General features: G+C 35.1%; 47 protein-coding genes, 9 tRNA genes, 4 rRNA genes and 1 other annotated feature (2 of these 61 cut by a window edge). Of the genes, 9 read left to right on the top strand and 51 right to left on the bottom strand.

The window, feature by feature from the left end:
* From ML436_02735 to ML436_02710, 6 genes are all read left to right on the top strand, one after another.
* Positions 1-79: the 3' portion of a hypothetical protein gene (locus ML436_02735; protein UMT78662.1), read on the top strand. The gene continues 1,835 nt to the left of window position 1, outside the view; 79 of the gene's 1,914 nt are visible here — the last part of the coding sequence; its start codon lies off the left edge, out of view; the stop codon is at positions 77-79.
* Positions 69-1,106 (top strand): CHAP domain-containing protein, encoded by a 1,038-nt coding sequence (locus ML436_02730; GenBank protein UMT78661.1) that lies wholly within the window; start codon positions 69-71, stop codon positions 1,104-1,106. Before ML436_02735 ends, ML436_02730 begins: the two co-directional genes overlap by 11 nt.
* Before the next feature lie 6 nt (positions 1,107-1,112).
* Positions 1,113-1,706 carry a hypothetical protein gene (locus ML436_02725; protein UMT78660.1) on the top strand — a complete coding sequence of 198 codons (594 nt, stop codon included), beginning with the start codon at positions 1,113-1,115 and terminating at the stop codon, positions 1,704-1,706.
* A gap of 46 nt (positions 1,707-1,752) precedes the next feature.
* Positions 1,753-2,115, top strand: a complete 363-nt coding sequence (locus ML436_02720) for a DUF4467 domain-containing protein (GenBank protein UMT78659.1) — start codon at positions 1,753-1,755, stop codon at positions 2,113-2,115.
* A gap of 111 nt (positions 2,116-2,226) precedes the next feature.
* Positions 2,227-2,733, top strand: a complete 507-nt coding sequence (locus tag ML436_02715) for a helix-turn-helix domain-containing protein (protein UMT78658.1) — start codon at positions 2,227-2,229, stop codon at positions 2,731-2,733.
* A complete protein-coding gene (locus ML436_02710; GenBank protein ID UMT78657.1) occupies positions 2,699-3,190 on the top strand; it encodes an IS30 family transposase in 492 nt (163 codons plus the stop codon). Before ML436_02715 ends, ML436_02710 begins: the two co-directional genes overlap by 35 nt.
* A gap of 237 nt (positions 3,191-3,427) precedes the next feature.
* Here the strand turns inward: ML436_02710 and ML436_02705 are convergent, their stop codons facing one another.
* The 6 genes from ML436_02705 to ML436_02680 all read right to left on the bottom strand — a co-directional run bounded on the left by ML436_02705 (position 3,428) and on the right by ML436_02680 (position 11,117).
* Entirely contained in the window at positions 3,428-4,144 is a 717-nt protein-coding gene (locus ML436_02705) for an HAD family hydrolase (protein UMT78656.1), read from the bottom strand.
* Positions 4,145-4,394: 250 nt separating this feature from the next.
* Entirely contained in the window at positions 4,395-5,471 is a 1,077-nt protein-coding gene (locus ML436_02700; protein UMT78655.1) for a branched-chain amino acid aminotransferase, read from the bottom strand.
* A gap of 334 nt (positions 5,472-5,805) precedes the next feature.
* The gene (locus tag ML436_02695) at positions 5,806-6,771 is read right to left on the bottom strand and encodes an NAD-dependent epimerase/dehydratase family protein (protein UMT78654.1); all 966 of its coding nucleotides are present in this window, start codon (positions 6,769-6,771) and stop codon (positions 5,806-5,808) included.
* A 230-nt stretch (positions 6,772-7,001) separates the two neighbouring features.
* Entirely contained in the window at positions 7,002-8,636 is a 1,635-nt protein-coding gene (locus ML436_02690; protein UMT78653.1) for a ribulokinase, read from the bottom strand.
* A 154-nt stretch (positions 8,637-8,790) separates the two neighbouring features.
* The gene (hchA, locus tag ML436_02685) at positions 8,791-9,669 is read right to left on the bottom strand and encodes a protein deglycase HchA (GenBank protein ID UMT78652.1); all 879 of its coding nucleotides are present in this window, start codon (positions 9,667-9,669) and stop codon (positions 8,791-8,793) included.
* A gap of 260 nt (positions 9,670-9,929) precedes the next feature.
* Positions 9,930-11,117: a glycine C-acetyltransferase gene (locus ML436_02680; GenBank protein UMT78651.1), complete on the bottom strand. Its 1,188-nt coding sequence runs from the start codon at positions 11,115-11,117 to the stop codon at positions 9,930-9,932.
* A 170-nt stretch (positions 11,118-11,287) separates the two neighbouring features.
* Between ML436_02680 and ML436_02675 the strand changes: the two genes are divergently transcribed.
* Positions 11,288-12,460, top strand: a complete 1,173-nt coding sequence (locus ML436_02675; GenBank protein UMT78650.1) for a M20 family metallopeptidase — start codon at positions 11,288-11,290, stop codon at positions 12,458-12,460.
* Between the two features lie 260 nt (positions 12,461-12,720).
* Here the strand turns inward: ML436_02675 and tuf are convergent, their stop codons facing one another.
* The 28 genes from tuf to ML436_02535 all read right to left on the bottom strand — a co-directional run bounded on the left by tuf (position 12,721) and on the right by ML436_02535 (position 44,005).
* On the bottom strand, positions 12,721-13,905 hold the full coding sequence (gene tuf / locus ML436_02670; GenBank protein UMT78649.1) for an elongation factor Tu: 1,185 nt from the start codon (positions 13,903-13,905) through the stop codon (positions 12,721-12,723).
* 218 nt (positions 13,906-14,123) lie between these two features.
* Complete coding sequence (gene fusA, locus ML436_02665; GenBank protein UMT78648.1) at positions 14,124-16,205, bottom strand: elongation factor G; 2,082 nt, start codon at positions 16,203-16,205, stop codon at positions 14,124-14,126.
* Positions 16,206-16,327: 122 nt separating this feature from the next.
* Entirely contained in the window at positions 16,328-16,798 is a 471-nt protein-coding gene (rpsG, locus tag ML436_02660) for a 30S ribosomal protein S7 (protein ID UMT78647.1), read from the bottom strand.
* 65 nt (positions 16,799-16,863) lie between these two features.
* The gene (gene rpsL / locus ML436_02655; GenBank protein ID UMT78646.1) at positions 16,864-17,277 is read right to left on the bottom strand and encodes a 30S ribosomal protein S12; all 414 of its coding nucleotides are present in this window, start codon (positions 17,275-17,277) and stop codon (positions 16,864-16,866) included.
* A gap of 98 nt (positions 17,278-17,375) precedes the next feature.
* Positions 17,376-17,630 (bottom strand): ribosomal L7Ae/L30e/S12e/Gadd45 family protein, encoded by a 255-nt coding sequence (locus ML436_02650; GenBank protein UMT78645.1) that lies wholly within the window; start codon positions 17,628-17,630, stop codon positions 17,376-17,378.
* A gap of 136 nt (positions 17,631-17,766) precedes the next feature.
* A complete protein-coding gene (rpoC, locus tag ML436_02645) occupies positions 17,767-21,363 on the bottom strand; it encodes a DNA-directed RNA polymerase subunit beta' (protein ID UMT79478.1) in 3,597 nt (1,198 codons plus the stop codon).
* Positions 21,364-21,528: 165 nt separating this feature from the next.
* The gene (gene rpoB, locus ML436_02640; GenBank protein UMT78644.1) at positions 21,529-25,080 is read right to left on the bottom strand and encodes a DNA-directed RNA polymerase subunit beta; all 3,552 of its coding nucleotides are present in this window, start codon (positions 25,078-25,080) and stop codon (positions 21,529-21,531) included.
* A gap of 214 nt (positions 25,081-25,294) precedes the next feature.
* Entirely contained in the window at positions 25,295-25,903 is a 609-nt protein-coding gene (locus ML436_02635) for a class I SAM-dependent methyltransferase (GenBank protein ID UMT78643.1), read from the bottom strand.
* 188 nt (positions 25,904-26,091) lie between these two features.
* Positions 26,092-26,460 carry a 50S ribosomal protein L7/L12 gene (gene rplL / locus ML436_02630; protein UMT78642.1) on the bottom strand — a complete coding sequence of 123 codons (369 nt, stop codon included), beginning with the start codon at positions 26,458-26,460 and terminating at the stop codon, positions 26,092-26,094.
* A 42-nt stretch (positions 26,461-26,502) separates the two neighbouring features.
* Entirely contained in the window at positions 26,503-27,003 is a 501-nt protein-coding gene (rplJ, locus tag ML436_02625; protein UMT78641.1) for a 50S ribosomal protein L10, read from the bottom strand.
* A gap of 37 nt (positions 27,004-27,040) precedes the next feature.
* Positions 27,041-27,188: a sequence feature (ribosomal protein L10 leader region), on the bottom strand.
* 87 nt (positions 27,189-27,275) lie between these two features.
* On the bottom strand, positions 27,276-27,968 hold the full coding sequence (rplA, locus tag ML436_02620; GenBank protein UMT78640.1) for a 50S ribosomal protein L1: 693 nt from the start codon (positions 27,966-27,968) through the stop codon (positions 27,276-27,278).
* 207 nt (positions 27,969-28,175) lie between these two features.
* A complete protein-coding gene (rplK, locus tag ML436_02615; protein UMT78639.1) occupies positions 28,176-28,598 on the bottom strand; it encodes a 50S ribosomal protein L11 in 423 nt (140 codons plus the stop codon).
* Positions 28,599-28,778: 180 nt separating this feature from the next.
* Entirely contained in the window at positions 28,779-29,327 is a 549-nt protein-coding gene (gene nusG / locus ML436_02610; GenBank protein UMT78638.1) for a transcription termination/antitermination protein NusG, read from the bottom strand.
* Between the two features lie 12 nt (positions 29,328-29,339).
* Entirely contained in the window at positions 29,340-29,522 is a 183-nt protein-coding gene (secE, locus tag ML436_02605; protein ID UMT78637.1) for a preprotein translocase subunit SecE, read from the bottom strand.
* A gap of 55 nt (positions 29,523-29,577) precedes the next feature.
* Positions 29,578-29,721 carry a 50S ribosomal protein L33 gene (gene rpmG / locus ML436_02600; GenBank protein ID UMT78636.1) on the bottom strand — a complete coding sequence of 48 codons (144 nt, stop codon included), beginning with the start codon at positions 29,719-29,721 and terminating at the stop codon, positions 29,578-29,580.
* A 115-nt stretch (positions 29,722-29,836) separates the two neighbouring features.
* A complete protein-coding gene (locus tag ML436_02595) occupies positions 29,837-30,406 on the bottom strand; it encodes an RNA polymerase sigma factor (protein UMT78635.1) in 570 nt (189 codons plus the stop codon).
* 80 nt (positions 30,407-30,486) lie between these two features.
* Complete coding sequence (locus ML436_02590) at positions 30,487-31,011, bottom strand: NYN domain-containing protein (protein ID UMT78634.1); 525 nt, start codon at positions 31,009-31,011, stop codon at positions 30,487-30,489.
* On the bottom strand, positions 31,011-31,757 hold the full coding sequence (gene rlmB / locus ML436_02585) for a 23S rRNA (guanosine(2251)-2'-O)-methyltransferase RlmB (protein ID UMT78633.1): 747 nt from the start codon (positions 31,755-31,757) through the stop codon (positions 31,011-31,013). The genes ML436_02590 and rlmB overlap by 1 nt, the downstream gene beginning before the upstream one ends.
* A 7-nt stretch (positions 31,758-31,764) precedes the next feature.
* Positions 31,765-32,169: a Mini-ribonuclease 3 gene (locus ML436_02580; GenBank protein UMT78632.1), complete on the bottom strand. Its 405-nt coding sequence runs from the start codon at positions 32,167-32,169 to the stop codon at positions 31,765-31,767.
* Complete coding sequence (gene cysS, locus ML436_02575) at positions 32,162-33,562, bottom strand: cysteine--tRNA ligase (protein ID UMT78631.1); 1,401 nt, start codon at positions 33,560-33,562, stop codon at positions 32,162-32,164. The genes ML436_02580 and cysS overlap by 8 nt, the downstream gene beginning before the upstream one ends.
* A complete protein-coding gene (cysE, locus tag ML436_02570; GenBank protein UMT78630.1) occupies positions 33,546-34,193 on the bottom strand; it encodes a serine O-acetyltransferase in 648 nt (215 codons plus the stop codon). The genes cysS and cysE overlap by 17 nt, the downstream gene beginning before the upstream one ends.
* Positions 34,194-34,605: 412 nt before the next feature.
* Positions 34,606-36,060: a glutamate--tRNA ligase gene (gltX, locus tag ML436_02565; protein ID UMT78629.1), complete on the bottom strand. Its 1,455-nt coding sequence runs from the start codon at positions 36,058-36,060 to the stop codon at positions 34,606-34,608.
* Positions 36,061-36,551: 491 nt separating this feature from the next.
* On the bottom strand, positions 36,552-37,625 hold the full coding sequence (locus ML436_02560; protein UMT78628.1) for a PIN/TRAM domain-containing protein: 1,074 nt from the start codon (positions 37,623-37,625) through the stop codon (positions 36,552-36,554).
* A gap of 24 nt (positions 37,626-37,649) precedes the next feature.
* Positions 37,650-39,014, bottom strand: a complete 1,365-nt coding sequence (radA, locus tag ML436_02555; GenBank protein UMT78627.1) for a DNA repair protein RadA — start codon at positions 39,012-39,014, stop codon at positions 37,650-37,652.
* Positions 39,015-39,491: 477 nt separating this feature from the next.
* Positions 39,492-41,948, bottom strand: coding sequence for an ATP-dependent Clp protease ATP-binding subunit (locus tag ML436_02550; protein ID UMT78626.1), 2,457 nt, complete (start codon positions 41,946-41,948; stop codon positions 39,492-39,494).
* A gap of 13 nt (positions 41,949-41,961) precedes the next feature.
* On the bottom strand, positions 41,962-42,969 hold the full coding sequence (locus ML436_02545; protein ID UMT79477.1) for a protein arginine kinase: 1,008 nt from the start codon (positions 42,967-42,969) through the stop codon (positions 41,962-41,964).
* Complete coding sequence (locus ML436_02540; protein UMT78625.1) at positions 42,959-43,525, bottom strand: UvrB/UvrC motif-containing protein; 567 nt, start codon at positions 43,523-43,525, stop codon at positions 42,959-42,961. The genes ML436_02545 and ML436_02540 overlap by 11 nt, the downstream gene beginning before the upstream one ends.
* Positions 43,526-43,543: 18 nt before the next feature.
* Complete coding sequence (locus ML436_02535) at positions 43,544-44,005, bottom strand: CtsR family transcriptional regulator (protein UMT78624.1); 462 nt, start codon at positions 44,003-44,005, stop codon at positions 43,544-43,546.
* 158 nt (positions 44,006-44,163) lie between these two features.
* Here ML436_02535 and ML436_02530 point away from each other — a divergent pair, with 158 nt between their 5' ends.
* Positions 44,164-45,378, top strand: coding sequence for a NupC/NupG family nucleoside CNT transporter (locus tag ML436_02530; protein ID UMT78623.1), 1,215 nt, complete (start codon positions 44,164-44,166; stop codon positions 45,376-45,378).
* Between the two features lie 194 nt (positions 45,379-45,572).
* Here the strand turns inward: ML436_02530 and pdxT are convergent, their stop codons facing one another.
* A complete protein-coding gene (pdxT, locus tag ML436_02525) occupies positions 45,573-46,133 on the bottom strand; it encodes a pyridoxal 5'-phosphate synthase glutaminase subunit PdxT (protein UMT78622.1) in 561 nt (186 codons plus the stop codon).
* Positions 46,134-46,136: 3 nt separating this feature from the next.
* The gene (pdxS, locus tag ML436_02520) at positions 46,137-47,024 is read right to left on the bottom strand and encodes a pyridoxal 5'-phosphate synthase lyase subunit PdxS (protein ID UMT78621.1); all 888 of its coding nucleotides are present in this window, start codon (positions 47,022-47,024) and stop codon (positions 46,137-46,139) included.
* Between the two features lie 103 nt (positions 47,025-47,127).
* Here pdxS and ML436_02515 point away from each other — a divergent pair, with 103 nt between their 5' ends.
* The gene (locus ML436_02515) at positions 47,128-48,507 is read left to right on the top strand and encodes a PLP-dependent aminotransferase family protein (GenBank protein UMT78620.1); all 1,380 of its coding nucleotides are present in this window, start codon (positions 47,128-47,130) and stop codon (positions 48,505-48,507) included.
* Between the two features lie 328 nt (positions 48,508-48,835).
* Here the strand turns inward: ML436_02515 and rrf (ML436_02510) are convergent.
* From rrf (ML436_02510) to folK, 15 genes are all read right to left on the bottom strand, one after another.
* Positions 48,836-48,950 (bottom strand): 5S ribosomal RNA (gene rrf / locus ML436_02510).
* A gap of 72 nt (positions 48,951-49,022) precedes the next feature.
* Positions 49,023-51,945 (bottom strand): 23S ribosomal RNA (locus ML436_02505).
* A gap of 291 nt (positions 51,946-52,236) precedes the next feature.
* Positions 52,237-52,313: transfer RNA gene (locus ML436_02500), tRNA-Ile, on the bottom strand.
* A gap of 97 nt (positions 52,314-52,410) precedes the next feature.
* A 16S ribosomal RNA gene (locus tag ML436_02495) occupies positions 52,411-53,962 on the bottom strand.
* 121 nt (positions 53,963-54,083) lie between these two features.
* A tRNA-Ala gene (locus ML436_02490) sits at positions 54,084-54,159 on the bottom strand.
* A gap of 22 nt (positions 54,160-54,181) precedes the next feature.
* Positions 54,182-54,255 (bottom strand) — tRNA-Pro (locus tag ML436_02485).
* A 19-nt stretch (positions 54,256-54,274) separates the two neighbouring features.
* Positions 54,275-54,351 (bottom strand) — tRNA-Arg (locus ML436_02480).
* A 5-nt stretch (positions 54,352-54,356) separates the two neighbouring features.
* Positions 54,357-54,445 (bottom strand) — tRNA-Leu (locus ML436_02475).
* 7 nt (positions 54,446-54,452) lie between these two features.
* Positions 54,453-54,527 (bottom strand) — tRNA-Gly (locus tag ML436_02470).
* 33 nt (positions 54,528-54,560) lie between these two features.
* Positions 54,561-54,633: transfer RNA gene (locus tag ML436_02465), tRNA-Lys, on the bottom strand.
* Positions 54,634-54,639: 6 nt separating this feature from the next.
* Positions 54,640-54,715 (bottom strand) — tRNA-Thr (locus tag ML436_02460).
* 16 nt (positions 54,716-54,731) lie between these two features.
* Positions 54,732-54,807 (bottom strand) — tRNA-Val (locus ML436_02455).
* Positions 54,808-54,818: 11 nt separating this feature from the next.
* Positions 54,819-54,933: ribosomal RNA gene (rrf, locus tag ML436_02450) — 5S ribosomal RNA — on the bottom strand.
* The 16S, 23S and 5S rRNA genes sit together here with 9 tRNA genes alongside, the layout of an rRNA operon.
* 604 nt (positions 54,934-55,537) lie before the next feature.
* On the bottom strand, positions 55,538-57,025 hold the full coding sequence (lysS, locus tag ML436_02445) for a lysine--tRNA ligase (protein UMT78619.1): 1,488 nt from the start codon (positions 57,023-57,025) through the stop codon (positions 55,538-55,540).
* A 488-nt stretch (positions 57,026-57,513) separates the two neighbouring features.
* Positions 57,514-57,671: the 3' portion of a 2-amino-4-hydroxy-6-hydroxymethyldihydropteridine diphosphokinase gene (gene folK, locus ML436_02440; GenBank protein ID UMT78618.1), read on the bottom strand. 322 nt of this gene lie beyond the right edge of the window; 158 of the gene's 480 nt are visible here — the last part of the coding sequence; its start codon lies beyond the right edge, outside the window — the gene reads right to left on this strand; its stop codon occupies positions 57,514-57,516.

Raw genomic sequence — 57,671 nt, 5'->3', positions numbered from 1 at the left:
ATTTAAACGCAATTCACAAACAAAACATATTCTTGATCGATTGAAAAAACAAAAGGATATTAATAAACATGGTAAATAAAAAGACTGTTGTAAAAGAAGTGATGAAACAAACGCCGATTGGCATTAAATTTAGATTATTAAAAATTGGTCTGATATTGTTTTGTGTGTTGTTTTTCTTGTTCCCTGTGATATTGATGTTTGTATTTAGTCCAGAGGAAAACAAACAAACAGATGGTGATATGTCATGTGTGGGTGGTGATGTTAAAGATAAAGGTATTGCGGTATTTGAACAAAATGCGAAAGGTGGCGCATTAGAAGGTAAAGGGAAAGTGATTGTAAAAATTGCGAAAAAGCATAAAATACCTGAAAATTTATTTATGGCGATTATTGCGAGTGAATCTGGTTGGGGTAAAGGAGAAAATGCGACGCGTCAAAAGAATCCCTTATCTGTGATGGGTACAAAGTCGATTCATGATTCTACGTATCCAACAATTGAAGCTGGACTTGAAGCTGGCGCAAAGAATTTATATGATGTTTATATTAAAGAAGGATTAACGACACCAGAGAAAATTGGGCCTAAATATGCGCCTGTAGGTGCATCGAATGACCCGAATAATATGAATAAGCAATGGATACCAACGGTAAAATCAATGATGAAAAAATTAAGTGATGGTGATGGCGCTGTATGTAAGTCTACTGGTGGTAAAGATATTAATTTTAGTGGTAAATTGCTAAAATGGAGTAATTCAGATGCAGGTAAAGGTAATTTATATACAGCGGGTCAATGTACATGGTATGCCTATGGTATTCGTCAAAAAATGGGAAAACCGATATCGACGTATTGGTTTCATGCGCAATTTTGGAATGATAGAGCTAAAGAGGAAGGTTATAAAGTGAATAGTAAACCCGCTGTAGGTGCGTTAATGATCGCCGAGCCTGGTGCTGGTGGTGCACCGCCAGTAACAGGACATGTAGCTGTTGTGATTGATGTGAAAGATGATAAAACATTTACTGTGACAGAAATGAATATTAAAGGACCTTATATCGTATCGCAAAGAGAAATGAAAGTAGAATCTGGTATTAGCTTTATTCATGATAAGGAGTAGATAACGATGAAATTAAAGATTATTGGCTTTGTGATTGTGACAGTTTTAACAGTGAGTGCTTATTTTTTAGGTACACAAACAACGAAGCAACAAGTTCAAAAAGAAAAGAATCATGTGAGTGAATTAAAACAATCATTACAACAAGAAAAAGATACGAATAAGGCATTACATCAACGTGTAAAACGTCAATCTAAGACAGTGATTGCGGAGGAAGAAAAACAAATACGTGAGACAGCACAAGCATTTACAACAGAGCTATTTACGTTAAAAAAAGGGTCGTCATTTAAACAAAAAGCTAAATCAATTAAGCCATTAGTAACAGAAAAATATTATGATATGTTGTTTAGTGATAACAGAGAGAAGTTTAGTATTTTCGACGATGTAACAGTAAGTGATATTCATGTCTATTTTGATCAGTATGACCCTAAGCATGATAATTATAAAGTATTTGTGCAGTTTAATGAGCGTATTGATACTGAGGGGCAAAAGGAAGTTGAGAACCGTAAAACATCTGTACAACTTGATATGGTGCGTACAAATGATAAATGGTTAATTAATGATGTACAGCGTTTTAATTTACAAAAAAATGGGCGTGGATAATTTATAAAATAATGATATAATTCAATAAAAAGGAGATGATTATATCATGACAAAGCGATTTTTATTGATAACATTGATTTTAGTAATATCTACAGCTTTAATTGCATGTGGTAAAAAATATGATAAAGAAATTGAGGAAGTTTCTAAATTAGAGAATAAAAGTAGTAAAGAATCTCAATTAAAAGATACATTAGAGTTTAAGCGTGATAAAAGTAATATTTATGTTTATAACGAAGGTAAAGTTATTGCGTTGACTTATAAGTCTTTGAAGGATAGCGATACTTTATGGACTAGTCTATATCGTAAAAATGAAACAACAGGAAAGTATGAAGAAGATTATAACGCGAAGCCCAAGAAATTTATGAAAGAAAATAAACCAGATTATAAAGAAGAGAATTTAAAAGAATAGACAAAAGCAACTCCCTAAATCGATTTGTCAGTTTGGGAGTTGCTTTCTTTTACATCTTCTTCTATTATATTTTATAAACGATGTTTAAAAATGTAAAGGAGAAGATGAAAAATGGCTAAAAAGCGAAGAAAACGACGTCCTGTAGATTTAACTACACGTTTAGCTATTGCGAAATATCTTTATGATGGTGTTCCTATTGCAGATATAGCTAGATTATTGGATAGAGATTATTCAGTGATTTTAAATGAATTAAAGCGATATACATTTGATGATGTTTATGACCCTGTTTTAGCACAAGAATATGCTTCGGTAACTTATAATCATTCTGAAGAACATAAAGAGAAATCTCGAAAATTAGATGAAAAATCTAAAGTATATATTGAAGAGAAATTAGCATGTCAATGGTCACCAAGACAGATAGCTGAAAGAATTGAGAAGGATATTGGTGTATATATAAGCTATCCTACTATATATCGTTATATACGTGAAGGTTTGGTCAAATATGTTAAAAAAGATTTAAGGCAAGGTGGTAAAAAATATAATAAATCTACAGAGAAGCGCGGTAAAATTAAAGTAGGCGATCGTGCAATTATGTATCGTCCCACATTTCATAAATGAGCGTAAAGAATATGGGCATTATGAAATTGATACAATTTTAAGTAAGCGTCCTTCTCTTGCTTGTTTGGTTACAATTATAGAGCGTAAAACAAGATATTTATATGCTTGTCGTTTAGATTCAAGATGTTCTAAAGATGTATGTGATGCGATTGTTGAATTAATGCGTGATTTAAGCCCAAAAACAATTACTGTAGATAGAGGTAAAGAATTTTCTAATTACTTATTGTTAGAAAGCGAACTTAATTGTCGTGTGTATTTTAGTGACCCTGGTTGTCCAGGTCAAAGAGGTTCGATTGAAAATGTGAATGGCTTGTTACGTCAATATTTTCCGAAAGGTACAGATTTTAAAGATATTTCTGATGATGCATTATATAAAGCTGTGGAAAGAATAAATACAAGACCGCGTGCAGTATTGAATTATTTAACGAGTGAGGAAGTCATTCAAGCGTATCGCTAATCTTTTTGTGAATGCATATTTATTGATTATGTTCTGAAAGAACTCATCAGTAAATATGCATTGGTCTAAGCGAACGATTTATCGTGAGTGCGGAAGCGTTCAATGTATAAAAATTGTATATTGTCTGTATAATTAGACATGAAGTTATTTAAGTTTTTTTGTGTTTTCAGATAAATATAATTGTAACTTTTATAATTTATTAAGTATTTTGATTTAATTACGCGATTTTAAATTTTTTTAAAGAAATTTTTGTTTTACTATTGACACACTGCATTTTAATACATCTAAAATATCTTTTGCACTGTTTAAAATTACATCCGCTTCGTACAATTCTTCTTTAGTTGCAACGCCAGTTAATACACCAATTGCCATCCCTAAATTTGCATTGCTAGCGGTTTTCATATCATTGGCAGTATCACCTACAATAGCAACTTGATTAGGAGCCACATGATGATTGTCAAATAATGGTGCTAAAACTTTAGGGTCGGGCTTCTCATAAGCATGTGCTTCAGTCGAGATAATTATATCGAATAATGATGTTGCATTCGTATGAGTCAAAAATTGTTCTACACCTTTTTTAGTATCACTTGTTACGACACCTAGTTTGTACCCTCGTGACTTCAACTTTTGAAGTGTTTCCTCAACACCATCTACCCAATTAATTTCAGGAATTCGTTCATCTACAAGTTTTTGACTTGTCGACTTTGACCATTCAGTTGTATCTTGTCCTGTCACATCATTAAATGCCGCTATAATTTGCTGTAATGAACCAGATCCCATTACTGACTTTGGATCAATAGACTCTTTCATAACACCTAATTGCCTAAGTGCTAATTCTTTATTTTGTACTGGAAATGTATCTAGTAATGATTCAACAAATCTTATACCTATTTTTTCCCAACTTCTATCAAATTCAATTAAAGTTCCATCTTTATCAAATAATATCCATTCCATTAATATCAATACTCCTGTTTATTTATTCGTATTGTGCTTAATCTCAGATGATTGTTGCTTTTGCGAAAAATGAACACGCAGGGACAATGTTTTGCGGTTATTTTTTTAAATATAATAAGTAAAATCCCCTTCAATGCTAAACAATAATCATTGTAAACTTTACTTTGTTACCATGCTTCGCTTAATTGAAAGGGATTTTGGTCATGATTAACTTTTGTATATTGTTGTCATGATCATATTTAATTTTCGATTAATATTTAGGTACGATGACTCTCCAACCATTTTTATCTTCTAAAGAGCCATTTTGAATACCAGTGTATACATCATATAATTTTTGAGTAATTTCACCAGTTTCATTATTATTAATTACAATTTCACGATCTTCGTATCTTAAAGTACCAACAGGTGAAATAACTGCTGCTGTTCCACTACCGAATACCTCTGTTAATTCGCCTTTATCATATGCCTCAAATAATTCATCAATTGAAACGCGACGCTCTTCAACTTCATATCCTAAGTTTTTAGCTAATTCAATAATAGATTTACGAGTAATACCTGGTAAAATACTACCATTTAATTCTGGTGTAATCACTTTACCATTTTCAACGAAGAAAATATTCATACTACCAACTTCTTCAATATACTTCTGTTCAACACCATCAAGCCATAATACTTGGTCATAGCCTAATTTATTTGCATTCGTTTGCGCTAATAAACTTGCTGCATAGTTACCTGCAACTTTTGCAAAACCTACACCACCGCGAACAGCACGTACGTATTCATCTTCAACATAGATTTTAGTTGGTTTTAAAGTTTCACCACCATAATATGCGCCTGAAGGTGATAAAATAATTAGTAGTTTATATTGATGTGACGCACCTACGCCTAGTGCACCTTCTGTAGCAAAGACGAATGGACGAATATATAAAGATTGTCCTTCTCCTTCTGGCACCCATTCTCTTTCTAGATCAACTAATTGTTTAAGACCTTCTAACAATTCAGCTTCGTTAACTTGAGGCATTTCTAAACGCGCTAATGAGTTATTTAGACGTTTAAAGTTTTCTTCAGGACGGAAAAGTGCTACTTCTCCATCTTTTTTATATGCTTTTAAACCTTCGAATACTGATTGTCCATAGTGAACACCTTGCGCTGCTGGTGAGATTTCAATCGGACCATAAGGTACAATTTTTAAATCATGCCATCCTTTATCTGCATGATAATCATAACTCAACATATAATCAGTAAAATATTTACCGAATCCTAATTGAGATGTATCAGGTTTTTCTTTTAATGTTTCGCGTAATTCAACTTTAACTGGTTGTGACATGATGATTGCCTCCTAATAATATAGTTTAAGAATTTGTTTAACTTAAATTATAACAATCCCTAATTTACTGTTCAATAAATTTTCTAAAAATTCAAAATTAATTAACACTTTTTCAGAAAGCCTATATCTTTTAGTATAAACGTATTAATTTCATAGAAACAAGTAATCTGTGTTTTAATAATATCTTTTAAATACAAAAAACTCTTTATTTAAAAATGAACTACACCTATAAATCCATTGTCTATAAGAAGACAAATAAATATTCATGCAATAGTTTATTTAAATAAAGAGTAATTTAAAATGATATTCCGTGTATTAAAGTGAGTGGAATTAATTAGTTATTAATTTTAGCATTATCTTTTTGTTCGATAGCTTCTAACATTAATTTTGTCATGCTTGCTAAATCATATTTTGGATCAAAGCCCCATTCACCACGTGAACAGCTAGTATCAATAGAGTCCGGCCAACTGTCTGCAATACCTTGTCTAATTGGGTCTACATCATAATCTAACTTAAATTCTGGATAATATTCTTGAATAGCTTCTTTTACCATTTCAGGATCAAAGCTCATTGCACTTAAATTATAACCATTTCTTGTTTCTAGTTTAGCATCGTCAGCTTCCATAAGTTTAATAATTGCATCTATCGCATCATCCATATACATCATATCCATATATGTTCCTTTATCAATGAAACTTGTATAGCGACCATCTCTCACTGCTTTAAAGTAAATCTCGACTGCATAGTCCGTCGTGCCACCACCTGGTTCTTTAACATGAGAAATTAAACCGGGGAATCTTACGCTTCTGGTATCAACACCAAAACGTTTAAAGTAATACTGACATAACAATTCTCCAGCTACTTTATTAACACCATACATGGTTGTAGGTTGTTGAATTGTAACTTGTGGCGTATTAACTTTAGGAGTTGAGTCTCCAAATGCACCTATTGAACTTGGCGTAAAGAAATGTAAGTCATATGTTCTTGCAGCTTCTAATGCATTCATCAAGCCACCCATGTTTAAATCCCATGCAAGTATTGGATTTTTCTCTGCAGTCGCCGATAATAGAGCAGCCATATGCATTAAGCTGTCAGCTTCAAAGTCCCTAACCAACTCAAACATACGATCGCGGTCTGTAACGTCTAAGATTTCAAATGGTCCATTTTGAACTGGTGAATCTGCTTCAGGTTCCCTAATATCTGTAGCAAGAACATTATCCGTACCATAAATTTCTCTACATTTAACAACTAATTCTGTACCAATTTGTCCTAACGCACCAGTTATCATAATTTTTTTCATAGAAATATCTCCTTTGTCTCTTCTATATAACCTCAGTCCATCACAAATGGACATAATATTCATTTTCATAATAATTATAATATAAAAGCGCTTACTTGTATATATGACATGCACATAAAGGTAAGTTAGTATAGATTTAAAATATTAATGATTTACACATCATAAAAGGTCTAATTTGTAACTTCGTGTCAGATTCTTTTATTATTCACTATACAATATTAAACATATGCTCACATATTTCTTAGCTGTTGAACTTCTTTTATGATATGTGCTTTTTTATAACCATGGATATCATGTAATGATTTATAAGCTTTGAATAATTTTTCATATCGTTGTACTTTCTCTGCTTCTGGCTCAATTTCGTATAGTATTGGCTCTTTCATTGCATCAATAGCCTCGTGTATTGAGTTATGCGCTCCACTGCATACAGCCCCTAGTATAGCGGCACCTATTGCTGGTGCATATTCACTATCCATAACGACTAATTTTTTATTTAAAACATTGGCATATATATCCATCATAATTGCATTCTTTTTAGGTATCCCACCACAAGCAAATACTTTCTCTACTTCCATATGCCAATCTTGATATTGTTGCATAATCATCTTTGTCCCAAATGCTGTTGCTTCCAAATAAGCTCTATAAACTTCCTCATGTTTAGTTTGTAAAGTTAATCCAAAGAGACACCCTGTTAAATTGGAATCGCTTAATACACTTCTATTTCCATTATGCCAATCAAGAGCAACGAGTCCACTTTCTCCGGGAAGCTGATGTTCTATTTTCTCATTCATCAATTCAAACACTGTGATGCCTCTTTTTTCAGCTTCATCAACATATGATTTAGGAGATTGTTTAGCAACATATTCAAACAAGTCACCTACTGCTGATTGACCAGCTTCATACGCATATAATTCTGGGATAATAGCTCCTTTTACAGAACCTGAAATACCAGGAACTTGATGTTGTTTTTCATTTAACATCAGATGACATGTACTCGTCCCAATTACCATTGTCATTTCTTTGTCTTTTTCGGATCCTATACCTAATAAGCTAGCATGTGCATCAATAATAAATGGACTTACCCTAGTTTCTTTTGACAGCCCTAATTTCTGAGCCATATTTTCAGATATTTTCCCTACTGATTCTCCAATATTTACAATAGGTGCAGATACTTTTTCTTTAATAACTTCAGACAATTTAGGATCAATTTTATCAAATAAATCATAATGAAATCCTGTAGTTTCTTCCCAAAATGATTTATAACCTAATCCACAATTAGAGCGTATATTTTTATTAGTTAACTTATTAACAATCCAATCTCCTGCTTCCATGATATAAGCTGTTTTCTCTATAATTTCCGGTGCTTGATTCATAACTTCCATTATTTTAGGAATCATCCATTCACTGCTCACATTATAACCATAATGTCCTAACCACTCATTTTTGTTTTCTAATGCTGTTTGGTACAATTTTTCCGCTTCTTTATATGCGCCATGGTGTTTCCATAATTTTACATAAGCATGTGGATTATTTTTAAATTGCTTTAAATTATGAATAGGATTAAGATTTTTATCAGTAAAGATAACAGTAGATGAGGTGAAATCTATACCAATACCAACAATCTCAGCTGGATCTATTTTAGAATCCGTTATTAAGTGTGCTATACCTTCATCTATAATTTCTAGATAATCATTACTATTTTGTAGTGCATATGTATGTGGTATTTTTAAGCCATTGAGTTCATTTTCAATCACACCATGTGTATAATTTTTTACAAATTTCGAAACAACTTGACCATTTGCTGTATTAATTAAAAATACACGCCCTGATGCAGTTCCAAAATCTATTCCAATACTATAAGACATTTTCTTTCCCCCGAATCTCTTTTTGCCACTTCTATTATCGTAAGCGTTTTCTTAAATCATACTCGTATTAGATACTATTTTACAAGTCTTGCCTTAAAAATCGTCATAAAAAAGAGCCCTCATAAAAATGAGAAGCTCTCTAATCAATAATCAATTATTTATCTTGAATAGCCTTTAACATTTCATTAACTGCTAATTTACCTAATTCATTTGAAGCTAGTGGACTATCACCTGTAAGTAATTTACGATCTTTTAAAGTTTTACCTGTCATATCATCATTAACAACTTTTAATCCTTGTTTAGTTAATAAATCAGCAACTAACCATTTTAAACGACCAGGTAAATATCCTATTTCAATATTTGCACCTTCATCTAGTGAATCAGGGAATACACAAACAGAGTATCCTTCTAATGGAGATTTATCTCTGTTAAGTCCTGCTGAAAGTAGTGCCGCTGGTCCATGGCATAGTGTAATTATAAATCTATCATTTTCCAATGCCCAATCTAATGTTTGTTGAACATCTTCACTTTCTGAAATTCCGACAACTGCAGCATGTCCACCAGGAATAAATACTGATAAATAGTCTGAATCTGGACCTAATTCATTTTTGATTACATCAGATAATTTTTTAGGTTGCTTTAATTTTTCTTTTAATTTGTTATAAGTGCTAATTACTGCTTCGTCTTCAGTCGGCATAGCCCATAATTCCAATTTAGCAGGATAACCTGATAAAGTTGCAACATCAACATCAAAACCAGCTTCCATCAAATGGTGTAAAGGTAATAACATTTCGACTGGATGATTACCAGTTGAGAACATTTTGCCGTTTTCTAACAACACATATCTTTCTTCTGCAGCAATCATCAAAACTTTCCATTTGCCTTCTTTATATGCATCTTTGTGTTCAACACCATCAAAGTCAGTTTTAGGTGCAGTATATTGACTTAATGAATACGGTGAGGGGAAAAACGCGTTATCTTCTGCTTTATCTGGTGTTGGTTGCTTACTTAAATTATTTACATCTTGTGACATAGTTAATTCCTACTTTCTCTCTTTATTTAATATGACTATAGACAAATAATACGCTCACTAAACATCTATGACAATAAATCAGCTTTTAACTTAAAATTACCATGCTTACTCTTTTCTATGAACATTTGATATTGCTAACTCTTAAAAGCTATTTAAACCTTATTACATGACTTCTTTAATATTTAAAATCTTTTCACTATATTGTAAAAATTAAAAGAAACCCACGCTATATTTTATCGTGAGTTTCTTAAGATATAACATTAAATTAAATTCATTTGTTTTCCAACTTTTTCATAAGCTGCAATTGCTTCATCTAACATTTCTTTTGTATGTGCAGCTGTTGGCATATTTCTAACGCGTCCAGTACCTCTTGGAACAGTTGGAAATACGATAGACTTAACATAAACGCCTTCATCTTTTAAACGTTTACTAAATTCTTGTGTTGTTTTTTCATCACCAATAATCACTGGTGTAATAGGCGTTTCAGACTCACCAGTATTATATCCTAATTTTGACAAGCCATTTTTTAAATACTTAGCATTTTCCCATAACTTGTCATGTAATTCAGTTGAAGCCATTAATTTTTTAACTGCTTCTGTAATTGCTTTAGTATCTCCAGGTGCTAATGATGTTGAGAATAAAAATGGTCGAGATTGAGCTTTTAACCAATCGATTAATTCCTTTGTACCTGCAACGTAACCACCAACAACTCCAATAGCTTTAGATAAAGTACCTATTTGGAAATCAATTTTATCTTGTAAGCCAAAATGTTTAACTGTTCCGGCACCTTTACCCATTACACCTGAACCATGAGCATCGTCTACATAAGTTAATAAACCATACTCCTCAGCAATTTCAACAATTTCGGGTAATTTAGCCACATCTCCATCCATGCTAAATACGCCATCAGTGATATACATCACTTTATTGTATTGACCTGATTCAACAGCTTCTTTTGCTTTAGCGCGCAGATCATCCATATCCGAATGGTTAACACGAATAATTTTAGCTTTAGATAAACGACAACCATCAATAATCGATGCATGATTAAGCTCGTCAGATAAAATTGCATCATTTTTGTTCATTACAGCTGAAATAGCAGCCATATTACAATTAAAACCTGATTGATATGCAATTGCTGCCTCAGTACCTTTAAATTTTGCTAATGTCTCTTCTAATTCATCGTGTAAATCTAAAGTACCATTGATTGTACGCACAGCACCAGCACCAACACCATGTGAGTCAATTGCAGCTTTAGCAGCATTTTTTAAATCTTCATTTGTTGCTAGTCCTAAATAATTGTTTGAAGATAAGTTAATATATTTTTTTCCATTGATTTTAATTTCAGGTCCGTTTGCACCTTCAATTGTATCAATTTCATTGTACAAACCATTATCTTTTAGATAATTTATATTTTCTTCTAAAAACTCATGTAATGATTGAACCACAGTGTATAATCCCCCTTTAGTATTGTTAGGTAATAACCTAATCATACAGGAATTTCAACAAACTTGAAAGCCTTATCATTTAATACAAAATTTACTAAAGCAATCATTTGGAATGATGAATTAATTAAATGTTATACTATAATCAATATTTTTAGAAAGTAGTGATTAAGGTGTTAGATTGGTTTCAATTAGCGAATAGCAAAGAAAATAAAACCATTCAACTTAGAAGATATTTACATCAATATCCTGAGTTGTCATTTGAAGAATTCCAAACACATGATTATATTGTTAACCAATTAAGCCAACTATCATGTGATATTGAAACACCTATTGGACGTAATGGTATTAAGGCAACATTTAAAGGCAATGGTGATGGTCCTACAATTGCGTTGAGAGCAGATTTCGATGCATTGCCTGTCGAGGAATTAAATGATGTTCCTTATAAATCTAAAAATCCTGGATGCATGCATGCTTGTGGCCATGATGGTCATACAGCTATGTTATTGACTGTAGCAGAAATACTAGATGAACATAAACAATTATTGAACGGTAATGTGGTATTAATATTCCAATATGGTGAAGAAATAATGCCAGGTGGCTCACAAGAAATGATTGACGCTGGTTGCTTAGACAATGTAGACAAAATTTACGGAACACATCTATGGAGTGGTTATCCTACGGGTACCATTCATTCACGCGCTGGCGCTATTATGGCATCACCTGATGAATTTAGTGTCACAATTAAAGGGCGTGGTGGACATGGCGCTAAGCCACATGAAACAATTGATCCAATTGTAATCATGGCAGAATTCATCTTGAGTGCACAAAAAATCATATCTCGTACCATTGATCCAGTAAAACAAGCTGTACTGTCATTTGGAATGATTCAAGCTGGTACATCAGATAGTGTTATCCCAGACCAAGCATATTGCAAAGGGACAGTTCGAACATTTGATTCAAATATTCAAGATCATGTGATGCATAAAATAGATAAATTACTTCAAGGTTTAGCAATTGCAAATGATATTGAATATGACTTGAATTACATTAAAGGTTATTTACCGGTTCATAATAATGAAAAAGCGTATCAAGTTATTAGATCAGCAACAAATGACTTGCACTTACGGTTTAATGAATCAGATTTAATGATGATTGGTGAGGATTTTTCACATTATTTAAAGGTCAGACCTGGTGCTTTCTTTTTAACTGGTTGTGGCAATGAAAATAAGGGCATTACAGCACCACATCATAATCCAAAATTTGATATAGATGAAAAGTCACTAAAATATGGTGTTTCAGTTTTCTTAAAAATACTAGAACTTGAACACGTATTTAAAAATTAACCAAACATAAATGACTATAAGATAAAGTTGGCTCTCTATCAAATTGGACAAATCAGTCCAATTTGATAGAGAGTCTTATTTTATGAGTTCCAATTAATAATTAATCAATTAATATAGACACTTTAGAAAATAGTAGTTTATCATAAATAATTAGCGTGCAATAATGCTTTACACTTAATCATGTATACATATTCTAAAAAGCAAAAAAAGACCCCTCAAATGAGGGATCTTCTTTTATATAAATTCTAAGAAATTAGAAATTATTTAATGATTTCAGTAACAACGCCTGATCCTACAGTACGTCCACCTTCACGGATTGAGAAACGAGTACCGTCTTCAATCGCGATAGGAGCGATTAATTCTACTGTCATTTCAACGTTATCACCAGGCATTACCATTTCAGTACCTTCTGGTAAGTGTACAACACCAGTTACGTCAGTAGTACGGAAATAGAATTGTGGACGATAGTTTGAGAAGAATGGAGTGTGACGTCCACCTTCGTCTTTTGATAATACGTAAACTTCTGCTTTGAATTCAGTATGTGGTGTAATTGAACCAGGAGCAGCTAATACTTGACCACGTTGTACGTCTTCACGAGCAACACCACGTAATAATGCACCAATGTTGTCACCAGCTTCAGCGTAGTCTAATAATTTACGGAACATTTCAACACCTGTAACAGTTGTTTTAGATGTGTCATGTAAACCGATGATTTCAACTTCTTCACCAACTTTGATTTGACCACGTTCAACACGGCCTGTAGCAACAGTACCACGACCAGTGATTGAGAATACGTCCTCAACTGGCATCATGAATGGTTTGTCAGAATCACGTTCTGGAGTTGGGATGTAAGTATCAACAGCATCCATTAATTCTAAGATTTTTTCTTCGTATTTAGCATCGCCTTCTAAAGCTTTTAAAGCTGAACCAGCGATTACAGGTACGTCGTCACCTGGGAAGTCATATTCGCTTAATAAGTCACGAACTTCCATTTCTACTAATTCTAATAATTCTTCATCGTCAACCATGTCAACTTTGTTTAAGAATACTACTAATGCTGGTACACCAACGTTACGTGATAAAAGAATGTGTTCACGAGTTTGTGGCATTGGACCGTCAGCAGCAGATACTACTAAGATACCACCGTCCATTTGAGCAGCACCAGTGATCATGTTTTTAACATAGTCAGCGTGTCCTGGGCAGTCAACGTGAGCATAGTGACGTTTGTCAGTTTGGTACTCAATGTGAGAAGTATTGATTGTGATACCACGTTCTTTTTCTTCTGGAGCGTTGTCAATCATGTCGTATGATTGTGCAACTGAGTCACCATTTTTAGCTAATACAGTAGCGATAGCTGCTGTTAAAGTAGTTTTACCATGGTCAACGTGACCGATAGTACCGATATTGGCATGTTCTTTAGAACGATCGAATTTTTCTTTTGCCATTATAAAATCTCTCCTATTCTGATTGAAAATAATATTTAAATTTATCTCTCATGATAGTTTCTCACCATCATGAGAAGATCATTTATAGCGATTGCAAAAAGAATTTTACAATTCTTTTATAATGCATTCACCCCAAAAAATCAAACTATAAAGATGACAGCTTAGAATTAAGCTCACCTTGTATTTTAACCTAGGCTAGCTAGTCAAAACAAGTTATATTATTCACCTTTATTTTTCTTGATAATATCTTCAGCGATTGATTTTGGAACTTCAGCATAGTGATCGAAGTACATAGTGTAAGTACCACGACCTTGAGTGTTAGAACGTAATGATGTTGCGTAACCGAACATTTCTGAAAGTGGTACATAAGCGTTAACAACTTGTGCATTACCACGTGGTTCCATACCATCAACACGTCCACGACGAGATGTTACGTCACCCATGATGTCACCCATGTATTCTTCAGGCATTTCGATTGTTACTTTCATCATTGGTTCTAAGATAACAGGATCACATTTTTTAGCAGCTTCTTTAAGTGCTAATGATGCAGCAATTTTGAAGGCCATTTCAGATGAATCGACATCATGGTATGAACCATCATATAATTTAGCTTTAACATCAATTAATGGGTAACCTGCTAAGACACCATTTTCCATAGCATCTTTAAGACCAGCTTCAACTGATGGAATGTATTCACGAGGAACTACACCACCAACGATAGCGTTTTCGAATTCGAATCCTGCGCCAGTTTCGTTTGGTGTGAATTCAATATGAACATCACCGTATTGACCACGACCACCTGATTGACGAGAGAATTTACCTTGAACTTGTGCAGATGATTTGAAAGTTTCACGATATGAAACCATTGGAGCACCTACGTTACATTCAACGTTGAATTCTTTCTTCATACGGTCTACTAAGATATCTAAGTGAAGCTCACCCATACCACCGATGATAACTTGTCCAGTTTCTTCGTCAGTGTGTGCATGGAATGTTGGGTCTTCTTCTTGTAATTTAACTAAAGCTTGAGTCATTTTATCTTGGTCAGCTTTAGATTTTGGTTCTACTGATAAGTGAATAACTGGCTCTGGGAATTCCATTGATTCCAAGATAATGTCATTTTTCTCACCACATAAAGTATCACCAGTACCTGTATCTTTAAGACCTACCGCAGCAGCGATATCTCCTGAATATACAGTGTCGATTTCTTGACGTGAGTTAGCGTGCATTTGTAATAAACGACCTACACGTTCACGTTTACCTTTAGTTGAGTTCTTAACGTATGAACCAGATGTCATTGTACCTGAGTACACACGGAAGAATGTTAACTTACCAACATAAGGGTCAGTCATAACTTTGAACGCTAAGGCAGCAAATTCAGCTGAATCGTCTGCTTTCGCGATTACTTCTTCTTCAGGGTTGCTAGCACGGTGACCAATAATAGGTTTAACGTCTAGTGGTGAAGGTAAGTAATCAATTACAGCGTCAAGCATTAATTGAACACCTTTGTTTTTGAAAGCTGTACCACAAAGTACTGGGTAGAATTCTACGTTAGTAGTAGCTTGGCGGATAGCTTCTTTTAATTCAGCAACTGAAATTTCTTCATCACCAAGATATTTTTCCATTAATTCGTCGCTAGTTTCTGCAACAGCTTCGATTAAGCTAGCACGAGCTTCTTCAGCTCTATCTAAGTGATCTTCAGGAATTTCAATTTCTTCAATTTCAGTACCTAAATCATTTGTATATTTGAAACATTTCATTTCAACTAAGTCAATGATTGCTTCGAATTCGTCTTCCGCACCAATTGGTAATTGGATTGGAGCAGCGTTAGCTTGTAAACGATCATGTAATGTACTTACAGAGTATTCGAAGTTAGCACCTAATTTGTCCATTTTGTTTACAAATACGATACGAGGAACACCATAAGTTGTAGCCTGACGCCAAACTGTTTCAGTTTGAGGTTCAACACCTGATTGTGCATCAAGTACTGTAACTGCTCCGTCAAGTACACGTAATGAACGTTCAACTTCTACAGTGAAGTCTACGTGTCCAGGTGTATCGATAATGTTTACACGGTGACCTTCCCAAGCTGCTGTTGTTGCAGCAGACGTGATTGTAATACCACGGTCTTGTTCTTGTTCCATCCAGTCCATTTGTGAAGCACCTTCGTGTGTTTCACCAATTTTGTGAATACGGCCAGTGTAATAAAGAATACGTTCAGTCGTAGTCGTTTTACCAGCATCGATGTGAGCCATGATACCGATATTACGAGTTTTTTCTAATGAAAATTCTCTAGCCATGTATTTTTTCTCCTTCCAGTTTATATTACTGAATAAATACGATAGATATGGCGATGCCCTAAGCATGAACGCTTAATGATAAATCATTAATATAGAACACACTCAGGGTAAAAGCTTTTATCTTACCAACGGTAGTGAGCAAATGCTTTGTTTGCTTCAGCCATTTTGTGAGTGTCCTCACGTTTCTTAACGGCACCACCTGTATTATTTGCTGCATCTAAAATTTCGTTAGCTAAACGATCTTCCATCGTTTTTTCACCACGAAGACGTGCATAGTTAACTAACCAACGTAATCCTAAAGTAGTACGACGTTCTGGACGAACTTCTACAGGTACTTGATAGTTAGAACCACCTACACGACGAGCTTTAACTTCTAATACTGGCATAATGTTGTTGATTGCTTCTTCGAAAACTTCTAATGCATCACGACCACTGCGTTGTTCAACTAAGTCGAATGCTGAATAAAGAATTCTTTGTGCTGTTCCACGTTTACCATCTAACATAATTTTGTTAATTAATTTAGTTACTAACTTTGAGTTATGAATTGGATCTGGTAATACGTCTCTTTTAGGTACTGATCCTTTACGAGGCATAATGTAAATCCTCCCTTCCTTATATTAAATATTTTAATTGTAAGATTTAGCTATGAACTAAATGCTTAGTTTTTAGGTTTTTTAGTTCCGTATAATGAACGACCTTGTCTACGTCCGTCAACACCTGAAGTATCAAGTGCACCACGTACGATATGGTAACGCACACCTGGTAAGTCTTTTACACGTCCACCACGTACAAGTACAACACTGTGTTCTTGTAAGTTATGCCCGATACCAGGGATGTATGCGTTGATTTCAATGTTATTTGATAAACGCACACGTGCATATTTACGTAACGCTGAGTTAGGTTTTTTAGGTGTCATTGTACCTACACGAGTACAAACACCACGTTTTTGTGGTGAGTTCAAGTCAGTAAATTTTTTCTTTTTACTGTTGAAACCTTTATTTAAAGCTGGAGAATCTGATTTTTTAATTTTGCTTTGTCTTGGTTTACGTACTAATTGGTTAATAGTTGGCATGTGATATGTCCTCCTCTCTTCACTTTTTAATCCCACACATCCAGGTGGTTCATTTTTAAGTTAAATAAAATTTAGTAAGTACAAATACTTACTAATTCTCATTTAATCAATGCTACAATTGTCGCATTGACATTAATACCTACATATTTACCTAAAGCATGTTTGCTCTCGAAAAATGATACAGGTATATTTTTCTGATTGATTTGGCTTAACACGCGAGTCATTAAATATACTTCTACGTCTTTAGCAATAATCAAAGATGTAACTTGATCTTTCTTTAACGCTTTGAGCGTTTCTTTAAGACCAACTACAAAATGTTGTTTGTTAAAGCGTGCAACTTTTTCCTTAGACAATAACTTATCCTCCAAAGTTCTGCTTGCATCAACCTTTAATATATTAACATTGAACAACAGAATTAGTCAACATCAAATCAAATAATTTACATAAAAATAACAAGAGGCTAACGAATTAGCCCCTGTTATATAAATGTTATTCAGTCACTTCTGTTTGAGCTTCAACTTCAGCAACTGGTTTAGCAGTCTTTTCGTATTTAACGTCACTATAACGTCTCATACCTGTACCTGCTGGAATTAATTTACCAATAATTACATTTTCTTTAAGACCTAGTAAGTCATCACGTTTACCTTTAATTGCTGCATCTGTAAGTACTCTTGTTGTTTCTTGGAATGATGCTGCAGATAAGAAACTTTCTGTTTCAAGTGATGCTTTCGTAATACCTAGTAATACTGGTTTAGCCGTTGCAGGACGTTTACGGTGTTTAAATGCTTCTCTGTTCGCATCTGTAAAGTTATGAATATCAACTAATGAACCTGGTAATAACTTCGTATCACCTGCTTCAATAATTCTAACTTTACGTAACATTTGTCTAACCATAACCTCAACGTGTTTATCGTCGATTTCTACCCCTTGCATACGGTAAACTTTTTGTACTTCTTTTAGTAAGTAACTTTCTGTCGCATTTAATCCAGCAACTGATAAGTAATTCTTAGGCTCAATAGAACCTTCAGTTAATACTTCACCACGTTGTACTGGTTGACCGATTTCTACAATTATTCTTGAAGTACCTGAAGCAAGGTATGATCTTGTTTCATTAGCACCTTTTACAACAATTTCTTGTTGTCTATCTTTCGCTAATTTAATATCTTCAACAACACCTTCGATTTCCGTAATCACTGCTTGACCTTTAGGGTTACGTGCTTCGAAAATCTCTTGGATACGAGGAAGACCTTGAGTGATATCGCTACCGGCTACCCCACCTGTATGGAACGTACGCATTGTAAGCTGTGTTCCTGGTTCACCAATTGATTGTGCAGCGATTGTACCAACTGCTTCACCAACTTCAACTTTTTCACCAGTCGCAAGGTTTTTACCGTAACATTTTTCACAAACACCGTGTCTCGCATTACATGTAAAGGCTGAACGAATATACATTTGTTCGATGCCAGCATCTGTAATTTTCTTAGCGATTTCAGGTGTAATTAATTCATCAGGACGAATGATTACTTCATCTGTTTCAGGATGACGAATTGTTTCTTTAGAGTAACGACCTTCAATACGTTCGATAAATGGTTCAATCATTTCTGTACCTTCTTTAATATCAGAAACTAATAAACCTCTATCTGTACCACAGTCTTCTTCACGAACAATAACATCTTGTGCCACGTCAACAAGACGACGAGTAAGATATCCTGAGTCAGCAGTTTTAAGTGCTGTATCGGCAAGACCTTTACGCGCACCATGAGTTGAGATGAAGTACTCAAGTACTGTTAAACCTTCACGGAATGATGAAGTGATTGGTAATTCGATAATCTTACCTGATGGTGCAGCCATTAAACCACGCATACCAGCTAATTGTGTAAAGTTAGATGCGTTACCACGGGCACCTGAATCACTCATCATGAAGATTGGGTTTGTTTTATCAAGTGATTGCATCAATTCACCTTGAATTTGATCTTTTGCATCTGTCCAAATTTCAACAACTGCATTATATCTTTCTTCTTCAGTGATTAAACCACGATTGAATTGTTTTGTAATTCTGTCGACTAATTTTTCATGTTCATCAAGGATTTGTTGCTTATCAGGTAATACCACGATATCAGCAACACCTACTGTAATACCAGCTTTAGATGAGAATTTGAAACCTAAGTCTTTCATACGGTCTAGCATCATTGACGTATCAGTAATACTAAATCTATTGAATACTTCAGCGATAATATTACCTAAGAATTTTTTATTGAATGGTTCAATTAAATCTTCTTTTTCAAAGTATTCTTTTAAGCCACCTTCACCTAATGTCGTAGGATCGATGAAATATCTATCAGGTGTTTTTCTTTCTAAGTTTTCTTGCGTAGGTTCATTTATATAAGCGAATGAATCTGGAATAATTTCATTGAAAATAATTTTACCTACTGAAGTAGCAAGAATCTTTTTGTTTTGCTCTTCAGTAAATGTAGGGTTGTTAAATGAACTTGCATGTACACCGATTCTAGTGTGTAAATGAACAAATCCATTTGCATATGCTTTTAATACTTCATTTGTATTATTAAAGATTGCACCTGTATTTACTGCATCTTTTCTTTCTAAAGTAAGGTAATAGTTACCAAGTACCATATCCTGAGACGGTGTTACTACTGGTTTACCATCTTTAGGGTTCAAGATGTTTTGTGCAGCTAACATTAACATTCTTGCTTCAGCTTGAGCTTCTTTTGATAAAGGAACGTGAACAGCCATTTGGTCACCATCAAAGTCAGCGTTATAAGCTGTTGTTACAAGTGGATGAAGACGAATCGCACGACCCTCAACTAATGTCGGTTCAAACGCTTGAATACCTAATCTGTGAAGTGTTGGTGCACGGTTAAGTAAAACTGGATGTTCTCTAATCACTTCTTCTAAAACATCCCATACTTCGTCATCCATGCGTTCGATTTTACTCTTAGCATTTTTAATGTTAGTAGCAATTTCACGTTGAACTAATTCTTTCATTACAAAAGGTTTAAATAGCTCAAGTGCCATTTCTTTTGGTAAACCACATTGGTACATTTTCAAGCTTGGACCTACAGCGATAACCGAACGACCTGAATAGTCAACACGCTTACCAAGTAAGTTTTGACGGAAACGACCTTGTTTACCTTTTAACATATGTGATAGAGATTTTAATGGACGGTTACCTGGACCAGTAACTGGGCGACCACGACGACCATTATCTATTAAAGCATCAACTGCTTCTTGTAACATACGTTTTTCATTTTGAACGATAATACCAGGTGCACCTAGATCTAATAAACGTTTCAAACGATTATTACGGTTAATTACACGACGGTATAAATCATTTAAGTCACTTGTTGCAAAACGTCCACCATCTAATTGAACCATTGGACGAATTTCTGGTGGGATGATTGGAAGTACATCTAAAATCATCCATGAAGGTTTATTACCTGAGTTACGGAATGATTCAACAACTTCTAAACGTTTAATTGCACGAGTAAGTCTTTGACCAGTAGCTGATTCTAACTCGTCACGCAATAATTTAAGTTCTTCGTCTAAATCAATCTCTTCAAGTAAATCTTTGATACCTTCTGCACCCATTTTAGCAACGAATTGACCAGGGTATTTATCATAATATTCTCTGAATTCAGCTTCAGATAATAATGTTTTCTTTTCTAAGCCAGTTGGACCTGGGTCTACAACAACATAAGAAGCGAAGTAAATAACTTCTTCTAATGCTCTTGGTGACATATCAAGCAATAATCCCATACGACTTGGAATTCCTTTGAAATACCAAATGTGTGAAACTGGAGCAGCAAGTTCAATGTGTCCCATTCTTTCACGACGTACTTTAGATTTAGTTACTTCAACACCACATCTGTCACAGACCATGCCTTTGTAGCGAACACGTTTGTATTTACCACAACTACATTCCCAGTCTTTTGTAGGTCCGAAAATTCTTTCACAGAATAGACCATCTTTTTCAGGTTTTAATGTACGGTAGTTGATTGTTTCAGGTTTTTTAACCTCACCAAATGACCATGAGCGGATTTTTTCAGGTGAAGCTAAGCCTATTTTCATATAATGGAAATTATTTACATCAATCAAGGAGCCTACCTCCTTCAATTTAGATTAGCTGTGCTATTTGATTGATTTGCATTTATTTAAAATGGCTTAAAGTACTAAACTGAATCGTTTATTTTATTCAGTTTAGTATCTTTATTGCCGAATTTTGTAAATTGCGTATTAATCAGTAACTTCTTTTTGTGTTTCAGGAGCATCATTTTGTTGTAAATCTACTTTACGTTCTACAACATCATCGTCGTCAACGTCTGTCATTTCGATTTCATTATCTTGCTCATCCATAACTTTTACATCTAATCCTAAACTTTGTAATTCTTTCATCAATACTCGGAATGACTCTGGAACACTTGGTCTAGAGATGTTTTCACCTTTAACAATAGCTTCGTATGTTTTCACACGACCTACTGTATCATCAGATTTGTAAGTTAGGATTTCTTGTAATGTATATGCAGCACCATATGCCTCAAGTGCCCATACCTCCATCTCACCGAAACGTTGTCCACCGAATTGAGCTTTACCACCAAGTGGTTGTTGTGTAACTAGTGAGTATGGTCCTGTTGAACGCGCATGTAATTTATCATCAACCATGTGCGCAAGTTTCAACATGTACATTACACCTACTGAAATACGGTTATCGAAAGGTTCACCTGTACGGCCATCATAAAGTACAGTTTTACCATCACGAGCCATACCAGCTTCTTCAATTGTTGACCATACGTCGTCATCGTTTGCACCATCGAATACAGGTGATGCAACGTGAATACCAAGATTTTTAGCAGCCATACCTAAGTGCAACTCTAATACTTGTCCGATATTCATACGAGATGGTACACCAAGTGGGTTTAACATGATATCAATCGGACGTCCATCTGGTAAATAAGGCATGTCTTCTTCAGGAACAATCTTAGAGATTACACCCTTGTTACCATGTCGACCACACATTTTGTCACCAACATGAATTTTACGTTTTTGAACGATGTATACACGTACTAATTGATTTACACCAGGTGATAAAGTATCATCACCCTCTTCACGATTAAACACTTTTACATCAAGAACGATACCACCAGCACCGTGAGGAACACGTAATGAAGTATCTCTAACTTCGCGTGCTTTTTCACCAAAAATCGCATGTAATAATCTTTCTTCAGCAGTTAATTCAGTCACACCTTTAGGCGTTACTTTACCAACTAAAATATCTCCATCTTTAACTTCTGCACCAACATAAACGATACCACGATCATCTAAGTTTTTAAGTGCACTTTCAGAAACATTAGGAATATCCCTTGTAATTTCTTCAGGTCCTAACTTAGTGTCACGAGCTTCTGATTCATATTCTTCAATATGAATAGATGTATAAACGTCATCTTTCACAAGTCTTTCACTCATGATTACGGCATCCTCATAGTTATAACCATCCCAAGTCATGAAACCGACAACTACGTTTCTACCTAATGCCATTTCACCTAATTCCATAGATGGACCATCTGCCAAGATTTCGTTGTACTCAACAACATCTCCAACTGCAACGATTGGACGTTGGTTGTAACATGTACCTGAGTTTGAACGTTTAAATTTAGCTAATGGATAACGATCTAATTCTCCTTCATGTTCAATGCCATTTTCTTCAACAAAACGACGTACAAGAATTTCATTTGATTCCACATGCTCAACACGACCTCTATGCTTAGCTGTAATAGCTGCACCAGAGTCACGTGCTGCAACGTGTTCCATACCAGTACCAACAAATGGCGCTTCTGGATTCATCAAAGGTACTGCTTGACGTTGCATGTTCGCACCCATCAATGCACGGTTAGAGTCATCGTTTTCTAAGAATGGAATACATGCTGTCGCAGCTGAAACTACCTGTTTAGGTGATACATCCATGTAATCCATTTTTTCTTTAGCCATAACTGTATTGTTACCACGGAAACGACACACTACTTCATCATCCATGAATCGACCGTTTTCATCTAATTTAGAGTTCGCTTGTGCTACCACATAGCTATCCTCTTCATCAGCTGTTAAATAGTCAATTTGATCTGTGATTGCGTGTGTATCAAGATCTACTTTACGGTAAGGTGTTTCAATGAATCCAAATTCATTTACACGGGCATAACTAGACAATGAGTTAATTAAACCAATGTTTGGTCCCTCAGGCGTTTCGATTGGACACATACGACCATAGTGAGAGTAGTGAACGTCACGTACTTCCATTTGAGCACGTTCACGTGTTAAACCACCCGGTCCTAAAGCTGATAGACGACGTTTGTGCGTTAACTCAGCTAATGGGTTAGCTTGGTCCATGAATTGTGATAATTGAGAGCTACCAAAGAACTCTTTAATAGATGCAATTACAGGACGAATATTAATTAATTGTTGAGGTGTGATAGACTCTGTGTCTTGAATTGACATTCTCTCACGTACAACTCTTTCCATTCTTGATAAACCGATACGGAATTGGTTTTGTAATAATTCCCCAACTGAACGTAATCGACGGTTACCTAAATGGTCGATATCATCTGTGTATCCAATACCACTTAATAAGTTAAAGAAATAACTCATTGAAGCAATAATATCTGCTGGTGTAATACATTTAACTTCTGAATCAGGGAAAGCATTACCAATTACTGTTGTAGTGCGACCTTCATCATCATTAGGCACATAAACTTTGATAGATTGAATTTCAACTGGTTCATCAATGACACTACCATGTAATTCAAATACTTCACTGTTTGCGTTTGCTTCAAGAACGTCCATGATTTCATCTAGTTTGCGACGATCAAGTACCGTACCTTCTTCAACAACGATTTCACCAGTTTCAGTATTAACAATTGGCTCAGCTAATTTTTGATTGAATAAACGATGTTTTAAATGTAATTTTTTGTTTGTTTTATAACGACCTACACTCGCTAAATCATAGCGTTTTGGATCGAAGAAACGTGAATACAATAGACTCTTCGCATTTTCAACCGTTGGTGGTTCACCTGGACGCAAACGTTCATAGATTTCTAGTAACGCTTGTTCTGTGTTTTCAGTGCTATCTTTCTCTAAAGTATTACGTAAATATTCATTGTCACCTAAAAGGTCAACAATTTCTTGATCACTTGAAAAACCTAAAGCACGTAATAATACTGTTAAAGGTAATTTACGTGTTCTATCGATACGAACATAAACCACATCTTTTGCGTCTGTTTCATATTCTAACCATGCACCACGGTTAGGAATAATAGTTGCATCATAGTTTTCGCGACCATTTTTGTCGATTTTTTCATTAAAATAAACGGATGGTGAACGAACTAATTGAGATACGATTACACGTTCAGCACCATTGATTACGAACGTACCTGTATCAGTCATTAATGGGAAATCACCCATGAAAACTTCTTGTTCTTTAACTTCACCAGTTTCTTTAATTATTAGACGCACTTTTACACGAAGAGGTGCAGCATAAGTAGCGTCACGGTTTTTAGATTCTTCTAAATCATATTTTGGTTCTCCTAAACGGTAATCCACAAATTCTAATGATAAATTACCAGTAAAGTCTTCAATTGGCGAAATGTCTCTAAACATTTCGATTAAACCTTCTCTAAGGAACCACTCGTAAGATTTAGTTTGAATTTCTATTAAGTTTGGTAATTCTAATACTTCTGAAATTCTCGCGTAGTTTCTACGTTTACGATGTCTTCCATATTGGACAACTTGACCTGCCAAACAGATTCACCCCTCAAAAATTATGTGATCCGCTTTTAGTTAAATAACATAAGCATATTAATAAAAAGACAAAAAGAAAACGGCAACACTAATGATGACACCATTTTCGATTCTATATTCATTCCTAATTAACTTATCTATTTAACGTAAAAGTACACACTTATTGAACATAAATTTTTACATTATATAACTATAACAGAATATCGAATTCATTTCAAGCTTTTATGCTTCTTAGAATATAATATCCTTTATCTTTATTCAGCACTTCTACATTTCCAAAAAGCACTTCCATTTTTTTCTTTGCAGATGGCATTCCTTGCTTTTTCTGTATAACAACAAATAATTCTCCATTTGCGTCCAATTTGTCAAATGCTTGTTCGAAAATACGATGTACGGTTTTCTTACCTGCCCTTATCGGTGGATTAGTCAATACAAAATCTAAACTTTCATTTTCTACTGCAGATAAAGCATCGCTTTCTTTTACAATTACATTGTCAATGTCATTTAATTTTTTGTTTTTCTCAACTAAAGCAAGTGCTCTATGATTCACATCTAGCATAGTAATCGTATGATGCGGAGATACTTTTGCAATCATCAAACCTATAGGACCATATCCACATCCAACGTCAGCTATTCTTTTACTCGGTCCAGGTGGATGTGCTTTTAAAAAAGTTTGAATGAGAACATCTGATCCGTAGTCCACTCGATCTTTTGAAAAAACGCCATTGTCAGTAATTAAATGGATAAGATGTTGATTCACTTGATATTGAATTCGTTGCTCATTGCTACTTACACTTGGGTCTTCATCATAGTAATGACTCATTATTCCACCTCATCTTCATTTTGTAACTCGTCATTATTATAACATTATGTTATGTGTTTACATGAATAAAACCCCGTTATCAAAATAACGGGGTTTTAACTTCTCAAAGAATCATTTCATTACAACAATCATCCATATATGGCTATGATTGTTATAAAACTTTGACTATTAAGTTTAAGATACTAGAATTATTTTAATTCTACAGTAGCTCCAACTTCTTCTAATTGTTCTTTAAGTTTTTCAGCTTCTTCTTTAGGTAAAGCTTCTTTGATTACTTTAGGAGCTCCGTCTACTAATTCTTTAGCATCTTTTAATCCTAAACCAGTTGCTTCTTTAACAGCTTTAACAACTTTGATTTTAGATGAACCAGCTGAAGTTAACTCAACGTCAAATTCAGTTTTTTCTGCTGCAGCGTCAGCGCCACCAGCTGCACCTGCTACTGCTACTGGAGCAGCTGCAGTTACACCAAATTCTTCTTCAATTGCTTTTACTAAGTCGTTTAATTCTAATACTGACATTTCTTTAATCGCTTCAATGATTTGTTCATGATTAGCCATTTTATAATTCCTCCATTATTTTTAATTTTTTTACGCTAAAAATTATTCAGCGTTTTCTTCTTTTTGTTCTCCAATAGCTTTAACCGCATAAGCGAAGTTGCGTACAGGAGCTTGTAATACTGATAAAAGCATAGATACAAGACCATCGTGTGAAGGTAATGAACCAACAGTCTTAACTTCTTCTGCTGTAATAACATTGCCTTCCATAACGCCTGATTTAATTTCTAACGCTTCATGATCTTTAGCAAATCCAGAAATTACTTTCGCTGCAGCTACAGCATCTTCACTTGAAGTTGCAATAGCAGTAGGACCTGTTAAGAATTCATCTAAGCCTTCGATACCAGCTTTTTCAGCTGCACGACGTACCATAGTGTTTTTGTATACTTTATACTCAACACCAGCTTCACGTAATTGTGAACGTAAGTCAGTAACTTCAGCTACTGTTAATCCACGATAGTCAACGATTACTGTAGAAACTGAATTTGATAGTACCTCAGCGATTTCATCAACTAATTGTTTTTTAGCTTCAATGATAGCAGACATTCAGACACCTCCATTTAAATTTTTGGTGCTTTTTTTAAATTTAATAAAAAAAGCACTTTCTACCCACGGCAAAAAGTGCTTGAAAGATCATTAATCATCACGTTCAAGTCAATTTTAGCCTCGGTAGGATAAATTTTAAGTTAAAAAATAACTCCTACTGTCTTAGGTAAAATAATCACAATAAGTAATATAACTTGTAAACCACTCATTGTCAATATATTTTTACAGACTGAAAGTAAATTCTTTCAGCCTGTAATCATTTATATCATTTATTATTTGAAACTTGCAGTATCAATTTTAACTCCAGGACCCATTGTTGTAGTTACAGCAACAGATTTGAAGTAAGTACCTTTAGCAGATGATGGTTTAGCTTTAGCTAATACATCTTGTAAAGTATTGAAGTTTTCGATTAATTGTTCATCAGTGAATGAAACTTTACCAATTGATGCATGTACGATACCAGCTTTTTCAGCACGGTATTCTACTTTACCAGCTTTGATTTCTTCAACAGCTTTTTTAACATCCATTGTTACAGTTCCAGTTTTAGGGTTTGGCATTAAACCTTTAGGTCCTAATACACGACCTAATTTACCAACTTCACCCATCATATCTGGTGTAGCAACAACTACATCGAAGTCAAACCAACCTTGTTGGATTTTTTGAACGTATTCTGCTTCACCTACATAGTCAGCACCTGCTGCCTCAGCTTCAGCAATTTTATCGCCTTTAGCGAATACTAATACACTTTGTGATTTACCAGTTCCGTTAGGTAGTACTACTGCACCACGGATTTGTTGGTCATTTTTACGTGTATCAATTCCTAAACGGAATGCAACTTCAACAGAAGCGTCAAAGTTAGCAATGCTTGTTTCTTTAGCTAATTTAATTGCTTCTTCAACACTGTAGTGCTGAGTACGGTCAACTTTACTAGCTGCTTCTTGATACTTTTTACCTTTTTTAGCCATTTATAGTTCCTCCTTTAGTGGTTTTAGCGGAATTTCCTCCCACATTACTTGCTTGATGCAAGTTAAGAGCAGACAACAGAAGAACTAATCTTATGAATAAATCAATCATTAATCTAGTCATACAGATTATATTTATAATTCATCATTATTATCTCTGTTATCTGCTTCATCGTTTAAATCTTTTAATCAAATTTAATATTCGAATTATTATTCTACAACGATACCCATACTACGTGCAGTACCTTCGATAATACGCATAGCTGCTTCTTCGTCTGCAGCGTTTAAGTCTTGCATTTTGCTGTTAGCAATTTCGCGTACTTGATCTTTAGTTACTGTAGCAACTTTAGTTTTGTTTGGTTCACCAGAACCTTTTTCAATACCAGCTGCTTTTTTAAGTAATACTGGAGCCGGTGGAGTTTTTGTAATGAATGTAAATGAACGATCTTCATAAACACTGATTTCTACCGGAATAATTAAACCTGCTTGATCTTGAGTACGTGCATTGAACTCTTTACAGAATCCCATGATGTTCACACCTGCTTGACCTAATGCTGGACCAACTGGTGGTGCTGGATTCGCTTTACCTGCAGGAATTTGTAATTTAACAACTTTATCTACTTTTTTAGCCACGATGTGCACCTCCTTGATATCGTGATGTGGTCACAGGGCTCAGTTTTGCCCTCCCACTCTTAACATTTCGTGACGAAATGGGCGCTCTAAAAGCGCGACCACATAATTTTAACACTTTTCTAATTAAAAAATCAATACTCTTTTTTATCTTTTGGTTAGTTTAATTACTTTAATATTAAATTAAAGCTTTTCAATTTGGTCAAATTCAACTTCAACTGGTGTTTCACGTCCAAACATATCTACTAAAACTGTTAACTTAAACTTATCTGTTTCAATTTCTTGAACTTCACCAACTTGATTTGCAAACGGACCAGATTTAATACGGACTTGTTCACCAACTTCGAGTTCTACATCGATTGTTTTTTCTTTAAGTCCCATTTGTTTTAGAATAAAACGTACTTCATCTGGCAATAATGGATTTGGTTTTGATCCTGCACCAGCAGATCCAACAAACCCAGTAACACCTGGCGTATTTCTAACTACATACCAAGATTCGTCCGTCATTATTAATTCCACTAAAACATAGCCAGGAAATGTCTTCTTAACCGTTGTTTTAGCTTTACCATCTTTTACTTGAGTTTCTTCTTCTTCCGGTATGACTACTCTAAAGATTTGTTCAGTCATATTCATAGATTCTACTCTTTTTTCTAAATTCTTTTTAACTTTGTTTTCATATCCAGAATATGTATGCACTGCATACCAACGCTTTGCGCCAACTTCTTCAGACATGTCTTCACTCCTCTAACCAAATAATAAATTTTTCAATGCTGTAATTCCTAAATCTAAGGCATAGAAAAAGACTAAGAAGAATATAACAGTAGAGACTACAATTACAGTATATTTAAATAGCTCTTCTTTCGTCGGCCAACTTGTTTTTTCCATTTCAGACTTAACGCCTTTAAAGAAACTTTCTTTTTTAGCCATCTGTTCAACCTCCAAATCCTTTGAACATATTTTCAAAGTATTATTTTGAATGTATTTATTTCGATTCTTTATGAATTGTGTGCGTGTTACATTTCGGACAATATTTCTTTAAAGTTAATCTTGTTGCCGAGCCTTCTTGCTTAGGAACATTGTAATTTCTATTGCCACAAACCTCACAATTTAAAGGTATTTTTCTCACAATACTTCACCTTTATTCATTATAATACCAGTATACTATACATAAAATTTATAACAAATGTCAAACTATCCAAGAAGTATCACATGCTTATTTAACCCTATTACTGTAATGAATCTCAAATCATTTTAAAATGCTGTCTTATTTTACTTTTACAACGTTGAATTGCATTATAAATAGTTTTTTCTTTAACATTCATCAATCGGGCAATCTCTCTTGGCTTATATTGTTCGCATATAAAATACATTACTTCCTTTTCAAATACACTTAAATGTTTAAACTGATAAATCAACTCTGAGACAGTCAGTTTATTTAAATAATTTCTTTCAATGTCATGATGATTTAATGCACATGGATATATAACTTTATATTCATTTACTAAGTTATCCATTCTTTTAGAAGATGCTAAACACTTCCTTAAATAATCGTATTTAACTGAAGTGATTAAACATTGAACATAATTCACAAATGGTTGTTCACCATTAAAATCAAATGTTTTAGTTGCTCTATATATCTTTATAAGTATTTCTTGATATAAATCTTCCAAATCATGGTGTTGAAATCCAAATCTTTTCATACGTCGAATGATTATTGGTTTCAAATTCGTAATTAGCTTTTCAAATTCATTTTCGTCAACTATATTGCTGACTTTTCCAACATTATTGTGCGCCGATACATATCTTTCCAAAAATTAAACTAACCCCTTCTACCTTAAGATTATGGTTAGTTTAATACTGTTATATTTAGATTTTCAAGGTGACAATAATCTTACTTTTTATGATGTCCTCGTCGAATTTTTTCGAATTCTGCAAGTATCTCAGAAGAAAGCGGAATTCTAGTTCTTGGCTTATTTTCACTAATATCATCTAACGATTTACTTACGTCGATTTCATTTTCTTTCAAATCTCTCCACATTTCTCTTGAAGAAATCCGATATGCCCCAGATCCAAAAATTGCATGTTGCTCACTCATATCACTAGTAACAACTGTAATGTGTTTTGTATGTTTGTCGTAGAGCTCATACACAAATCGTTCAATAAAACTATCTGCAGTCTCTTTCTCTTTGGTAAAAATCGTTTTAACACCGTGGTACATATACTCTCTCTCGATACCAGATTGCTCGTAAGCATCGAAAACACAAATAATTTCATCTGAAATAACTGCATTATAGTTTGCAATTGCATCAATTAATTGTAACCGTGCTTCTTCCAAATTTTCTTTCGCAATGGCGCTCAATGTTGGTGATTGACCAATCATATTATATCCATCAATGATTAAGTAACGTTCCTTCATTATATTTCTCCAACGTCATGTCTTTTACGAAATACTTCGTACATCATTAAACTTGCAGCAACTGATGCATTTAGGCTGTTCACATGCCCTACCATTGGTATTTTAATGTAGAAGTCGCATTTGTCACTTACTAAGCGACTCATACCTTGACCTTCGCTACCAATGACAATTGCTAATGACATATCCGCTTCAAGATTTCTATAGTCTGTAGCATTATTTGCTTCTGTACCCGCTACCCAAAAACCATTATCTTTAAGTTCATCTATTGTCTTAGCTAAATTAGTTACCCTTATTACAGGGATATGTTCTATCGCACCAGTTGAAGCTTTAGCAACCGTTTGTGTCAAAGTAACTGATCGTCGTTTAGGAATAATCACACCATCAACACCCGTTGCATCTGCAGTTCTTAAAATTGACCCTAAATTGTGCGGATCTTCTAACCCGTCTAATATAAGTACTGTCGATAAACCATCTTTCTCTTTTTGCTGTTTTAAAAATTGTCCGAAATCTGCATATTCGTATGGTGCAATGAGCGCTGCCACACCCTGATGAGGTGCATTTGCTAAAAAATCTAATTTAGATTTTGGTACTGTTTGGACAATGATTTTTTGATCTTTAGCATTTTTTAAAATTTCATTGATTTGTTGTTTTTTTATACCTTCTTGAATCAATATTTTATTTATAGGGTGTCCTGTAATAATTGCTTCTCTAACAGCATGCCTACCAACAATAACTGTATCTTCCATGTCGCCACTACCTTTCATTAACTATGGTTATAATTTTATTTAATAATACCTCTAATCGTTCTTCTCTCTTATCCAAATAAAGAAACCCGATAACAGCTTCCAATGCAGAACTTTTACGATAAGTTTGAATATCGGTATTTTTTGCTTTAGTATGACTTTTCGCATTACGTCCTCGCTTCAAAATCGCCATTTCTTCTTCTGTAAACCATTCATGTTCAATTAGATATTCTAGCGTCTGAGCTTGGCTTTTTGCAGATACATATTTTTTTGACATTTGATGTAATTTATTCGGCTTACTTTTAAGCTTCATAACAATATAATTACGTACATATTGATCTAAAACTGCGTCCCCCATGTATGCTAGAGTTAATGGATTTAATAACTTTATTTGATAATCTTGTTGGTTATCCACGTTTAAATCTAACTCCTTGAGGTGTGTCTTCTAAAATAATATTTTGTTCTTTCAACATATCTCTAATCTCATCAGCTCTTGCAAAATCTTTGTTTTTTCTAGCTTCATTACGTTCTTCGATTAATTTTTCAACATCTTCATCTAATAATTCATCGGCATTTTTAGATTTTAATGGCACACCTAACACATCACTAAAAGTTTGATACACCGCTTTGAATTTATTAATGACTGCTGTGGAAGTCGTATTCTCAAGCACATATTTATTAGCTAATTTTGCTAAATCATACCATGCTGTAATTGCGTTAGCTGTATTAAAATCATCATTCATAACTGTTTCAAAACGATTTAAAATTATATCAATTTGTTCAATATATGACTGTTGATTTTCAATATTAGTAGCAATTTCGGCACGCTCTTCGATTAACTGATAACTATTACGAATACGTTCAAGTCCGCTACGAGCTGATTCTACTAATTCTAAATTGTAATTAATCGGACTTCTATAATGTACACTTATCATAAAGAATCTTAGTACATCAGGATCTACTTCTTTAATAATGTCGTGTACTAAAATAAAGTTACCTAATGATTTACTCATTTTTTCATTATCAATATTTATAAAACCATTATGCATCCAATAATTAGCAAACGGTGCATGATTATGTGCTTCTGATTGCGCAATTTCATTTTCATGATGTGGAAACTGTAAATCCGAACCACCTGCATGAATATCTATCGTTGCACCTAGTTCATGAAATGCCATAACTGAACATTCAATATGCCAGCCTGGACGCCCTTCACCGAATGGGCTATCCCAGCTTATTTCACCTGGTTTTGCTTTTTTCCATAAGGTAAAGTCCAATGCATCTTCCTTATGTTCACCTGCATCTATACGCGCACCAACTTTTAAATCATCAATTGATTGATGACTTAATTTGCCATAGCCATCAAATTTACGTGTTCTAAAGTAAACATCGCCACCGCTTTCATATGCATATCCTTGATCAACTAGTTCTTTAATAAACTTGATAATATCATCCATGTGATCCATCACGCGTGGATTTGATGTTGCTTTCTTCACATTTAAAGCACCTACATCTTCGTGAAATGCTGCAATATATTTTTCTGCTATTTCTGGAACTGATTGATTTAATTCTTGAGAACGTTTAATTAATTTATCGTCTACATCAGTAAAGTTAGACACATATTCTACATCATAACCTTGATATTCAAAGTAACGTCTTACTACGTCATAGTTAATAGCCGGTCTCGCATTACCTATGTGGATATAGTTATATACGGTTGGTCCACATACATACATTTTTACCTTCCCTGGTTCTATTGGTTTGAACACTTCTTTTTGACGAGTAAGTGTATTATATAATGTAATCATCTTGAATCTCTCCATTCCTAGTCTTTTCAAGTTGTCGTTCTAAATGCTTAATTTGTTCATAAATTGGATCTGGTAGGTTACGGTGGTCGAATGTTTTGCCAACTCTGACACCATCTTGTTTAACAATATGCCCTGGTATGCCAACGACTGTTGAATAACTTGGTACCGATTGTAAAACAACTGAATTTGCTCCAATATTTACATTTGAATTTATTTTTATATTACCTAAAACTTTAGCACCTGCTGCGATTAAAACATTATCTCCGATATCCGGATGTCTTTTCCCTTTTTCTTTCCCTGTACCCCCAAGTGTAACTCCTTGATAAATTGTCACATTATCACCGATTGTGCATGTTTCACCAATCACTACACCCATACCGTGGTCAATAAATAGACGCTTACCAATTTTAGCACCTGGATGAATTTCTATACCTGTAAAAAATCTTGAAATTTGAGATATTGCGCGTGCTGCAACATATTTTTTTTGATTGTATAATTTATGTGCAATCAAATGACTCCATACTGCATGTAACCCGGCATATGTTGTAATAATTTCTAATGTTGAACGTGCCGCTGGATCCTGCTCAAATACCATTTTTATGTCGTCTCTCATTCTTTTTAACAAGATCATTTCCTCCTCAACGATTGAACTACATAAATATATAACTGAAGTACCCTTAATTTAATGTAAAAAAGCACCACTAACATTTAATTTTTAATGTTAGAGGCGCTTCCGCACGGTTCCACTCTGAATTCAGTATAGGGCATCTCAAAAGATTATCATTGTTGCAATGTTTGCGAACGACCTCTTTTTAATACCTACTACTCTCGTTATATATTTAATTAAATATACGAAGGTGCATTCATTAATTTTTACGTTGTACTTACAGCAACCGTACACTCTCTGAATCGTATAAATTTAATTACTAATCCTTCGACTTTATAAAATTTAATTCGTTATATTTTAATTTGATAATACAACTTTATCATAGGCGCTTATGTCTTAAAATTCAAGTATATGCTTCAATAATTTAAGTTAATGATTAAATGTACTGTTTTAGACGACTTAACACTTTATCTTTACCAAGCACTTCAATAGTATTTGGTAATTCAGGCCCATGCATTTGACCTGTTACAGCAACTCGAATTGGCATAAATAATTGTTTGCCTTTGATACCTGTTTCTTTTTGTACTTCTTTAATTGTCTTTTTAATTTCTGCTGACTCAAATGTTTCAAGCGCTTCTAGTTTACTATATAAATGAGTCATTAATTCTGGCACTTGTTCACCATCAATCACTTGTTGCTCTTCTTCACCTAAAGCTGGCATTTCTTTAAAGAACATTTCTGATAAAGGCACAATTTCTCCTGCATAACTCATTTCTTTTTGATAAAGTCCGATAAGTTTACGTCCCCATTCCAAATCTTCTTCAGACGCATTCTCAGGTATTAAATTTGCTTTAACTAAATGTGGTAATGCTAATTGGAATACTGTTTCAGTATCTTTTTGCTTCATATATTGGTTATTAACCCACGCTAATTTTTGCTTATCGAAAAATGCTGGTGATTTTGATAAACGCTTTTCATCAAAAATTTTGATGAATTCATCTTTTGAAAAGATTTCTTCTTCACCTTCAGGAGACCATCCTAATAACGCAATAAAATTGAACAACGCTTCTGGTAAGTATCCTAAATCACGATATTGCTCAATAAATTGTAAGATTTGTCCATCACGCTTACTTAACTTTTTACGTTCTTCATTTACAATTAGTGACATATGACCAAAACGAGGTGGTTCCCAGCCAAATGCTTCATAAATCATGATTTGTTTAGGCGTATTTGAAATATGATCATCACCACGAATAACATCTGAAATTTCCATATAGTGATCATCAATAGCTACTGCAAAGTTATATGTTGGAATACCGTCTTTTTTAACGATTACCCAATCTCCAATACCATTTGAATCAAATGAGATATTTCCTTTTACCATATCATCAAATGCGTATGTTTGATTTTGAGGTACTCGGAAACGAATTGATGGCTGACGTCCTTCAGCTTCAAATTGTTGGCGTTGTTCTTCAGTCAAATGCGCATGTTGACCACCATAGCGAGGCATTTCACCACGTGCAATTTGAGCTTCGCGTTCCGCTTCCAATTCTTCTTCAGTCATATAGCATTTATAAGCTTTGTCTTCCGCTAATAATTGATCTATTAGTGGTTGATAGATATGTTGACGCTCAGATTGTCGGTATGGTCCGAATCCTTTGTCTTTATCTACTGACTCATCCCAATCTAAACCTAACCATTTTAAATTATCAAATTGGGATGTTTCACCATCTTCAAGGTTACGTTTTTTATCCGTATCTTCAATGCGGATGACGAAATCTCCATTGTAATGTTTTGCAAACAAGTAATTAAATAACGCAGTTCTTGCGTTACCAATATGAAGGTATCCAGTTGGACTTGGTGCATATCTTACTCTTATGCGGTCACTCATTATATTCACTCCTATATATTCATTATCATGCATTTAAGTTGTTCATTTGTTAGCTTCGACCGTAATAACAAATGTGCTTTTAGTCTTATTGTTAAAATTTGAAACCACGCTTTTTAACACGACTTTTAAAATAATTTCATTGTTATATCATAACATAATTTCCTAGGTAATATGCTTAAATTTTAAATAGATTGTTGTTGCTTTTCAACACTTTAAAAAAGCTATTCTTAAGAAACAAGACTGCTATGCTTATACATTTTAATTATCTTAAAATGTACGACTGCACTGCATAATCAATTCAAGACTAAATTATTAAATCATGTCATCATTGATTTTGCTATTCACTGTCTTAATTTCTATAAGAATAACTTTAATATTTTTTAAACAACCATATCACCAAATGATGTTTTCCAGTGATATTTTAGCATTATTTATAAAGTTTGATAATTCATTTGCTTTAAGGTTATTTATATATAATTGACAATAACCTATTATAAAGTGACTGTATCATCTAATTTTTTAGCAAATACAATTCTTCCTGAAGATGTTTGCAAAAGACTTACTACTTCTAAATGAACGTGACTTCCAATTAGATTTTTAGCATTATCAACAACAACCATCGTACCATCATCCAAATATCCAACAGCTTGACCAGGCTCTTTGCCCATCTTTGTTAATAAAATATGTAGCTGATCTCCTTGATGTACATTTGGTTTAATTGCTTCTGATAGATCATTAACATTTAATGCTTTTATGCCATGTACATGACAAACTTTATTCAAATTAAAATCTGTTGTAATAATGCTTGCATGATATTGCTTTGCCAATTTTAATAACATCGTGTCGATGTCACTATGTGATTTAGTTGGATGTATAACTTTTGTTGGATAATCCAAGTCATACAATTCATTCAATATGTCCAACCCTCTTTTACCTTTTTCTCGTTTTACACTGTCATTCGAATCTGCAACAATTTGCAATTCATTAATCACACCTTGTGGAATTAAAATATTGCCATCGATAAAACCGCAACGAATAACCTCTAAAATTCGTCCGTCAATAATTGCGCTTGTGTCGATAATTTTTGGTGTTGCACTTTTAGTGTGTTGAGACATAGAACGTGCGATATTTTCAGGTAAAAACATTAACATTTCATCTCGTTTTTTAAGTCCGAATTGAAAACCAAAATAGCATAATAATATTGTAATTATAACTGGAATGAAATGATTGAAAATAGAATTACCAATTGATTCTAATATAAATGAAACCATGACAGATATCAGCAATCCAATGATTAAGCCTATCGTAGCAAATAATATTTCAACAGCGCTTCTACGCATTATAAAATGTTCTAAACCTCTTATAGCATTCGCAAATCGTCTAATAAATATGCCCAAGACTAAGAAAATAAAAATACTTCCAATTATCCCATCAACATAGTGATTTTTTAATAAATTTGAGTCTTGCAAACCAAGATCATTGGCAATTTCAGGAATAACGATAATTCCTAATGCACTCCCAATAATTAAGTAAATAATAATTACAATTAGTTTAACGATATTCACACAATGTCCTCCTTTCTAGATGTTTTATGAATGAAGAGCGAATGAAAGAGCTTCATGTACAGAAGTTACGCCAATGACTTGAATCCCTTCTGGATATGTCCATCCACCAATATTATTTTTCGGAATAATTGCACGTTTGAATCCTAACTTTGCGGCTTCTTGTACACGTTGTTCTATTCGAGATACTCGACGTACCTCACCCGTTAAACCAACTTCTCCAATGTAACAATCTAAACCATCAACTGCTTTATCTTTAAAGCTTGATGCGGTAGCTACAATTACACTTAAATCAACAGCTGGCTCTGTTAATTTCACACCACCTGCGACTTTGATATAAGCATCTTGTTGCTGTAATAGATAATTTTCTTTCTTTTCTAAAACAGCCATTAGTAAGCTAAGTCGATTATGATCAATTCCCGTTGCCATTCTTCTTGGATTATTAAATGTTGTCGGTGTTACAAGTGCTTGTACTTCTATTAAAAGCGGTCTGGTACCTTCCATCGTTGCAACAATTGTTGACCCAGGAACATTTGTAGAACGTTCTTCTAAAAACATTTCAGACGGATTATTAACACCTTTTAATCCACTTTGTTTCATTTCAAAAATACCCATTTCATTTGTAGAACCAAAACGGTTTTTAACAGCACGTAAAATTCGATATGCATGATGTTCATCACCTTCAAAATAAAGTACTGTATCTACCATATGTTCAAGTAATCTAGGTCCTGCAATTTGACCTTCTTTCGTTACATGTCCAACAATAAAAGTTGCAATATTCATTTGTTTTGCAATGTTCATTAAACTTTGTGTACTTTCACGAACTTGTGAAACAGAACCCGGTGCCGAACTAATTTCGGGATGATAAATCGTTTGTATAGAATCAACTACTAGCAAGTCTGGTTGTTCCTCTTTAACTGTTTGATAAATAACTTCTAAATCTGTTTCTGCTAATACTTGCAATTCACTAGAGTCTTCATCTAAACGCTCTGCTCGAAGTTTCGTTTGATTAAGGGATTCTTCCCCCGTAATATATAACACTTTTTTCTTTTGTGATAAAGAAGCACAAATTTGTAACAGTAACGTTGACTTACCAATACCTGGATCTCCACCTATCAAGACAAGTGATCCGCTAACAATACCGCCACCTAATACGCGGTTGAATTCTGCAGAATCCGTCAACACTCTCGGTGTCGTTTCATGTTTAATGCTATTTAATTTTTGTACTTTACCAGCTAATTCTTTTGTTTTTACTCCATGCTTTGGATTGGCAGCTTTTTCAACAATTTCCTCCATTTGATTCCAAGCACCACAATTGGGACATTTTCCCATCCATTTAGGAGATTGATAACCACAAGCCATACATTCAAAAACCACTTTTTTCTTGGCCAAAATTGCACCTCCACTTTCCTTTGAACAAATCTATTTTAAACGCACAACCTCATTATGACAAATTAAATGTGAGTTACATTTGTTTGTATTTTAACATGAGTACTAAGGCAAACTGTTTTATTAGTTTTATTTTTTACGAATATTATAAAATAAACTTGTATAATGTTGATAGAAGTTGACTTTCTAACCTAAAATCTTAATACTTTCTTATTAAATTAATTCAACTCAACTTGTCACAATATTGTAGAAAATCATTTTTATTTGATATGTCTTAATGTTACATCAAATAGCCATTTTTTTATAACCCATAAGTTTTAACTATATTGCATAGTTCAGTTTATAATACATAAATCAACAAGCATCAATAGAATTTCCTAACTTCAAACACTATTCTAACTCAATGAATATAGTTATTTAATTAACCTGCATAGAAAAAGACAGTCCAAAACAAATTAATGTTTCAGGCTGTCTTTATTATTATGCTTTTGAAGTTTCTATAGTTTCAGAAGATTCTTCACCGATGTCGTATTTGAATTTTTTTCCATCATGGTCCACCGTAACTTTTTTACCTTCAATTTTATTGCCATCTAAAATCAATTCACTTAAATTATCTTCGATAGTTTTTTGAATTGCTCTAATCAATGGTCTTGCACCATATTCAGGATCATATCCTTCTTCAGCGATTTTATCTTTTGCTTTATCTGTAACTACAATATTAATATTTTGTTCTGACAAACGATTAGTTAATTTATTAACCATCATTGTAACGATTTCTTTTAGTTCTTCTTTTGTTAATTTGTGGAATACAATAATATCATCAACACGGTTTAAAAATTCTGGGCGGAATGAGTTTTTCAATTCTTTCAACATTGTTTTACGAATAGTTTCATAGTCTTGTCCATCACTTGATCCACCGAATCCTGCAAAGCGTTGATCTTGTAATTCTTGAGCACCAACATTTGAAGTCATAATTATAATCGTGTTTCTAAAATCAACTGTACGACCTTTCGTATCTGTTAAATGCCCATCATCAAGAACTTGTAATAAAATATTAAATACATCAGGATGTGCTTTTTCAATTTCATCGAATAAGATTACAGAATATGGTTTACGTCTAACTTTTTCAGTTAACTGTCCACCATCATCATGTCCTACATATCCTGGAGGTGCACCGACTAAACGACTCACAGCGTGTTTTTCCATAAATTCACTCATGTCAACACGAATCATTGCATCATCATCACCAAACATTGATTCCGCTAAAGCTCTAGCTAATTCTGTTTTACCAACACCAGTTGGACCAAGGAAAATAAAACTACCAATTGGACGTTTCGGATCTTTCAATCCTGCACGTGCACGTCTAACTGCCTTACTAATAGAATTAACCGCATCTTTTTGACCAATAACTCTCTCATGTAACGTATCTTCAAGACTAAGAAGTTTTTCAGATTCTGTTTCATTGATTTTAGTCAATGGGATACCTGTCCATCCTGCAATGACTTCAGCAATATCTTCTTCTGATAAAGACGTTGACATGCCATTTTGCGCATTTTTCCATTCATTTTTAGCTTCTTCATATTGTTTCTCAAGTTTTGTTTGTTTATCACGTAAATTAGCAGCATTTTCAAACTCTTGCGCATGTACTGCTGCATCTTTTTCATTTTTGACTTTTTCAATTTCTTGTTCAATTTCTTTTAAATTGTTAGGAGTCGTGTGACTTTTAAGCCTAACTTTAGAGCTTGCTTCATCAATTAAATCAATTGCTTTGTCTGGTAGGAAGCGATCAGAAACATATCTATTACTTAATTTAACGGCCGCTTCGATAGCTTCATCTGAAATATTGATACGATGATGTGCTTCATATCGGTCTCTTAAACCTTTTAAAATAGCTACTGTATCAACAACTGAAGGTTCATCAACTTGTACTGGTTGGAATCGACGTTCTAAGGCTGCATCTTTTTCAATGTTTTTACGATATTCATCTAAAGTTGTAGCACCAATACATTGCAATTCACCACGTGCTAATGCTGGTTTTAGAATGTTAGATGCATCTATTGCACCTTCTGCACCACCAGCACCAACTAAAGTATGCAATTCATCAATAAACAGAATTACATTACCTGCTTGTTGAATTTCTTCCATAACTTTTTTTAAACGTTCTTCAAACTCACCACGATATTTTGTACCTGCAACAACTGTTCCCATATCTAATGACATAACTCTTTTATCTTTTAATGTCTCAGGAACTTCGTTATTCACAATTGCTTGCGCCAATCCTTCTGCGATAGCAGTTTTACCAACGCCTGGTTCTCCAATAAGTACTGGATTGTTTTTAGTACGTCTACTTAACACTTCGATAACACGTGTAATTTCTTTATCGCGTCCAATAACAGGATCTAATGTACCATCTTTAGCAATGACAGTTAAATCACGCGCTAAACTATCTAATGTAGGCGTGCTATTAGCTTTAGTTGCTTGTGCATTTTTATTACTCATTTCCGGATTTCCTAAAGCTTTTACAACTTGTGCACGTGCTTTTGTAATATTTAAATCAAGATTTGCAAATACTCTTGCAGCAACACCTTCATTTTCACGGATTAAACCTAATAAAATATGTTCTGTTCCGACAAAATTATGATGTAACTTTCTAGCCTCATCCATAGACAATTCAATTACTTTTTTAGCTCTAGGTGTGTAATGCAAAGTTCCAACATGATCTTGACCATGTCCAATTAACTTTTCAACTTCTTCAACTACTTTATCTTCAGTAATGTTAAAACTTTCTAATACTTTTGCAGCAATTCCTTCGGGTTCTTTCATTAAACCTAATAATAAATGTTCTGTACCTATGTTTGAATGATTTAAACGAATTGCTTCTTCTTGAGCATGTGCTAACACTCGCTGCGCACGTTCAGTTAATCTACCAAATAACATATATAATGACCTCCTACTTTATGTGTTCTCTTAGTATATCTGCTCGTTTTTCTTTCACAAATTTGTCATCCTCTTCATCTAATAAAAATGGTGATTGTATACCAACCATTAATTCATTAAATTTAAAGTTTTGTAATTTAATATAATCTAAATCTATACCAAGTTTAACTTCGCTTAATCTATAAGAAGCCTCTTCCATAGTTATCATTCTACAATTTTGTAAAATGCCTAGCGAGCGAAAAACACGGTCTTGAGTTTCTAATTGATTATAAGTGTCTAATTTTTGTCTTATCTGTTTTTCTTCATGAATAATTTGGTTAACAACTTCAGTTAATGTTTCAATAATTTCTAGTTCTGATTTACCAAGTGTAAGTTGATTAGAAACCTGATAAGTGTGTCCATAAACTTGTGACCCTTCACCATATATACCTCTAATGGTATATCCGAACCTATTAATTGTTTGAGCAATTCGAGTCATTCTTTTCATAATAGATAAACCAGGTAAATGTAGCATCACACTTGCTCGCATCCCAGTACCTATATTTGTAGGACATGTAGTTAAATATCCAAGTTTTTCATCATAACTAATATCAAGGTTACGATCTAATTCATCATCAATTGCTGAAGCCTGATCATATAACGATTGCAATGTCGTATTAGTACCCATTGCTTGAATACGAATATGATCTTCTTCATTTATCATTACACTTAAAGACTCATCATTATTTACTAATACTGCTGCTGCAGGTTGTTTTATTAATTCTGGGCTAATTAAATGTTTAGCGACCATCTTCATTTTACTTTGCTGATCCATTTGATCTAGTCGCATTAATTGAAAATGTGGTAAAGCATCTTGTACTTCATTTATTACCCTAAAGCCATCATTTTCAGAAGCATACATTAACGGATGCACATGATTTTCTAAATTGCGCGCTAATCGTATTCGTGAAGACATCACAATCGGCGCTTCTTTATCGTTTTTCATCCATTCGCTGATATTATCGTGAATGTTATGCGTCATCATGTTGCACCTCACCTTCAGACTTTAGCGCTTTTATTTCATCTCTGACAATAGCCGCTTGCTCAAAGTCTTGCACTTCTATAAGTTGCTTTAAATAATTATTTTTCTCTTCAATTTTCTTTTTTAATGCAATTTTTTTATGTGAAGAATGTGGTGTCTTTCCTACGTGTTCAAATTGTCCACCTTGAACTCTGCGGACGATATCAATAATGTCATCTTTAAATGTCGCGTAACAGTTAGCACAACCGAATTTACCCACATGTGCGATATCTTTTAATGTCATATCACATGTAGGACAACGCTTTTCTTCTTTAAATGCCACATCCTGAAAATTAATACCATGCTTTGTCGCTAAATGTTGTAAAATTTGTTTAACAACAAATGCTTCTTCGATATCATCTTGGTGTTCTTGATAATCAGGTTGTTCATACGCTTGATTCCATGGATAATGACCTTCTGCACAAGTTTGACACACCATTTTTTCTTCTGTTTTATTTTTACTTGTAACTTTGATTTTTAATTCCGCTTCATTAAGTTGACAATTTTCACAGAGCACTTCAACACCTCATTTCATTTAGTAATAGTTTATAACTGGTAACAATCGTTTTAAAATATTTGCTCTAATAATGTCTCTAGAAACCATATCCATTGACAGTGTTTCCCTATCAATTACTGCTTGAATCATTTTAGCTTCTCGCTCATTTATTAGTAATTTATCTAAAAGCCCATCAATAATATAATAAGCTTGTTGTTGAGAAATAGAAGGTCCTATCAACTGAAGCAAATGATTAATATAACCTGTTGCATCTTTGTTTTCGATTTTAGTGATGCGAATGTATCCACCGCCACCACGTTTACTTTCAATCTCATAACCATGTTCATTAGTAAATCGAGTTTTGATAACATAGTTCAATTGTGAAGGTACGCAATCAAATCGCTGCGCAATGTTCGCTCTTTGAATTTCAACTACATCTTCATTTGACTCTTCAAATAATCGTTTGATGTATTGTTCTATGATGTCCGACATATTGTGCATAAATATCACCCCTTTTTGACCTTCTTTGACTATATTATATGACCTATTTTGACCTTTTTCAATTAATTTGTTTTTATATTTTCAAAAATTTATGATGTTAGCCCTTCCATTTTATTGTATGATAGATTGTAGAAAAAACTAAAGGAATGAAAAAATATATGCATATTCTAATTGGGATTATCGGAATTATCTTCTTTTTAGCACTTGCGTTTTTATTTAGCTCAGACAAGAAAAATATACGCTGGCAATATGTAGGAATTTTGCTTGCTATTCAACTTGTCTTTGCCTTTATTTTACTTAAAACTACAATGGGTATCACAGTTATTGGTGGTATATCAAATGGTTTTAATTACTTATTATTAAAAGCAGCAGACGGTGTTAACTTTGTTTTTGGTGGTATTCAATATATCAACCCTAAACAACCTCCATTCTTCTTTAGTGTATTATTACCTATCGTATTTATTTCAGCGATTATTGGTATCTTACAATACACAAAGATTTTACCTTTAATCATTAACGTTTTAGGTTTCTTGATTTCTAAAATTAATGGTATGGGTCGTTTGGAATCATATAATGCTGTTGCGGCAGCCATTTTGGGACAATCTGAAGTATTTATTTCAATTAAAAAACAATTGCCATACATACCTAAGCAACGTCTTTATACATTAACAGCTTCAGCAATGTCAACGGTATCAGCTTCAATTATTGGTGCATACTTTACCTTAATTGAACCTAAATATGTTGTAACGGCTGTTGTCTTAAACTTATTTGGTGGTTTCATCATCGCTTCAATTATTAATCCTTATAAAGTTAATGAAGAAGATGACAAATTATTAGTTGAAGAAACTGAAGAAAGACAACAATCATTCTTCGAAATGCTAGGAGAATATATTTTAGATGGATTTAAAGTAGCTGTCATTGTAGGCGCAATGTTAATCGGATACATTGCAATCATTGCATTATTAAATGGTATTGTAAGTAATATCTTTAGTGCTGTATCTGGTGGCGCAATTTCATGGGATTTCCAAACATTAATTGGATTTGTATTTGCACCATTTGCATTCTTGGTAGGTGTACCATGGCAAGATGCTGTACAAGCTGGATCAGTTATGGCAACAAAATTATTATCAAATGAATTCGTTGCAATGCAAGCACTAGGAAAACTTGGTGATTTATCTGAACATGCCAAAGGTGTTACTTCAGTATTCTTAGTATCATTTGCAAACTTTAGTTCTATTGGTATTATTTCAGGTGCTATTAAGTCACTTAATGATAAAAAAGGTGATACAGTTGCCCGCTTCGGATTAAAACTATTATTCGGTGCCACACTTGTATCATTCATCTCAGCTGCTATTGCTGGATTCTTTATTTAATAACTAAATCAACTTTAAATAATTTATCCCTTCGAAGTAGACTCTTTTAAGTCATTACTTTGAAGGGATATTTTTATACTTTTATATTTTAAAATACTATAGAAACCCCCTCCAAATATGCTTTGAAGGGGATTTTATCTTACAAAGTTAATTCAATGTATAGTTACTTTAAAAACTGTATAGTTGATATAGAACTACTTTTTACCTACAATTTGATCAATAAAGTAAGCAGTTACTCTATAGTCATCAGTTAATTCAGGATGGAATGAGACACCTAAATATTTGCCTTGTTGAACAGCGACAATTTTATCATTAACTTCACATAAGATATCCACATCTTGCCCTACTTTTTCAATATGAGGTGCTCTTATAAAAACACCCTCAATATCAGTAGCAATACCTTTAATATTTAATTCTGTTTCAAAACTGTCAACTTGTCTACCAAATGAATTTCGTTGAACAGTAATATTCAACTTATTAAGATATCCATCTTCATCGATAATATCTTGAGCAAGTACAATTAAACCTGCACATGTGCCAAACATCGGCAATGAAGAATTTTGTAACGCCTCTTTAAAACCATATAAATTCATTAAGCGACGCAATGTAGTTGATTCACCACCAGGCAATATCAAACCGTCAATGTCTTGTAATTGTTCTACTTTTTTTACTGCCACACCTTCATGACCACTCAATTCAATATGTCGAATATGTTCACGAACTGCACCTTGTAGTGCTAACACACCTATTTTCATATCTTACCAACCACGCTCTTGCATACGTTCTTCTAATGATAATTGGTTAATATCTAAACCTTTCATAGCAGTGCCTAATTCACTTGCTAATCTTCCAATTAATTCATAATCTTGATAATGTGTTGTTGCTTGAACAATTGCCTTAGCAAATTTCTCTGGGTCTTCTGATTTGAAAATACCTGATCCAACGAATACGCCGTCAGCTCCTAATTCCATCATTAAGGCAGCATCTTGAGGAGTTGCAACACCACCTGCAGCAAAGTTAACTACTGGTAAACGACCATTGTCTTTAATTTGTTTTAAAATTTCATATGGTGCACCGATATCTTTCGCGAAAGTCATAATTTCATCATCATTCATTACAGTCAATCGACTAACTTCTGAATTAACTTGTCTCATATGTCTTACAGCTTCTACAATATTACCTGTACCAGGTTCACCTTTAGTACGTAACATAGCAGCACCTTCACCAATTCTACGTGCTGCCTCACCTAAATTACGGCAACCACATACAAATGGTACTGTAAATTGATCTTTTCTTAAGTGATATTCCTCATCTGCTGGTGTTAATACTTCTGATTCATCAATGTAGTCTACACCCATTGCTTCTAATACTCTTGCTTCAGTGATATGACCAATACGTGCTTTTGCCATAACTGGAATAGAAACAGCATTCATAACTTCTTCTACAATTTTAGGATTTGCCATACGTGCAACACCACCTGCTGCTCTGATATCAGAAGGTACACGTTCTAATGCCATTACTGCTACTGCGCCAGCTTCTTCTGCTATTCTTGCTTGTTCAGCATTGACAACGTCCATAATAACGCCGCCTTTTTGCATTTCTGCCATACCTCTTTTGACTCTGTCTGATCCAATAATTTTACTCATTATATATAAAACCCCTTTTCAAGTTGATTAAATTCATTGTAATGTATAAACTGATATTTAAAAAGGTACAATATAACATAAAATTAGGGGGTCAGTTTTAAAATTGAAAAACACTTTATACCATCAACTTTATGAAAAATTAAAAAAACAAATAATAGAAGGCCAATTTAAAGAAGGTGATAAATTTTATTCTAAGAGACAACTAAGCAAGCATTTATCTATTAGCCAAACAACTGTAGAGCATGCGTATCAACTTCTATTAGACGAAGGTTACATTTATTCAAGACCACGTTCCGGTTATTTTGTATCTGAAATTGAATCTTTAACAATTTTGAATACTCAACCTATCCCTTCTCTTTTAAATGATACATATAAACCAAAAACTAGTGATGAAGCTTATGATTATGCTTTTAATTTGGATGAAATAGACACGAAACACTTCCCTATAGAACTTTTCAGAAAGTATTCAAAAGATCTTTTTGATACAAATCATTTAAACAATTTACTTAGAGGTCACTTTCAGGGAGAATTACACTTACGGTTTCAACTGGCTTTTTATTTATTTACTAATCGAGGTGTAATTTGTGATCCTAGTCAAATTATAATTGGTTCATCTACCGAACAATTAGTAAACCAACTAGTCGATTTACTTTTTACTTCTACGTTTATTATTGAAAAACCAAGTTATCCACCAATCAAAAATATTTTAGATAAAAAGCAAGTTGAATATGAACAAATTGAAGTTGAACATAATGGAATAAATGTCGATGAAGTAATAAAATCCAAAAAAAATATAGTATATATAACTCCTTCCCACCAATTTCCAACTGGATATGTGATGGATTTAAAAAAACGTACTCAATTAATTCAATGGGCTCAAGAAAAAGAAGAACGGTTTATTATAGAAGACGATTATGATTCTGAATTTAGATATTTCGGTAAACCTATTCCAGCGATTCAAGGTCTATATTCAAGAGGAGAAAAAGTAATTTATATCAGTACATTTTCAAAGTCTATTTTTCCTAGTTGCCGTGTTGCTTATATGGTTCTACCATTTTCTATAATGAAAAAATATCACTCCCAAAATCACATCGAAGGTAATACTGTACCAGTTCATATGCAAGACCTTATAGCAACGTTCATATCTACCGGTAGTTTTGAAAGACATTTAAATAAAATGAGAAGAATTTATCGTAGAAAACTGACATATATTTTAAAGAGATTGAAACCATACAATAATCAACTTGATATCCAAGGTGCTGAAACAGGTATGCATTTTACAATTACTGTAAAGAATGGATTAACATTGCAAGAGTGTCTCAATAGAGCTAATAAAATGAAGTTAAAATTACAAGTTTATAATTTTGATGATGAACAAGACTATAAAAAAACACCTAAATTTATATTAGGATTTGGCGGTATAGATGATGATGACTTAAAACCACATGTAGATGCTCTAATAAAATCATTAATTATAAAGTAACACTTCTTTGATAAAAGTTAGTGTTACTTATACAATAGCTTGCCTATTGTATAATAATTAATTGCCTTTTTGTATTTCAATTTAAGATAAATTACAGGCTGGGACATAAATCCCTTAAAAAACAGCAGTAAGACAATTTTCAATTAGAAAATATCTTACTGCTGTTCTCTATTTATACAATACTTCGTATTGAATGATATCATTTTAGAATTATATAAACACAATATTGAAATTGTACATACTTAAACAATCAAAAGTATACATTCTTCGTGTTTACTTTTTACTATGTAATTTTAGACATAAAAAAGAGACCTTTCAGTCTCGATTTGCCTGGCAACGTTCTACTCTAGCGGAACGTAAGTTCGACTACCATCGACGCTAAGGAGCTTAACTTCTGTGTTCGGCATGGGAACAGGTGTGACCTCCTTGCTATAGTCACCAGACATATGAATGTAGATTATACATTCAAAACTAGATAGTAAGTAAAAGTGATTTTGCTTCGCAAAACATTTAATTTGATTAAGTCTTCGATCGATTAGTATTCGTCAGCTCCACATGTCACCATGCTTCCACCTCGAACCTATTAACCTCATCATCTTTGAGGGATCTTATAACCGAAGTTGGGAAATCTCATCTTGAGGGGGGCTTCATGCTTAGATGCTTTCAGCACTTATCCCGTCCACACATAGCTACCCAGCTATGCCGTTGGCACGACAACTGGTACACCAGAGGTATGTCCATCCCGGTCCTCTCGTACTAAGGACAGCTCCTCTCAAATTTCCTACGCCCACGACGGATAGGGACCGAACTGTCTCACGACGTTCTGAACCCAGCTCGCGTACCGCTTTAATGGGCGAACAGCCCAACCCTTGGGACCGACTACAGCCCCAGGATGCGATGAGCCGACATCGAGGTGCCAAACCTCCCCGTCGATGTGAACTCTTGGGGGAGATAAGCCTGTTATCCCCGGGGTAGCTTTTATCCGTTGAGCGATGGCCCTTCCATGCGGAACCACCGGATCACTAAGTCCGTCTTTCGACCCTGCTCGACTTGTAGGTCTCGCAGTCAAGCTCCCTTATGCCTTTACACTCTATGAATGATTTCCAACCATTCTGAGGGAACCTTTGAGCGCCTCCGTTACCTTTTAGGAGGCGACCGCCCCAGTCAAACTGCCCGCCTGACACTGTCTCCCACCACGATAAGTGGTGCGGGTTAGAAAGCCAACACAGCTAGGGTAGTATCCCACCAGCGCCTCCACGTAAGCTAGCGCTCACGTTTCAAAGGCTCCTACCTATCCTGTACAAGCTGTGCCGAATTTCAATATCAGGCTACAGTAAAGCTCCACGGGGTCTTTCCGTCCTGTCGCGGGTAACCTGCATCTTCACAGGTACTATGATTTCACCGAGTCTCTCGTTGAGACAGTGCCCAAATCGTTACGCCTTTCGTGCGGGTCGGAACTTACCCGACAAGGAATTTCGCTACCTTAGGACCGTTATAGTTACGGCCGCCGTTTACTGGGGCTTCGATTCGTAGCTTCGCAGAAGCTAACCACTCCTCTTAACCTTCCAGCACCGGGCAGGCGTCAGCCCCTATACATCACCTTACGGTTTAGCAGAGACCTGTGTTTTTGATAAACAGTCGCTTGGGCCTATTCACTGCGGCTCTTCTGGGCGTTAACCCTAAAGAGCACCCCTTCTCCCGAAGTTACGGGGTCATTTTGCCGAGTTCCTTAACGAGAGTTCGCTCGCTCACCTTAGAATTCTCATCTTGACTACCTGTGTCGGTTTGCGGTACGGGCACCTATTTTCTATCTAGAGGCTTTTCTCGGCAGTGTGAAATCAACGACTCGAAGACACAATGTCTTCTCCCCATCACAGCTTAGCCTTAATGAGTACCGGATTTGCCTAATACTCAGCCTTACTGCTTAGACGTGCAATCCAATCGCACGCTTCGCCTATCCTACTGCGTCCCCCCATCGATTAAAACGATTATAGGTGGTACAGGAATATCAACCTGTTATCCATCGCCTACGCCTGTCGGCCTCAGCTTAGGACCCGACTAACCCAGAGCGGACGAGCCTTCCTCTGGAAACCTTAGTCAATCGGTGGACGGGATTCTCACCCGTCTTTCGCTACTCACACCGGCATTCTCACTTCTAAGCGCTCCACATGTCCTTGCGATCATGCTTCAACGCCCTTAGAACGCTCTCCTACCATTGTCCAAAGGACAATCCACAGCTTCGGTAATATGTTTAGCCCCGGTACATTTTCGGCGCAGTGTCACTCGACTAGTGAGCTATTACGCACTCTTTAAATGATGGCTGCTTCTAAGCCAACATCCTAGTTGTCTGGGCAACGCCACATCCTTTTCCACTTAACATATATTTTGGGACCTTAGCTGGTGGTCTGGGCTGTTTCCCTTTCGAACACGGACCTTATCACCCATGTTCTGACTCCCAAGTTAAATTAATTGGCATTCGGAGTTTGTCTGAATTCGGTAACCCGAGAAGGGCCCCTCGTCCAAACAGTGCTCTACCTCCAATAATCATCACTTGAGGCTAGCCCTAAAGCTATTTCGGAGAGAACCAGCTATCTCCAGGTTCGATTGGAATTTCTCCACTACCCTCAGTTCATCCGCTCACTTTTCAACGTAAGTCGGTTCGGTCCTCCATTCAGTGTTACCTGAACTTCAACCTGACCAAGGGTAGATCACCTGGTTTCGGGTCTACGACCAAATACTAAACGCCCTATTCAGACTCGCTTTCGCTACGGCTCCACATTTACTGCTTAACCTTGCATCAAATCGTAACTCGCCGGTTCATTCTACAAAAGGCACGCCATCACCCATTAACGGGCTCTGACTACTTGTAAGCACACGGTTTCAGGTTCTATTTCACTCCCCTTCCGGGGTGCTTTTCACCTTTCCCTCACGGTACTGGTTCACTATCGGTCACTAGAGAGTATTTAGCCTTAGGAGATGGTCCTCCCAGATTCCGACGGAATTTCACGTGCTCCGTCGTACTCAGGATCCACTCAAGAGAGACAATATTTTCGACTACAGGATTATTACCTTCTTTGATTCATCTTTCCAGATGATTCGTCTAATATCGTCCTTTGTAACTCCGTATAGAGTGTCCTACAACCCCAACAAGCAAGCTTGTTGGTTTGGGCTCTTCCCGTTTCGCTCGCCGCTACTAAGGGAATCGAATTTTCTTTCTCTTCCTCCGGGTACTAAGATGTTTCAGTTCTCCGGGTGTGCCTTCTGATATGCTATGTATTCACATATCGATAACATGACATAACTCATGTTGGGTTTCCCCATTCGGAAATCTCTGGATCAAAGCTTACTTACAGCTCCCCAAAGCATATCGTCGTTAGTAACGTCCTTCATCGGCTTCTAGTGCCAAGGCATCCACCGTGCGCCCTTAATAACTTAATCTATGTTTCCACCATTTTTATAAGTCAAACGCTCACATACTGTTTCGTTTTCATTATTTAAAATGCTCATTTACAGAAGTAAACTCCGCTTTCAAATAATTCAACTCATTGTCTGCTAAACGTTTTCTTTTATAAAAAGATTTAAACGCGTTATTAATCTTGTGAGTGTTCTTTCGAACACTAGCGATTATTTCTTATGAATTCAAGCTTATTTAAAACTCTTTATTCACTCGGTTTTGCTTGGTAAAATCTATATTTTACTTACTTATCTAGTTTTCAATGTACAAAATAATGGTGGGCCTAAGTGGACTCGAACCACCGACCTCACGCTTATCAGGCGTGCGCTCTAACCAGCTGAGCTATAGGCCCATTATTCATTTGAATGTTGAATAAACATTCAAAACTGAATACAATATGTCACGTTATTCCGCATCTTCTGAAGAAGATGTTCCGAATATATCCTTAGAAAGGAGGTGATCCAGCCGCACCTTCCGATACGGCTACCTTGTTACGACTTCACCCCAATCATTTGTCCCACCTTCGACGGCTAGCTCCTAAAAGGTTACTCCACCGGCTTCGGGTGTTACAAACTCTCGTGGTGTGACGGGCGGTGTGTACAAGACCCGGGAACGTATTCACCGTAGCATGCTGATCTACGATTACTAGCGATTCCAGCTTCATGTAGTCGAGTTGCAGACTACAATCCGAACTGAGAACAACTTTATGGGATTTGCTTGACCTCGCGGTTTCGCTACCCTTTGTATTGTCCATTGTAGCACGTGTGTAGCCCAAATCATAAGGGGCATGATGATTTGACGTCATCCCCACCTTCCTCCGGTTTGTCACCGGCAGTCAACTTAGAGTGCCCAACTTAATGATGGCAACTAAGCTTAAGGGTTGCGCTCGTTGCGGGACTTAACCCAACATCTCACGACACGAGCTGACGACAACCATGCACCACCTGTCACTTTGTCCCCCGAAGGGGAAGGCTCTATCTCTAGAGTTGTCAAAGGATGTCAAGATTTGGTAAGGTTCTTCGCGTTGCTTCGAATTAAACCACATGCTCCACCGCTTGTGCGGGTCCCCGTCAATTCCTTTGAGTTTCAACCTTGCGGTCGTACTCCCCAGGCGGAGTGCTTAATGCGTTAGCTGCAGCACTAAGGGGCGGAAACCCCCTAACACTTAGCACTCATCGTTTACGGCGTGGACTACCAGGGTATCTAATCCTGTTTGATCCCCACGCTTTCGCACATCAGCGTCAGTTACAGACCAGAAAGTCGCCTTCGCCACTGGTGTTCCTCCATATCTCTGCGCATTTCACCGCTACACATGGAATTCCACTTTCCTCTTCTGCACTCAAGTTTTCCAGTTTCCAATGACCCTCCACGGTTGAGCCGTGGGCTTTCACATCAGACTTAAAAAACCGCCTACGCGCGCTTTACGCCCAATAATTCCGGATAACGCTTGCCACCTACGTATTACCGCGGCTGCTGGCACGTAGTTAGCCGTGGCTTTCTGATTAGGTACCGTCAAGATGTGCACAGTTACTTACACATATGTTCTTCCCTAATAACAGAGTTTTACGATCCGAAGACCTTCATCACTCACGCGGCGTTGCTCCGTCAGGCTTTCGCCCATTGCGGAAGATTCCCTACTGCTGCCTCCCGTAGGAGTCTGGACCGTGTCTCAGTTCCAGTGTGGCCGATCACCCTCTCAGGTCGGCTATGCATCGTTGCCTTGGTAAGCCGTTACCTTACCAACTAGCTAATGCAGCGCGGATCCATCTATAAGTGACAGCAAGACCGTCTTTCACTTTTGAACCATGCGGTTCAAAATATTATCCGGTATTAGCTCCGGTTTCCCGAAGTTATCCCAGTCTTATAGGTAGGTTATCCACGTGTTACTCACCCGTCCGCCGCTAACATCAGAGAAGCAAGCTTCTCGTCCGTTCGCTCGACTTGCATGTATTAGGCACGCCGCCAGCGTTCATCCTGAGCCAGGATCAAACTCTCCATAAAAATTATGATGTTTGATTAGCTCATAAATACTAAATAATGTTTGTAACTTATAGTTACGTTTTTGGAATTAACGTTGACATATTGTCATTCAGTTTTCAATGTTCATGCTTTAAAAATAAAATGGTGGAGACTAGCGGGATCGAACCGCTGACCTCCTGCGTGCAAAGCAGGCGCTCTCCCAGCTGAGCTAAGCCCCCATAAAATGGAATTAAGAAGTAATCGGGAAGACAGGATTCGAACCTGCGACCCCTTGGTCCCAAACCAAGTGCTCTACCAAGCTGAGCTACTTCCCGTTATTCAAATGATTAAAAATGGCGCGCCCGATAGGAGTCGAACCCATAACCTCTTGATCCGTAGTCAAACGCTCTATCCAATTGAGCTACGGGCGCTAAAATGGTGCCGAGGACCGGAATCGAACCGGTACGGTGATCTCTCACCGCAGGATTTTAAGTCCTGTGCGTCTGCCAGTTCCGCCACCCCGGCAAAATAATGGAGCAGAAGACGGGATTCGAACCCGCGACCCCAACCTTGGCAAGGTTGTATTCTACCGCTGAACTACTTCTGCATTATTTTGCTAATTTTTAAAAATAAATCGTAATGAGCCATAGAGGATTCGAACCTCTGACCCTCTGATTAAAAGTCAGATGCTCTACCAACTGAGCTAATGGCTCAAAAGATGGTGCCGGCCAGAGGACTTGAACCCCCAACCTACTGATTACAAGTCAGTTGCTCTACCAATTGAGCTAGGCCGGCAATGTGTAAGAATAAATGGTGGAGAATGACGGGTTCGAACCGCCGACCCTCTGCTTGTAAGGCAGATGCTCTCCCAGCTGAGCTAATTCTCCGATTTATCATTGCCCGGCAACGTTCTACTCTAGCGGAACGTAAGTCCAACTACCATCGACGCTAAGGAGCTTAACTTCTGTGTTCGGCATGGGAACAGGTGTGACCTCCTTGCTATAGTCACCAGACAAAATAACTTACTTATTTATGATACACGCTTAATTAATAAGGTGCAATAGTTAATTTTACACTTTGATACGAAGATTGTCACATCAATCTTTAATATGTTTCGTTCGTTTTTGACGACTTTTATATGTTACTTCATTCAATTAACAAAGTCAACACTTTTTATCAACTTTTTTAATCATCCAAACTGACGTTTCGCGTGTTCTTTAATTCATAACACTTTTAGTATTCTATCATACACATATATACAAAACCATACACATTCTATACAATTTTAAAGTACTTTTATAGCTGATTAAGATAAATTATACTATAATGGCAAATTTTGATATACGATATCTCAATATCCATCATTTACACTCCTCTTAAGGATAACTTTATATTCTTATTTCCATCTTTATTTATCTAACAGCTAACTAACTCGTTTAACATTTTAAAATAGCACCATTATCGTTAATCATTACTATTCTATAAATTCAATCGTGATAGAATTGCCCTATTTAAGAAAGTCATCGCATACACAGCTCATCAACTCTGTTAAATATAATTAAAAAGAACTCTCGCATACACTTTATGCAAAGAGTTCTTTCTAACAATCAATAATAATTATTTTTGTCTCATATATGGGAATAATAACACGTCTCTAATTGATGGAGAGTCAGTTAATAGCATAACTAATCTATCAATACCGATACCTAATCCACCTGTTGGAGGCATACCATATTCTAATGCTTCGATATAATCCTCGTCCATTTCATGTGCTTCATCATTACCTTGAGCTTTTTCAACAAGTTGTGCTTCAAATCGTGCTCTTTGATCGATAGGATCGTTTAATTCTGTAAACGCATTTGCATGTTCTCTACCAACAATAAACAATTCGAAACGATCAGTAAATCTAGGGTCTTCCGGATTCTTCTTCGCTAAAGGAGAAATCTCAGTAGGATGACCATATATAAATGTTGGCTGTATAAGAGTCTCTTCTACTTTTTGCTCAAAGAACTCATTTAAAATATGCCCATACTTCATTGTGTCTTTTATTTCGATACCATGTTCTTTTGCTAATTCTTTTGCTTCTTCGTCACTAGTGACGTTATAAAAATCTACACCTGTAGCTTCTTTAACAGCATCAACAATATGCAAACGAGTCCATGGAGATTCTAAATCAATCGTTTCTCCACCATATTGAACTTTGGCAGACCCTAATACTTCATCAGCAATATGTCGTACCATAGATTCAGTTAAATCCATAATGTCATTGTAGTCTGCATATGCTTCATACAACTCAATCATTGTAAATTCTGGATTATGTCTTGTTGATACACCTTCATTTCGGAATACTCTTCCAATTTCGTATACTTTTTCAAGACCACCAACAATGAGACGTTTTAAATGTAGCTCAATAGCAATACGCATATATAATGTTGCATCTAATGCATTATGATGTGTTACAAATGGTCTTGCAGCCGCACCACCAGCAATTTGATGCATCATTGGTGTTTCAACTTCTAAGAAACCTTTATTATTTAAATAATTTCGCATTTCTTGAATAATTTTACTACGGTTTATAAATGTACGTGTACTATTTTCATTTGTAATTAAATCCAAATATCTTTGACGGTATCTTTGTTCGATATCTTGTAAACCGTGGAATTTATCTGGCAATGGTCGTAATGATTTAGTAAGTAAAGTGAATTTTTTAGCTTTAACTGACAATTCACCTGTGTTTGTTTTAAACATTACACCTTCAACACCAACAATATCCCCTAAATCTGCAATTTTCCAAATATCAAATTGCTCATCACCAACTTGGTCTTTACGAACGTAAATTTGGATTTGTCCAGCTAAATCTTGAACATGTGCAAATCCAGCTTTACCTTTACCACGCTTTGTCATAAGTCGTCCAGCAATAGATACATGGCTATCCGCTTCTTTTTCTACCAATTCTTCCTTAGAGTATTTATCCCACTCTTCTTTCAAATCACTAGATAAACCTGAACGATTAAATTTAGAGCCAAACGGATCTATCCCCAAATCATACAATTCTTGTAATTTTTGACGTCTTACTAGCATTTGGTCATTCATTTCTTCTGACATAACATTCTCTCCTTTAAACTTGTTGTAAACCTTTGTATTTCAATTGATACGCTTAAACATTCTTCTTGAAAGTTTTGTAAAATACCAATTCTTTATTGCTCAGTATTCACCATATTAGAGGTTATATACGTTTCATCATACTTCACTTAAGATACACAAGTATATATCTTTAAATCCATAACTCCAATTTTATCACTTTTTAATTTTACAAGACGATTTAAATGTAATAAAGTAATTTCTATTGTTCTATTATGATTAATTCACTCAATTACACTTGCCTACTCAAAATAATACAGATATTCCACTATCTCTTTACCTTAAATACAAAGAAACAGTTATATTCTATTTATAGCAAGTATTTATTGCATACTGTAATATTCATATACTAATTCTGCGACGAATAACTTTACAACTAACTAAAAACTAGTATCTTTATTCTAATTAATAACATGTCCGGAACAATATTCACAATTTTGATTATTCTTTAATTACTGCTTATACAATACTACACTATCATCATTAGGTACTAAATCCTTTATTTTCAGATTCGAACGAGGCTCAATAACATCTGTTGCAATATCATTTAATGGAATTAAAACAAATGCACGTTCATTCATTCTTGGATGTGGTACTGAGAGATTCGGTA

It is taken from the genome of Staphylococcus roterodami (assembly GCA_022493055.1).
Classification (GTDB): Bacteria; Bacillota; Bacilli; order Staphylococcales; family Staphylococcaceae; genus Staphylococcus; species Staphylococcus singaporensis.
Note: the sequence above shows the minus strand (reverse complement) of the source record. Positions and strands in the feature narration are given on the sequence as shown.

Bases quoted from the DNA above. Each gene is read 5' to 3' on its own strand.
- ML436_02730 (UMT78661.1), top strand. From the start codon at position 69: ATGGTAAATAAAAAGACTGTTGTAAAAGAAGTGATGAAACAAACGCCG.
- ML436_02725 (UMT78660.1), top strand. From the start codon at position 1,113: ATGAAATTAAAGATTATTGGCTTTGTGATTGTGACAGTTTTAACAGTG.
- ML436_02720 (UMT78659.1), top strand. From the start codon at position 1,753: ATGACAAAGCGATTTTTATTGATAACATTGATTTTAGTAATATCTACA.
- ML436_02715 (UMT78658.1), top strand. From the start codon at position 2,227: ATGGCTAAAAAGCGAAGAAAACGACGTCCTGTAGATTTAACTACACGT.
- ML436_02705 (UMT78656.1), bottom strand. From the start codon at position 4,144: ATGGAATGGATATTATTTGATAAAGATGGAACTTTAATTGAATTTGAT.
- ML436_02700 (UMT78655.1), bottom strand. From the start codon at position 5,471: ATGTCACAACCAGTTAAAGTTGAATTACGCGAAACATTAAAAGAAAAA.
- ML436_02695 (UMT78654.1), bottom strand. From the start codon at position 6,771: ATGAAAAAAATTATGATAACTGGTGCGTTAGGACAAATTGGTACAGAA.
- ML436_02690 (UMT78653.1), bottom strand. From the start codon at position 8,636: ATGTCTTATAGTATTGGAATAGATTTTGGAACTGCATCAGGGCGTGTA.
- hchA (UMT78652.1), bottom strand. From the start codon at position 9,669: ATGTCACAAGATGTAAATAATTTAAGTAAGCAACCAACACCAGATAAA.
- tuf (UMT78649.1), bottom strand. From the start codon at position 13,905: ATGGCAAAAGAAAAATTCGATCGTTCTAAAGAACATGCCAATATCGGT.
- fusA (UMT78648.1), bottom strand. From the start codon at position 16,205: ATGGCTAGAGAATTTTCATTAGAAAAAACTCGTAATATCGGTATCATG.
- rpsG (UMT78647.1), bottom strand. From the start codon at position 16,798: ATGCCTCGTAAAGGATCAGTACCTAAAAGAGACGTATTACCAGATCCA.
- rpsL (UMT78646.1), bottom strand. From the start codon at position 17,277: ATGCCAACTATTAACCAATTAGTACGTAAACCAAGACAAAGCAAAATT.
- rpoC (UMT79478.1), bottom strand. From the start codon at position 21,363: ATGAAAATAGGCTTAGCTTCACCTGAAAAAATCCGCTCATGGTCATTT.
- ML436_02635 (UMT78643.1), bottom strand. From the start codon at position 25,903: ATGAGTCATTACTATGATGAAGACCCAAGTGTAAGTAGCAATGAGCAA.
- rplL (UMT78642.1), bottom strand. From the start codon at position 26,460: ATGGCTAATCATGAACAAATCATTGAAGCGATTAAAGAAATGTCAGTA.
- rplJ (UMT78641.1), bottom strand. From the start codon at position 27,003: ATGTCTGCTATCATTGAAGCTAAAAAACAATTAGTTGATGAAATCGCT.
- rplA (UMT78640.1), bottom strand. From the start codon at position 27,968: ATGGCTAAAAAAGGTAAAAAGTATCAAGAAGCAGCTAGTAAAGTTGAC.
- nusG (UMT78638.1), bottom strand. From the start codon at position 29,327: ATGTCTGAAGAAGTTGGCGCAAAGCGTTGGTATGCAGTGCATACATAT.
- secE (UMT78637.1), bottom strand. From the start codon at position 29,522: ATGGCTAAAAAAGAAAGTTTCTTTAAAGGCGTTAAGTCTGAAATGGAA.
- ML436_02590 (UMT78634.1), bottom strand. From the start codon at position 31,011: ATGAAGGAACGTTACTTAATCATTGATGGATATAATATGATTGGTCAA.
- rlmB (UMT78633.1), bottom strand. From the start codon at position 31,757: ATGGAAGATACAGTTATTGTTGGTAGGCATGCTGTTAGAGAAGCAATT.
- cysS (UMT78631.1), bottom strand. From the start codon at position 33,562: ATGATTACATTATATAATACACTTACTCGTCAAAAAGAAGTGTTCAAA.
- cysE (UMT78630.1), bottom strand. From the start codon at position 34,193: ATGATCTTGTTAAAAAGAATGAGAGACGACATAAAAATGGTATTTGAG.
- gltX (UMT78629.1), bottom strand. From the start codon at position 36,060: ATGAGTGACCGCATAAGAGTAAGATATGCACCAAGTCCAACTGGATAC.
- ML436_02550 (UMT78626.1), bottom strand. From the start codon at position 41,948: ATGTTATTTGGTAGATTAACTGAACGTGCGCAGCGAGTGTTAGCACAT.
- ML436_02545 (UMT79477.1), bottom strand. From the start codon at position 42,969: ATGACGCATAACATTCACGATAATATCAGCGAATGGATGAAAAACGAT.
- ML436_02535 (UMT78624.1), bottom strand. From the start codon at position 44,005: ATGCACAATATGTCGGACATCATAGAACAATACATCAAACGATTATTT.
- ML436_02530 (UMT78623.1), top strand. From the start codon at position 44,164: ATGCATATTCTAATTGGGATTATCGGAATTATCTTCTTTTTAGCACTT.
- pdxT (UMT78622.1), bottom strand. From the start codon at position 46,133: ATGAAAATAGGTGTGTTAGCACTACAAGGTGCAGTTCGTGAACATATT.
- pdxS (UMT78621.1), bottom strand. From the start codon at position 47,024: ATGAGTAAAATTATTGGATCAGACAGAGTCAAAAGAGGTATGGCAGAA.
- lysS (UMT78619.1), bottom strand. From the start codon at position 57,025: ATGTCAGAAGAAATGAATGACCAAATGCTAGTAAGACGTCAAAAATTA.